49 protein-coding genes and 1 pseudogene (1 of these 50 running past the window's edge) are annotated in these 57,671 nt (G+C 72.6%); 43 read left to right on the top strand and 7 right to left on the bottom strand.

The annotated features are described in order from the left end of the window. From ACGF07_RS29455 to ftsH, 7 genes are all read left to right on the top strand, one after another. Positions 1 to 616, top strand: partial view of a hypothetical protein gene (locus tag ACGF07_RS29455; protein ID WP_392903625.1) — the end only. The gene continues 881 nt to the left of window position 1, outside the view; the window shows 616 of its 1,497 coding nt (coding positions 882–1,497); the start codon falls outside the window, past its left edge; it ends in the stop codon at positions 614 to 616. A 553-nt stretch (positions 617 to 1,169) separates the two neighbouring features. Continuing rightward, positions 1,170 to 2,603: an ammonium transporter gene (locus ACGF07_RS29450; RefSeq protein ID WP_392903594.1), complete on the top strand. Its 1,434-nt coding sequence runs from the start codon at positions 1,170 to 1,172 to the stop codon at positions 2,601 to 2,603. After that, the gene (locus tag ACGF07_RS29445; protein WP_350524594.1) at positions 2,600 to 2,938 is read left to right on the top strand and encodes a P-II family nitrogen regulator; all 339 of its coding nucleotides are present in this window, start codon (positions 2,600 to 2,602) and stop codon (positions 2,936 to 2,938) included. The genes ACGF07_RS29450 and ACGF07_RS29445 overlap by 4 nt, the downstream gene beginning before the upstream one ends. Before the next feature lie 176 nt (positions 2,939 to 3,114). Continuing rightward, positions 3,115 to 5,646: a [protein-PII] uridylyltransferase gene (locus ACGF07_RS29440; RefSeq protein WP_392903591.1), complete on the top strand. Its 2,532-nt coding sequence runs from the start codon at positions 3,115 to 3,117 to the stop codon at positions 5,644 to 5,646. Positions 5,647 to 5,916: 270 nt separating this feature from the next. Further along, on the top strand, positions 5,917 to 7,482 hold the full coding sequence (ffh, locus tag ACGF07_RS29435) for a signal recognition particle protein (protein WP_392903623.1): 1,566 nt from the start codon (positions 5,917 to 5,919) through the stop codon (positions 7,480 to 7,482). Positions 7,483 to 7,604: 122 nt separating this feature from the next. Further along, positions 7,605 to 8,147, top strand: coding sequence for a GNAT family protein (locus tag ACGF07_RS29430; RefSeq protein WP_350741708.1), 543 nt, complete (start codon positions 7,605 to 7,607; stop codon positions 8,145 to 8,147). A 265-nt stretch (positions 8,148 to 8,412) separates the two neighbouring features. Continuing rightward, positions 8,413 to 10,335, top strand: a complete 1,923-nt coding sequence (ftsH, locus tag ACGF07_RS29425) for an ATP-dependent zinc metalloprotease FtsH (protein ID WP_392903588.1) — start codon at positions 8,413 to 8,415, stop codon at positions 10,333 to 10,335. 301 nt (positions 10,336 to 10,636) lie between these two features. Here ftsH and ACGF07_RS29420 read toward each other — a convergent pair whose 3' ends face one another. Then, positions 10,637 to 11,461, bottom strand: a complete 825-nt coding sequence (locus ACGF07_RS29420; protein ID WP_392903585.1) for a class I SAM-dependent methyltransferase — start codon at positions 11,459 to 11,461, stop codon at positions 10,637 to 10,639. Between the two features lie 212 nt (positions 11,462 to 11,673). On the opposite strand from ACGF07_RS29420, the gene proS reads away from it, so the two are divergent. From proS to ACGF07_RS29330, 18 genes are all read left to right on the top strand, one after another. Further along, entirely contained in the window at positions 11,674 to 13,086 is a 1,413-nt protein-coding gene (gene proS, locus ACGF07_RS29415) for a proline--tRNA ligase (RefSeq protein WP_392903583.1), read from the top strand. A gap of 399 nt (positions 13,087 to 13,485) precedes the next feature. Beyond that, a complete protein-coding gene (locus ACGF07_RS29410; RefSeq protein WP_350741716.1) occupies positions 13,486 to 14,064 on the top strand; it encodes a hypothetical protein in 579 nt (192 codons plus the stop codon). 526 nt (positions 14,065 to 14,590) lie between these two features. Then, positions 14,591 to 15,019, top strand: a complete 429-nt coding sequence (gene rpsP, locus ACGF07_RS29405) for a 30S ribosomal protein S16 (RefSeq protein WP_196946892.1) — start codon at positions 14,591 to 14,593, stop codon at positions 15,017 to 15,019. 2 nt (positions 15,020 to 15,021) lie between these two features. Continuing rightward, a complete protein-coding gene (locus tag ACGF07_RS29400) occupies positions 15,022 to 15,261 on the top strand; it encodes an RNA-binding protein (protein ID WP_030056773.1) in 240 nt (79 codons plus the stop codon). Between the two features lie 151 nt (positions 15,262 to 15,412). Beyond that, positions 15,413 to 16,054 (top strand): ribosome maturation factor RimM, encoded by a 642-nt coding sequence (gene rimM / locus ACGF07_RS29395; protein ID WP_350750248.1) that lies wholly within the window; start codon positions 15,413 to 15,415, stop codon positions 16,052 to 16,054. 71 nt (positions 16,055 to 16,125) lie between these two features. Next, positions 16,126 to 16,944 (top strand): tRNA (guanosine(37)-N1)-methyltransferase TrmD, encoded by an 819-nt coding sequence (trmD, locus tag ACGF07_RS29390; protein WP_350750250.1) that lies wholly within the window; start codon positions 16,126 to 16,128, stop codon positions 16,942 to 16,944. A gap of 154 nt (positions 16,945 to 17,098) precedes the next feature. Continuing rightward, positions 17,099 to 17,449: a 50S ribosomal protein L19 gene (rplS, locus tag ACGF07_RS29385; RefSeq protein ID WP_207809318.1), complete on the top strand. Its 351-nt coding sequence runs from the start codon at positions 17,099 to 17,101 to the stop codon at positions 17,447 to 17,449. Positions 17,450 to 17,526: 77 nt separating this feature from the next. Beyond that, positions 17,527 to 18,492 (top strand): signal peptidase I, encoded by a 966-nt coding sequence (lepB, locus tag ACGF07_RS29380; RefSeq protein ID WP_392903580.1) that lies wholly within the window; start codon positions 17,527 to 17,529, stop codon positions 18,490 to 18,492. 70 nt (positions 18,493 to 18,562) lie between these two features. Then, positions 18,563 to 19,417, top strand: coding sequence for a signal peptidase I (gene lepB / locus ACGF07_RS29375; RefSeq protein WP_350744736.1), 855 nt, complete (start codon positions 18,563 to 18,565; stop codon positions 19,415 to 19,417). Between the two features lie 239 nt (positions 19,418 to 19,656). Further along, positions 19,657 to 20,664, top strand: coding sequence for a signal peptidase I (gene lepB, locus ACGF07_RS29370; protein ID WP_350744739.1), 1,008 nt, complete (start codon positions 19,657 to 19,659; stop codon positions 20,662 to 20,664). Between the two features lie 145 nt (positions 20,665 to 20,809). After that, positions 20,810 to 21,571, top strand: a complete 762-nt coding sequence (gene lepB / locus ACGF07_RS29365; RefSeq protein ID WP_392903576.1) for a signal peptidase I — start codon at positions 20,810 to 20,812, stop codon at positions 21,569 to 21,571. 112 nt (positions 21,572 to 21,683) lie between these two features. Continuing rightward, entirely contained in the window at positions 21,684 to 22,157 is a 474-nt protein-coding gene (locus ACGF07_RS29360) for an NUDIX domain-containing protein (protein ID WP_350744742.1), read from the top strand. Positions 22,158 to 22,212: 55 nt separating this feature from the next. Next, positions 22,213 to 22,539, top strand: coding sequence for a DUF2469 domain-containing protein (locus ACGF07_RS29355; protein ID WP_030056781.1), 327 nt, complete (start codon positions 22,213 to 22,215; stop codon positions 22,537 to 22,539). A 168-nt stretch (positions 22,540 to 22,707) separates the two neighbouring features. Continuing rightward, on the top strand, positions 22,708 to 23,211 hold the full coding sequence (locus ACGF07_RS29350; protein ID WP_392903573.1) for a YraN family protein: 504 nt from the start codon (positions 22,708 to 22,710) through the stop codon (positions 23,209 to 23,211). Position 23,212: 1 nt separating this feature from the next. Next, positions 23,213 to 24,919 carry a YifB family Mg chelatase-like AAA ATPase gene (locus ACGF07_RS29345; RefSeq protein WP_392903571.1) on the top strand — a complete coding sequence of 569 codons (1,707 nt, stop codon included), beginning with the start codon at positions 23,213 to 23,215 and terminating at the stop codon, positions 24,917 to 24,919. A 5-nt stretch (positions 24,920 to 24,924) separates the two neighbouring features. After that, a complete protein-coding gene (dprA, locus tag ACGF07_RS29340) occupies positions 24,925 to 26,139 on the top strand; it encodes a DNA-processing protein DprA (RefSeq protein WP_392903621.1) in 1,215 nt (404 codons plus the stop codon). A 600-nt stretch (positions 26,140 to 26,739) separates the two neighbouring features. Further along, a complete protein-coding gene (gene whiG, locus ACGF07_RS29335) occupies positions 26,740 to 27,585 on the top strand; it encodes an RNA polymerase sigma factor WhiG (protein ID WP_392903618.1) in 846 nt (281 codons plus the stop codon). A gap of 112 nt (positions 27,586 to 27,697) precedes the next feature. Then, the gene (locus ACGF07_RS29330; protein ID WP_392903616.1) at positions 27,698 to 28,297 is read left to right on the top strand and encodes a TetR/AcrR family transcriptional regulator; all 600 of its coding nucleotides are present in this window, start codon (positions 27,698 to 27,700) and stop codon (positions 28,295 to 28,297) included. A 126-nt stretch (positions 28,298 to 28,423) separates the two neighbouring features. On the opposite strand, the pseudogene ACGF07_RS29325 reads toward ACGF07_RS29330, so the two are convergent. Then, positions 28,424 to 29,026: pseudogene (locus ACGF07_RS29325) on the bottom strand (peptidoglycan DD-metalloendopeptidase family protein); the annotation flags it as partial. Between the two features lie 682 nt (positions 29,027 to 29,708). Here ACGF07_RS29325 and rpsB point away from each other — a divergent pair. The 6 genes from rpsB (at position 29,709) to rlmN (ending at position 36,022) form a co-directional block, all read left to right on the top strand. After that, positions 29,709 to 30,560, top strand: a complete 852-nt coding sequence (gene rpsB / locus ACGF07_RS29320) for a 30S ribosomal protein S2 (RefSeq protein WP_350744748.1) — start codon at positions 29,709 to 29,711, stop codon at positions 30,558 to 30,560. Between the two features lie 129 nt (positions 30,561 to 30,689). Further along, on the top strand, positions 30,690 to 31,529 hold the full coding sequence (tsf, locus tag ACGF07_RS29315) for a translation elongation factor Ts (RefSeq protein WP_350744750.1): 840 nt from the start codon (positions 30,690 to 30,692) through the stop codon (positions 31,527 to 31,529). 261 nt (positions 31,530 to 31,790) lie between these two features. Further along, positions 31,791 to 32,555, top strand: a complete 765-nt coding sequence (pyrH, locus tag ACGF07_RS29310) for a UMP kinase (RefSeq protein WP_148642763.1) — start codon at positions 31,791 to 31,793, stop codon at positions 32,553 to 32,555. A 96-nt stretch (positions 32,556 to 32,651) separates the two neighbouring features. Continuing rightward, complete coding sequence (frr, locus tag ACGF07_RS29305; RefSeq protein ID WP_350744752.1) at positions 32,652 to 33,209, top strand: ribosome recycling factor; 558 nt, start codon at positions 32,652 to 32,654, stop codon at positions 33,207 to 33,209. 314 nt (positions 33,210 to 33,523) lie between these two features. Further along, positions 33,524 to 34,837 carry a phosphatidate cytidylyltransferase gene (locus tag ACGF07_RS29300; protein ID WP_392903566.1) on the top strand — a complete coding sequence of 438 codons (1,314 nt, stop codon included), beginning with the start codon at positions 33,524 to 33,526 and terminating at the stop codon, positions 34,835 to 34,837. Between the two features lie 84 nt (positions 34,838 to 34,921). Then, the gene (rlmN, locus tag ACGF07_RS29295) at positions 34,922 to 36,022 is read left to right on the top strand and encodes a 23S rRNA (adenine(2503)-C(2))-methyltransferase RlmN (RefSeq protein ID WP_350743810.1); all 1,101 of its coding nucleotides are present in this window, start codon (positions 34,922 to 34,924) and stop codon (positions 36,020 to 36,022) included. Between the two features lie 123 nt (positions 36,023 to 36,145). On the opposite strand, the gene ACGF07_RS29290 is transcribed toward rlmN, so the two are convergent. From ACGF07_RS29290 to ACGF07_RS29275, 4 genes are all read right to left on the bottom strand, one after another. Further along, the gene (locus tag ACGF07_RS29290; RefSeq protein WP_392903563.1) at positions 36,146 to 37,297 is read right to left on the bottom strand and encodes a hypothetical protein; all 1,152 of its coding nucleotides are present in this window, start codon (positions 37,295 to 37,297) and stop codon (positions 36,146 to 36,148) included. 27 nt (positions 37,298 to 37,324) lie between these two features. Then, positions 37,325 to 38,077, bottom strand: coding sequence for an ATP-binding cassette domain-containing protein (locus ACGF07_RS29285; RefSeq protein WP_350743812.1), 753 nt, complete (start codon positions 38,075 to 38,077; stop codon positions 37,325 to 37,327). 225 nt (positions 38,078 to 38,302) lie between these two features. Further along, positions 38,303 to 39,697: an aspartate aminotransferase family protein gene (locus ACGF07_RS29280; RefSeq protein WP_350743813.1), complete on the bottom strand. Its 1,395-nt coding sequence runs from the start codon at positions 39,695 to 39,697 to the stop codon at positions 38,303 to 38,305. Further along, on the bottom strand, positions 39,694 to 40,167 hold the full coding sequence (locus tag ACGF07_RS29275; RefSeq protein WP_030306695.1) for an Lrp/AsnC family transcriptional regulator: 474 nt from the start codon (positions 40,165 to 40,167) through the stop codon (positions 39,694 to 39,696). The genes ACGF07_RS29280 and ACGF07_RS29275 overlap by 4 nt, the downstream gene beginning before the upstream one ends. A 270-nt stretch (positions 40,168 to 40,437) precedes the next feature. Between ACGF07_RS29275 and ACGF07_RS29270 the strand changes: the two genes are divergently transcribed. The 3 genes from ACGF07_RS29270 to ACGF07_RS29260 all read left to right on the top strand — a co-directional run bounded on the left by ACGF07_RS29270 (position 40,438) and on the right by ACGF07_RS29260 (position 44,755). Further along, the gene (locus ACGF07_RS29270; RefSeq protein ID WP_392903560.1) at positions 40,438 to 41,913 is read left to right on the top strand and encodes a gamma-aminobutyraldehyde dehydrogenase; all 1,476 of its coding nucleotides are present in this window, start codon (positions 40,438 to 40,440) and stop codon (positions 41,911 to 41,913) included. Positions 41,914 to 42,121: 208 nt separating this feature from the next. Next, positions 42,122 to 43,480, top strand: a complete 1,359-nt coding sequence (locus tag ACGF07_RS29265; RefSeq protein ID WP_392903557.1) for an aspartate aminotransferase family protein — start codon at positions 42,122 to 42,124, stop codon at positions 43,478 to 43,480. 72 nt (positions 43,481 to 43,552) lie between these two features. Then, entirely contained in the window at positions 43,553 to 44,755 is a 1,203-nt protein-coding gene (locus ACGF07_RS29260) for a spermidine/putrescine ABC transporter substrate-binding protein (protein WP_392903554.1), read from the top strand. Between the two features lie 55 nt (positions 44,756 to 44,810). On the opposite strand, the gene ACGF07_RS29255 is transcribed toward ACGF07_RS29260, so the two are convergent. Further along, positions 44,811 to 46,463, bottom strand: a complete 1,653-nt coding sequence (locus tag ACGF07_RS29255; protein WP_392903551.1) for a PucR family transcriptional regulator — start codon at positions 46,461 to 46,463, stop codon at positions 44,811 to 44,813. Between the two features lie 390 nt (positions 46,464 to 46,853). Here ACGF07_RS29255 and ACGF07_RS29250 point away from each other — a divergent pair, with 390 nt between their 5' ends. The 9 genes from ACGF07_RS29250 to ACGF07_RS29210 all read left to right on the top strand — a co-directional run bounded on the left by ACGF07_RS29250 (position 46,854) and on the right by ACGF07_RS29210 (position 57,454). Then, entirely contained in the window at positions 46,854 to 48,365 is a 1,512-nt protein-coding gene (locus tag ACGF07_RS29250; RefSeq protein ID WP_392903549.1) for a gamma-aminobutyraldehyde dehydrogenase, read from the top strand. A 56-nt stretch (positions 48,366 to 48,421) separates the two neighbouring features. Beyond that, entirely contained in the window at positions 48,422 to 49,681 is a 1,260-nt protein-coding gene (locus tag ACGF07_RS29245) for a spermidine/putrescine ABC transporter substrate-binding protein (protein ID WP_350743819.1), read from the top strand. A gap of 36 nt (positions 49,682 to 49,717) precedes the next feature. Further along, the gene (locus ACGF07_RS29240) at positions 49,718 to 50,857 is read left to right on the top strand and encodes an ABC transporter ATP-binding protein (RefSeq protein ID WP_392903546.1); all 1,140 of its coding nucleotides are present in this window, start codon (positions 49,718 to 49,720) and stop codon (positions 50,855 to 50,857) included. Further along, positions 50,854 to 51,798, top strand: coding sequence for an ABC transporter permease (locus ACGF07_RS29235; protein ID WP_392903544.1), 945 nt, complete (start codon positions 50,854 to 50,856; stop codon positions 51,796 to 51,798). Before ACGF07_RS29240 ends, ACGF07_RS29235 begins: the two co-directional genes overlap by 4 nt. After that, positions 51,798 to 52,601: an ABC transporter permease gene (locus tag ACGF07_RS29230; RefSeq protein WP_392903541.1), complete on the top strand. Its 804-nt coding sequence runs from the start codon at positions 51,798 to 51,800 to the stop codon at positions 52,599 to 52,601. The genes ACGF07_RS29235 and ACGF07_RS29230 overlap by 1 nt, the downstream gene beginning before the upstream one ends. 85 nt (positions 52,602 to 52,686) lie before the next feature. Further along, complete coding sequence (locus ACGF07_RS29225) at positions 52,687 to 54,081, top strand: FAD-dependent oxidoreductase (protein ID WP_350743823.1); 1,395 nt, start codon at positions 52,687 to 52,689, stop codon at positions 54,079 to 54,081. Positions 54,082 to 54,331: 250 nt separating this feature from the next. Continuing rightward, positions 54,332 to 54,763 (top strand): hypothetical protein, encoded by a 432-nt coding sequence (locus tag ACGF07_RS29220; protein ID WP_350743824.1) that lies wholly within the window; start codon positions 54,332 to 54,334, stop codon positions 54,761 to 54,763. A 116-nt stretch (positions 54,764 to 54,879) separates the two neighbouring features. Then, on the top strand, positions 54,880 to 55,644 hold the full coding sequence (locus ACGF07_RS29215; RefSeq protein ID WP_392903538.1) for a hypothetical protein: 765 nt from the start codon (positions 54,880 to 54,882) through the stop codon (positions 55,642 to 55,644). 286 nt (positions 55,645 to 55,930) lie between these two features. Then, entirely contained in the window at positions 55,931 to 57,454 is a 1,524-nt protein-coding gene (locus tag ACGF07_RS29210) for a CoA-acylating methylmalonate-semialdehyde dehydrogenase (protein WP_392903535.1), read from the top strand. Positions 57,455 to 57,671: the final 217 nt, after the last annotated feature.

The following is a 57,671-nucleotide window of genomic DNA, read 5'->3' as shown; positions in this document are numbered from 1 at the left end:
CCACCTCAACCGGGGCGAGGACGCCCTGGAGCTGATCCACCTGGCCCAGTACGGCAGCCGGGACACCGCGACGCCCCGCCAGCAGTCCCTGCTGTACGCGATGGAGGCGCGCGCCTACGCCACGATCGGCGAGGTGAACCGCTGCGCCCGGGCGATCCGGCTGGCGGAGGACACCTTCACCGACATCCGGGACGGCGACGACGAGCCGGACTGGCTGCGGTTCTTCTCCCCGGCCGAGCTGAACGCGGAGAACGCCCACTCCTTCCGCGACCTCGCGTACCACTCGGACAACGCCCAGCTGTACGCCTCGCTGTCCGCGCCGGTGATGGAGCGCGCGGTCGACCTGTTCCGCCAGGACGAGGACCACGTCCGCTCGTACGCCTTCAACCTGATCGGCATGGCCAGCGTCCACCTGCTGCAGCGGGAGGCCGAGGAGGCGGTGCGGTACGCCGAGCAGGCCGTCGACATCGCGACCAAGGTCCGTTCGGAGCGGCTGAACTCCCGGGTGCGCAAGACCACCGAGGCCGCGGCCGCCCGCTTCGACGGGGTGGACGCGGTGAACCGGCTCAAGGAGCGGGTGGTCCAGGACATCCCGGAGTACGTCTCGGTGGTCTGAGCGGCCCTGCCCCCGACCGGCGGACTCCCCTCCCGCCGGACTTCCTCCGCCCGGGCCCGGAGCCACCGGGCCCGGATCCACCGGACCCGGCGCCCACCGGCCGGCCCCCGCACTCCACTCCGGATGTCGCACCCGCCGGCGGGATCCCGCAACCACCGGCCGGACCCACCACCTCCGGACTCCGCAGTTCCGGACCCCACCGGCCGTGACGGCCGCCGCCGTCGCGGTCGGTGGCCTTTTCGCGCCGCGGGAGACGCGGACGCCGTACGGGCTGCGAGGGTCCCGCGGGCCCCAGGCGCCCCGCGGGTCCGCTGCGCCCCGGGCCCGGCGGGCTCGGCGGTGACGCGGCGGCACGGTAACCCGTCCGGCCCCGCGACACGGCCGCGGTTCACGTGCCCGTAACCCGCGCGTCGCACGCGTCACGGCCGCGAAACAACCGGCCGCACTGGCCGAAACCAGCCTTCGGCACTCTCCTTTCATCGCCGCCGCCCCGGGTGGCACGGGACAGGTACCCGGGGGAGGGTGGAGCGGCTTTCACGCAGAGGAGACGCCGATGCCGGACGGCTTCAGCGCGGGCGACACCGCCTTCGTGCTCATCAGTGCGGCCCTGGTCATGGTGATGACCCCGGGCCTGGCCTTCTTCTACGGGGGCATGGTCAGGGCGAAGAGCACACTGAACATGCTGGCGATGAGCTTCCTCTCGCTCGGCATCGTCAGCGTGCTCTGGGTGCTCTACGGCTACTCGCTCAGCTTCGGACCCGACTCCTTCGGTGGGCTGATCGGCAACCTGGACTTCCTGGGGATGCGCGGGATGGGGCTGAACGAGCTGACCGGGTCGATCCCGGTGACCGCGTTCGCGGTCTTCCAGCTGATGTTCGCGATCATCACCCCGGCGCTGATCAGCGGCGCCATCGCGGACCGGGCCAAGTTCGCGGCCTGGGGCCTGTTCATCGCGCTCTGGGTGACGATCGTCTACTTCCCGGTCGCGCACTGGGTGTTCTTCTTCGACGGCGGCAACGGCGGCTGGCTCGGCGACCGGAACGGCGTGATCGACTTCGCCGGTGGGACCGCCGTGCACATCAACGCCGGTGTCGCGGGCCTCGCGCTCTGCCTGGTGCTGGGCAAGCGCATCGGGTTCAAGAAGGATCCGATGCGCCCGCACAGCCTGCCGCTGGTGATGCTCGGCTCCGGGCTGCTGTGGTTCGGCTGGTTCGGCTTCAACGCGGGCTCGGCGCTGGCCGCCAACGGCGTGGCCGCCATGGCGATGGTCAACACCCAGGTCGCCACCGGCGCGGCGCTGGTCGGCTGGCTGGTCTACGAGAAGCTCAAGCACGGCGCGTTCACCACGCTGGGCGCCGCCTCCGGTGCGGTGGCCGGGCTGGTCGCGATCACCCCTGCCTGCGGCTCGGTCAGCCCGCTCGGCGCGGTGGCGATCGGCCTGGTCGCGGGCGCGGTCTGCGCGGCCGCCGTCTCGCTGAAGTACCGCTGGGGCTTCGACGACTCGCTCGACGTGGTCGGCGTGCACGCGGTGGGCGGGGCCATCGGCTCGCTGCTGATCGGCCTGTTCGCCACCGGAGGGGTCGGCCAGACCGCCAAGGGCCTGTTCTACGGCGGCGGCCTGGGCCAGCTCGGCAAGCAGGCGATGGGCGTGGCGGTCGTCGCGGCGTACTCGTTCGTGCTGTCCTGGCTGCTGGCCAAGGCGGTCGACAAGCTGGTGGGATTCCGGGTCAGCGAGGAGGTGGAGACGGCCGGCATCGACCAGGCCGAACACGCCGAGTCGGCCTACGACTTCAGCGCCGTGGGCGCCGGCCTGGCCCGGGCCCTGCCCGGCCTGGGCTCCGCCAGCGGCTCCGCGCCGGCCGCCGGGTCCGTCGAGCGGCCGGCCGGCAAGCCGGCCGCGTCCGCCGGCAAGACCGCCGCCGCCGCCGAGAAGACCGCCACCGCCGCCGAGAAGCCCGCCGAGAAGACCGAGGTCGACGCCCGATGAAGCTCATCACCGCCGTCATCAAGCCCTACCGCCTGGACGAGGTGAAGGCCGCGCTGCAGGCCTTCGGGGTCCACGGCCTGACCGTCACCGAAGCCAGCGGCTACGGCCGCCAGCGCGGCCACACCGAGGTCTACCGGGGCGCCGAGTACACCGTGGACCTGGTGCCGAAGGTCCGGATCGAGGTCCTGGTCGAGGACGAGGACGCCGACGACCTGATCGACGTCCTGGTGAAGGCCGCCCGCACCGGCAAGATCGGCGACGGCAAGGTGTGGAGCATCCCGGTCGACACCGCCGTCCGGGTCCGCACCGGCGAACGCGGCCCGGACGCCCTGTGAGGCCCTGACCGACCGACCCACCGGCGGGCCCGCGCCCCCTCCGGGGGACCGCGGGTCCGCCGACGGCCCGCCGGCGCCCGGCCGGGGGCCGCGAGCCGTACGCCCGGCCGGACCGCGGGCGGCACGGCGCCCCGCTCGGCCGCTCGGCCGCTCACCCGACGGACGGGACCCCGCGCATGACCACCGAGACCAGCCCCGCCGAACCCCGCGACCTCCCCGACTACGCCGCCGCCCGGGCCGAGCTGCTCGAGCGGCCCGGCCTGACCGGGCGCCCCCGCCGGGCCGCGCTCGCCCGGCTCACCGACCACTGGCTGGCCGGGCTGCTCGCCTCGGCCGGAGCGCCCGGCTCCGGCGTCGCGCTGGTCGCCGTCGGCGGCTACGGGCGCGGCGAACTCTCCCCGCGCAGCGACCTGGACGTCCTGCTGCTGCACGACGGCCCGATCGCCCGCGAGCTGCCCGAGCGGATCTGGTACCCGGTCTGGGACGCGGGCGCCAAACTGGACCACTCGGTGCGCACCGTCGCCGAGGCCCGCTCGGTCGCCGCCGCCGACCTCAAGGCCCAGCTCGGCCTGCTGGACGCCCGCCACCTCGCCGGGGACGCGGCGCTCACCTCCGCGCTGCGCTCCGCGGTGCTCACCGACTGGCGGGCGAGCGCCCCCGCGCGCCTGCCCGAACTGCGCGAGCTGGGCCGGGAGCGGGCCGAACGGCACGGCGAGCTCTCCTTCCTGCTGGAGCCCGACCTCAAGGAGGCCCGCGGCGGGTTGCGCGACCTGGTCGCCCTCGACGCGATCGCCGCCACCTGGCTCGCCGACGCCCCCCGGGACGGCCTGGACGCCGCCGCCCTGCGGCTCGCCGACGTCCGGGACGCGCTGCACCTGGTCACCGGCCGGGCCACCGAGCGGCTCAGCCTCCAGGACCAGGACCAGGTCGCCGAGCGGCTCGGGGTGCTGGACGCCGACACCCTGCTGCGCCAGGTCTACGAGGCCGCCCGGACCATCGCCTACGCGGGCGAGGTCACCTGGCGGGCGGTCGACCGGGTGCTGGCCGCCCGCGCCACCCGGGGCCGGCGGCCCGGCCGAGCGGCCTTCCGGTTCACCGGCATCGGCCGCGGCGCGGGCGCGGTGGCCCGGGGCGCGGTCGAGCGCCGCCCGCTCGCCGAGGGCGTGGTCGAGCAGGACGGCGAGGCCGTGCTCGCCCAGGCCGCCCGCCCGGCCACCGACCCCGTGCTGCCGCTGCGCGCCGCGGCGGCCGCCGCGCAGAACGGGCTGACCGTCTCGTACGCGACGGTGCGTCGGCTCGCCGCCGAGTGCCGACCGCTGCCGGTGCCGTGGCCGGACGAGGCGCGCGAGCAGCTCGTCACCCTGCTCGGCGCGGGGGAGGCGGCCGTCCCGGTGTGGGAGGCGCTGGAGGCGGAGGGGCTGGTCACCCGGCTGCTGCCGGACTGGGAGCGGGTGCGCTGCCGCCCGCAGCGCAACGCGGTGCACCGCTGGACGGTGGACCGGCACCTGGTCGAGACGGCCGTCCGGGCCGCCGCGATGACCCGGCGGGTGGCCAGGCCGGACCTGTTGCTGATCGCCGCGCTGCTGCACGACATCGGCAAGGGCTGGCCCGGTGACCACAGCGAGGCCGGCGAGGTGATCGTCCGCGACCTGGCCGCCCGGATGGGCTTCGGCCCCGAGGACACCGAGACCCTGGCGGTGCTGGTCCGCCACCACCTGACCCTGGTCGACACCGCGACCCGGCGCGACCCGGACGATCCGGCCACCGTCGAGACGATCACCAAGGCGGTCGGCACCCTGCCGGAGCTGGAACTGCTGCACGCGCTCACCGAGGCGGACGCGCTGGCCACCGGCCCGGCCGCGTGGAGCGGCTGGCGGGCCTCGCTGGTGGACGGCCTGGTCGCCCGGGTCGCCGCCCAGCTCACCGGGGCCGGCGGGGCGCCCGTGGACGGCGCCCTCGCGGACGGCGCCCTCGCGGACGGCGCCCTCGCGGACGGCGCCCTCGCGGACGGCGCCCGCGCGGGGGGCGCGCCGTCGGGGGCACCGACCGCCGAGCAGGAGCGGCTCGCGGTCGAGGCCGCGTGCACCGGCGCACCCGCGCTGTCGCTGCTGGCCCAGGCCGAGGGCGCGGACCCGGGCACCGAGCCGATGGGCGTGGAGCTGACCCTGGCCGTCCCGGACCAGCCGGGTCTGCTGGGCACCGTCGCCGGGGTGCTCGCGCTGCACCGGCTGGCCGTGCGCTCGGCCGGACTGCGCGAGCTGGACCCGATCGGTGCCGGCCCGGTCCTGCTGCTGTCCTGGCGGGTGGCCGCCGAGTTCGGCGAACTGCCGGAGGCCGCCCGGCTGCGCGCCGACCTGCGCCGGGCGCTGGACGGCTCGCTGGACGTCTCCCGCCGCCTCGCCGAGCGGGACGCGGCCGCCCCGCGGCGCAAGGGCATCCCCACCCCGCCGCCGGTGGTCGCGGTGGCTCCCGCGGTGGCCTCGGCGAGCGCGACCGTGCTGGAGGTCCGGGCGCACGACGCCCCCGGGCTGCTGCACCGGATCGGCCGGGCGCTCGACGGGGCGGGGGTGCGGGTGCGCACCGCGCACGTCTCCACCCTGGGCGCGGACGCCGTCGACTCGTTCTACCTGACCGACGCGGCAGGCCGTCCGCTCACCGCCGAGCGGGCCGCCGAGGTGGCGGCGGCGGTGCGGGCGGCGCTGGGCTGAGTGCCGGGCCGGTTGCCGGGCGGGGCGCCGGGCTTGGTCGCCGGGCAGGGCGCTGGGCTGGTCGCCGGGCAGGGCGCCGGGCGAGGCGCCGGCGGGGTCGGGCGGCTTTCCGTGGGGCGTGGCGGGGATCCGGCCTGGGCGGCGGGTCCCCGGTGAGGTGCGGGGCCCGGCGGGCGTTCCCGGTAGGGGTGGAGACCGTACCCGGGGCGGCCGGATACCCTGGGGACGACGACCGTACCGATACCGATGCCGCAGAGGACCCGCGCCGACGTGTTCGACACTCTCTCCGATCGCCTCGCAGCGACGTTCAAGAACCTCCGGGGCAAGGGCCGCCTCAGCGAGGCGGACATCGACGCCACCGCCCGCGAGATCCGGATCGCGCTGCTGGAGGCGGACGTCGCGCTGCCGGTCGTCCGGGCCTTCATCAAGCAGGTCAAGGACCGGGCGCTCGGTGCCGAGGTCTCCGGCGCGCTGAACCCCGCGCAGCAGATCATCAAGATCGTCAACGAGGAGCTCATCGCCATCCTCGGCGGCGAGACCCGCCGGGTCCGGTTCGCCAAGAACGGCCCGACGGTCATCATGCTGGCCGGTCTGCAGGGTGCCGGTAAGACCACCCTCGCGGGCAAGCTCGGCCACTGGCTGAAGACCCAGAAGCACACCCCGCTGCTGGTCGCCTGCGACCTCCAGCGCCCCAACGCGGTCAACCAGCTCCAGGTCGTCGCCGAGCGCGCCGGCGTGGCCTTCTACGGCCCGCAGCCGGGCAACGGCGTGGGCGACCCGGTGCAGGTCGCCAAGGACTCGATCGAGTACGCCAAGCAGAAGCAGTACGACGTCGTCATCGTCGACACCGCCGGCCGCCTGGGCATCGACGCCGAGCTGATGCAGCAGGCCGCCGACATCCGCGCCGCGGTCAACCCGGACGAGGTCCTGTTCGTCGTCGACGCGATGATCGGTCAGGACGCGGTCACCACCGCGCAGGCGTTCCTCGAGGGCGTCGACTTCACCGGTGTGGTGCTCTCCAAGCTCGACGGCGACGCCCGCGGCGGTGCCGCCCTGTCGGTCGCGCACGTCACCGGCCGGCAGATCATGTTCGCCTCCAACGGCGAGAAGGTCGACGACTTCGACGCCTTCCACCCGGACCGGATGGCCTCGCGCATCCTGGGCATGGGTGACGTCCTCTCGCTGATCGAGAAGGCCGAGCAGACCTTCTCGCAGGCCGAGGCCGAGAAGATCGCCGCCAAGCTGCGCGGCGGCCCGAAGCAGTTCACGCTGGACGACTTCCTGTCGCAGCTGGAGCAGGTCCAGAAGATGGGCTCGATCTCCAAGCTGCTCGGCATGCTGCCCGGGATGGGCCAGATCCGCGAGCAGATCAACAACATCGACGACAAGGACGTCAACCGGGTCGGCGCGATCATCAAGTCGATGACCCCGGTCGAGCGCGCCGAGCCGGAGCTGATCAACGGCTCCCGCCGCGCCCGCATCGCCAAGGGCGCCGGCGTCCAGGTCGGCGAGGTGAAGAACCTGGTCGAGCGGTTCTTCGAGGCCCGCAAGATGATGTCCGCGATGGCCTCCGGCAAGGGCGTGCCCGGCATGCCGGGGATCCCCGGCATGGGCGGCGGCGCGAAGAAGTCCGGCAAGAAGGCCCCGCAGGCCAAGGGCAAGCGCAAGAGCGGCAACCCGCTGAAGCGCGCGCAGGAGGAGGCCGCGGCCGCCCAGCGCCGCGCGCTCGGCCCGGGCGGCGCCCAGGGCCCGGCCGAGGGCGGCGCCTTCGGCCTCGGCGCCGGCAAGGGCCCGGCCGACTTCGAGCTGCCCAAGGAGTTCAAGGACCTGCTGTAGGCCTCGCGGGGCCTGCTGGCCCTCGGCGGGGCCGAGCGGTCGAGCGTACTCAGCGGTCCTGAGCGGCCCGTCGTCCGGTGGTCCCCGGACGGCGGGCCGTTCGCATGTCCGATGATGCTGCCATGTCGGATGATGTTGGCGTGCGAGTGATGATCAGGGCCCCCAGGGCCGAGGACGAGGTTCTGTACGCGGAGGCGGTCCGCCGGTCCGCCGAGCACATCGGACGGTGGAACCCGGTCGAGCCGGACGGGCTGCCGGAACTGCTGGAGCGCCAGGGGCCGGGCCTGCGCACCTTCATGATCTTCGACCGGGACTCCGGGGGGCTGGTCGGCAAGGTGAACGTCGCCAACATCGTGATGGGCCGGTTCTGCAACGGCGCGCTGGGCTACGACTCGTACCTGCCGTTCGCGGGCACCGGGCGGATGACCGAAGGCCTGCGGCTGGTCGTGGAGCGCTGCTTCGCCGCCCAGTCGGCCGGCGGGCTGGGCCTGCACCGGCTGGAGATCAACGTGCAGCCCGAGAACCAGCGCTCGATCGCGATGGCCAAGCGGCTGGGCTTCCGGCACGAGGGCTTCACCCCCCGGATGCTGTTCCTCCAGGGGGACTGGCGCGACCACGAGCGCTTCGCGCTGACCGCCGAGGAATGGCCGGGCGCCGCGGTATGACCTGCTGACCGCCTGCTGTCCGCCGGACTGACCGCCGGACTGACCGCCGGACTGACCGCCTCCGGGCTCGGCGCGAGGGGTTCGGCGCTTCGGCGTTCCGGCGGCCCGCGCGGCAGTGGTTCCGCGCCGCGGCCGGACGGTCGCTGCACGGCCGCCGGACCGTCGCTGCACGGCCGCCGGACGGTCGCCGGACGGCCGCCGTGCGGGCGGTCGGGCCCGGCGTTGCGGTTGGCTCGTCCGAGCACCTGTCCGTATCGTCCGGTGGGTGACCGAACCCGCCCCGCCGCGCCAGACCCCCGACCAGCCCTGGCGGTCCGAGGGCGCCCCGCCCCCGCCGCCGCCCCGCCGCCGGATGCCCGGCGGCTGGACGGGCCTCATCCTCACCGCGCTCGTGGTGTTCCTGATCTCCGACCTGCTGCTGTCCTTCTTCGGCAACGAGGGCGCCACCACGATCTCGTACACCGAGTTCAACAACCAGTTGAACAAGGGCAACATCACCAAGATCTACTCCAAGGGCGACGCGATCGAGGGCACTCTCAAGAGCGCCCAGCCCAAACCGGACGGCGGCAAGGGCGACTACACCGAGTTCGCCACCCAGCGCCCCTCGTTCGCGGGCGACAACCTGTGGACCACCCTGCAGCAGCAGGGCGTCGAGGTGACCGCCACCTCGCCGGTGCAGCAGCGCAGCTTCCTCACCAACCTGCTGCTCTCGCTCGCCCCGATGCTGCTGCTGGTCTTCGTCTGGGTGCTGCTCGCCCGCCGGATGGCCGGCGGCCTCGGCGCCGGACCGCTCGGCCGCAAGGCCCCGCCCAAGCCGGTCACCGCCGACCAGGGCAAGCGCACCACCTTCGCCGACGTGGCCGGCATCGACGAGGTGGAGGCCGAACTCACCGAGGTGGTCGACTACCTGAAGAACCCCGACCGGTACCGCCGGCTCGGCGCCAAGATGCCGCGCGGCGTGCTGCTCAGCGGCCCGCCCGGAACCGGAAAGACCCTGCTGGCCCGGGCCGTCGCCGGCGAGGCGGACGTGCCGTTCTTCTCCGCCTCCGCCTCCGAGTTCATCGAGATGATCGTCGGCGTCGGCGCCAGCCGGGTGCGCGAACTGTTCGCCGAGGCGCGCAAGGTCGCCCCCGCGATCATCTTCATCGACGAGATCGACACCATCGGCCGCCAGCGCGGCGCCGGCGGCGGCATGGGCGGGCACGACGAGCGCGAGCAGACGCTCAACCAGATCCTCACCGAGATGGACGGCTTCACCGGCTCCGAGGGCGTCATCGTGATCGCCGCGACCAACCGGGCGGACGTGCTCGACCCGGCGCTGCTGCGCCCCGGCCGCTTCGACCGGCGGATCACCGTCAGCCCGCCCGACCGGGAGGGCCGCGCGGCGATCCTGCGCATCCACACCCGGACCGTCCCGCTGGCCGACGGCACCGACCTCGCCCAACTGGCCAAGATCACCCCCGGGATGACCGGCGCCGAACTCGCCAACCTGGTCAACGAGGCCGCCCTGCTGGCCGTCAAGCGCCAGCAGGACGCGGTCAGCGAGCGGGACCTCTCGGACGCCCTGGAGAAGGTCCAGCTCGGCGCCGTGCGGCCGCTGGTGATGCCCCAGGAGGAGCGCGAGCGGACGGCGTACCACGAGAGCGGGCACGCGCTGCTGGGCATGCTCCAGCCGGGCGCGGACCCGGTCCGCAAGATCACCATCGTGCCGCGCGGCCGCGCCCTCGGCGTCACCCTCTCCACCCCGGAGAACGACCGCTACTCGTACACCGAGCCCTACCTGCGCGGCCGGATCATCGGCGCGCTCGGCGGGATGGCGGCCGAGCAGGTGGTCTACGGGGTGATCACCACCGGCGCGGAGAGCGACCTGGAGCAGGTCACCAACATCGCACGCGGAATGGCCGGACGCTGGGGGATGAGCGAGCGGGTCGGGCGGCTCACCGCCGTACCCGCGGACCCGCAGGGCGCGTACGGGCTGTCGGCCGCCCCGACCACGCTGGACGCGGTGGACGAGGAGGCCCGGCGGATCGTCGCCGAGTGCTACGAGGACGCGGTGCGGCTGCTGACCGAGCAGCGGCACCGGCTCGACGCGCTGGCGGCGGCGCTGCTGGAGGCCGAGACGCTGGACGAGGAGGAGGCCTACCGGGCGGCGGGGGTGCCGAGGAAGGCGTCCGACCCGGAGGCGTGAACCGGAGGCGTGAACCGGAGGCCTGAGCCGGAGGCGTGAACCGGAGGCCTGAGCCGGAGGCGTGAACCGATGCCCTGGGGCGCTCGCCATCGCGGCGGGCGCCCCCGGTTTTCGTCGGTCCGGCGACTCGGGCGATCCCGGTTCCGTCGGTCCGGGCGGCCGGGCGGCCGGGTTACTCGGGCGGTCCGGGCGGTCCGGGCGGTCCGGGCGGTCCGAGCGGTCCGAGCGGTGGGGCGGCGGACGGGTCCGCCGGTCGCCGCCCGTTGCCGGGGGCGCCCGGGGCCGGGACGGGTCGCCCCCGCTACCGGGGGCGCTCGGCGATCAGGTAGCGGAAGAGGTTCTCCATCCGGACCGTGCCGTCCGGGCGCAGGTACGGCTGCAACGCCTCCTCCAGCTCCTTGGCCACCAGTGAGGCGCCGGAGAACTCCTCGGCCGCCTCGAACACCCCGGTGGAGAGCAGGCCGCGGACCGCGCTGTCGAGGTCCGGGTACGCGAAGGGGCAGCTGACGCGCCCGCTGCCGGCCGGGCGCAGGCCGGCCGGAGCGAGCAGGTCCTCCAGCGCGCCGGGCGCGCTCAGCTCGAACGGGTCCCGCGCGGTCGTCCGTCCGGCCCTGCGGCGGGCCACGTCGAGCACCGGGGCGCTCTGGCAGCGCTCCGGCGGCCCCCAGGCGGCGAGCACCACGTGGCCGCCCGGGAGCGTGAGCCGGGCCGCCTCCGCGACCACCTGGCCGGGCGCGGCGGCGCCGGGCAGCTGCTCGAAAACCGTCACCAGCGAATGGGCCGAGCGGGGGACGGCGGCGGTCGGCCGGGCCCCCGCGCACACCCGCAGCCGACGGCCGCGGGCCAGCTCGCGCAGCTCGTCCCGCGGCTCCTGGCCGGCGACCTGCGCGCCCCGTCCGGCCGCGAGCAGCAGGGCCAGTCCGGACCGGCAGCCGAGCCCCAGCACACTGCTCGCCGGGCCGACCTCCAAGCGGTCGTACACCGCCTCGTAGAGCGGTACCAGCATGCGTTCCTGGATCTCCGCCCAGTCGCGCGCCCGCGCGGGCGCGGCGGCCCCGGGCTGCGGGTGGTGCGGTCGTGCGCCCGCTGGTCGTACGGTCGTGCCGGTCGTCCGAGCTGAAGCCATCGCGGCCTCCCATCCGGTCCTTCGGTGTCCTGCTACGGCTCCCCCAAAGTCCCGCCCCACTCCAGCCAACAGCGGGTCGGGCCCGGCGTCCAGAGGGGTGCAGGGTGGTGCGCGCGGGTCGCGGTCGTGCGCCCCCTGCGGAGGCCGTGCCCGCTGACGCGGGTGTGATACCGATTCGAAACCGGGGGGCCGTGCCCCGTACCATTCGGGCCATGGCTAAGGCACCCGTTCTCACCCCCCAGGCGGAAGACTTCCCCCGCTGGTACCAGGACCTCATCAACAAGGCTGAGCTGGCCGACAACGGTCCGGTGCGCGGCACCATGGTCATCCGGCCGTACGGCTACGGCCTGTGGGAGCGGATGCAGCAGGAGATGGACGCGCGCATCAAGAAGGCGGGCGCGCAGAACGCCTACTTCCCGATGTTCATCCCGCAGTCCTACCTGACCAGGGAAGCCGAGCACGTCGAGGGCTTCTCGCCCGAGCTCGCGGTCGTCACCCACGGCGGCGGCAAGCAGCTCGAGGAGCCGGTCGTGGTCCGGCCGACCTCCGAGACGATCATCAACGAGTACTTCTCCAAGTGGGTGCAGAGCCACCGCGACCTGCCGCTGCTGATCAACCAGTGGGCCAACGTGGTCCGCTGGGAGCTGCGTCCGCGCGTCTTCCTGCGCACCACCGAGTTCCTCTGGCAGGAGGGCCACACCGCCCACGCCACCTACGAGGACGCCCGCGCGTACGCGTCGATGATCCACACCCAGGTCTACGGCGACTTCATGACCAACGTGCTCGGCATCGACGTCGTGCTCGGCCGCAAGACCGCCAAGGAGCGCTTCGCCGGCGCCATCAACACCCTCACCCTGGAGGGCATGATGGGCGACGGCAAGGCGCTGCAGATGGGCACCAGCCACGAGCTGGGCCAGAACTTCGCCAAGGCGTTCAACACCACCTACCAGCTGCAGGGCGCCGAGCGCGAGCACGTCTGGCAGACCTCCTGGGGCGTCTCCACCCGCATGGTCGGCGGCCTGATCATGTCCCACGGCGACGACAACGGCCTGCGGGTTCCGCCCCGTCTGGCCGCCGTCCAAGCCGTCGTGCTGGCCATCAAGGGCGACGACGCCGTCATCGCCAAGGTCCGCGAGATCGGGGCCGCGCTGGAGGCGGCCGGCGTCCGGACCGTCGTCGACGACCGCACCGACACCCCGTTCGGCCGCCGCGCCGTCGACTGGGAGCTCAAGGGCGTTCCGGTGCGCATCGAGGTCGGCCCGCGCGACCTCGAGAACGGCACCGCGATGCTGGCCCGCCGCATCCCGGGCGGCAAGGAGCCGGTCTCCATCGACGCCCTGGCTGCGCTCCTGCCGGGCATCCTGGAGGAGGACCAGGCGCTGCTGCTCCGCCAGTCCCGCGAGCGCCGCGAGGCCCGCACGGTGGACGTCAAGACGCTCGACGAGGCCGTCGAGGCGGCCGCGACCGGCTGGGGCCGGATCTCCTGGGCCGACCTCGGCCCGGAGGGCGAGGCCAAGCTGGCCGAGCAGGGCGTCACGGTGCGCTGCATCGTCGCGGCCGACGGCTCGGTGCCGCAGGCGGACGACCAGGACGGCAATATCGCGATCGTCGCGCGTGCGTACTGATGCCCGTTACCGACAGGTGATGACCGTCCGCGGCAACATTTGCCCGGAATGCGGATGGGTAAGAATCCGGTAACTCTGCCGGGTGACCGCCGACCGTCAACATCCCTACTGGTCAGTCAACTGCCGGTATTAACGGAATAGCGGTACGGTGTACGGCCCGTGGCCCTGTCAACTCGACGGGTCCACGGGCCGTACGTCCTGGGGGCGACAGCCCGCCCCTGGGCGGAATTCAGGAGGCCCGCCGACTCTGCGACGGGCCGAAACCGGCAGGGGGTTGGTCTTGCGTCGGATCCGGAACGCGCAATTCGCGCACAGTCGCGCATTCCTGGGAGTTCCCTGGGAATTCCAGGAGAACGGGAACATGCGGAACATCGGCTCGCTCTGCATCGTTGGTCTAGCGTGAGCACGACACAGCCCCTCGTCCTCGCGGCCGAACTGGCCGCCGCCTGGAGCGACATCCAGGCCTACCACCAGGACCTCCCGGACCTGGCCTCGCCCGAGGCCCTGATCGGCGAGTCCTCCTCGGCCTGTGGCACGCGGCTCGGTTTCGAGCGGCTCCTCCACGAGGCTGCCCACGGCCTGGCCGCGGCCCGGGACATCCGGGACACCTCGCGCGCCGGCCGCTACCACAACCGGCGCTTCCTGATGCTCGCCTCCGAGCTGGGCCTGGCCCACCCGGTCGAGCCGCACGCGAGCAGCGGCTTCTCCCAGGTGACCATGCTCAAGGAGACGCAGGAACGCTACGCCGAGACCATCGAGCGCCTGGACCGCGCCCTCGGCGCCCACCAGGAGGCGGTGGCCGGCGACGGCGCCAACCGTGCCTTCCGCGGCCCGGCCGCCCGGCACGGATCCTCCGGCGGCGGCGTCCGGGTCAAGGCGGTCTGCGGCTGCGGTCGCAACGTCCGGGTCGTGCCGTCCGTGCTGGCGCAGGCGTCCATCGTCTGCGGCGCGTGCCAGCAGCCGTTCAAGATCGCGTAATCGGGCGACCGGACCGGTCGGCGACTGTGCGGGCAGTCGGCGCGACCGGGCGGTCGGTGGCCGAGCGGTTGGTGGTCGAGCGGTCGGCGTGACCGGGCGGTCGGTGATCGAGCGGCCGGTGGTCGGATGTCGCGGCGGTCGAGGAAGCGCGGCGGTCGAGGCATAGCGGTGATCGGCGTCGGTAAGGCTGTGGCTGACCGGGAGCGGGGGCTCCCGGTCGAGCCCTGAACGTGGCACGTCCCGAGCCGTGAGGCCGTGAGCGGCTTCGCCGTGCGCCCCGGTGGTCGGTCCCGGAGTGCCCGAGCGGGTTCCGTCCGCGGTGGCCGAGCGGTGGCCGGGTGCTGACCAGACGCTGACCGGGTGAAGAGCGTTCCCGCCGATATGGCAGAATGGACAGCTGAGTACTCGGCAGCCGGGCAGGACCCCTCTCTCCTACGGCTGGCGTGTCCCTTGAACGCCCCGCCCCGCAACCCCACGCGGACGGCGCGGACGCTCACCCACGTCAACACCAGGAGAATCCACTCCCGTGGCAGTCAAGATCAAGCTGAAGCGTCTCGGCAAGATTCGCTCCCCGCACTACCGCATCGTCGTCGCCGACGCCCGCACCAAGCGTGACGGTCGCGCGATCGAGGAGATCGGCATCTACCAGCCGACCTACAACCCCTCGAAGATCGAGGTCGACAGCGACCGCGCCCAGTACTGGCTGTCCGTCGGCGCCCAGCCGACCGAGCCGGTGCTCGCCATCCTCAAGCTGACCGGCGACTGGCAGAAGTTCAAGGGCCTGCCGGCTCCGGAGCCGCTGAAGGTCGCCGAGCCGAAGGTCGAGGACTTCTCGCACCTGTTCGCCAAGGCCGTCGCCGGCTTCGAGGACGCCACCACCGGTGTCGCCATCACCCCGAAGGCCAAGAAGTCGGACAAGGCCGAGGCTGAGGCCGACGCCGCCGCCGAGGCCTGATCGTGATCGAGGACGCCCTCGACCACTTGGTGAAGGGCATCGTCGAGCACCCCGACGAGGTTCAGGTGCGTTCGCGCAACCTGCGTCGGGGCAACACCATCGAGGTGCGCGTGCACCCCGATGACCTCGGCAAGGTGATCGGCCGGGGCGGCCGCACGGCGCGCGCTCTGCGCACCGTGGTCGGCGCCCTCGGCGGTCGCAACGTCCGGGTCGACCTCGTCGACGTGGACAACATTCGCTGACGCAGCTGCTCGTTCAGCCGTCGGGCTTGAGGCCGACCGGGACGCATGTCGTCCCGGTCGGCCTTTTTTGCTGGCCGTTCCGGCTCCCGCCGGCCGTCCCAGCCCACTTCTCTCTGCCTTCCCGCTCAGCAACTCCAGGAGAACGATCACCGTGCAGCTCGTCGTCGGCAGGATCGGCCGCGCCCACGGCATCAGGGGGGACGTCAGTGTCGAGGTCCGCACCGACGAGCCGGAACTCCGGCTCGGCCCCGGTGCCGTCCTGCTCACCGACCCGGCCTCGGTCGGACCGCTGACCGTCGAATCCGGCCGGGTGCACAGCGGCCGGCTGCTGCTGCGCTTCGTCGGCGTGAAGGACCGCAACGCGGCGGAGGCCCTGCGGGGCACCCTGCTGATCTCCGAGGTCGACCCGGAGGAGCGGCCCGAGGACCCGGAGGAGTACTACGACCACCAGCTGATCGGCCTCGACGTGGTGCTGCTCGACGGCACCCCGGTCGGCGAGCTGACGGAGGTCGTCCACCTGCCGTACCAGGACCTCCTCACGGTCAGGAAGGCCGACGGGACGGAGGTGCTGGTCCCGTTCGTGAGCCAGATCGTGCCGACCATCGACCTGGAGAACCAGCGCGCGGTCATCACCCCGCCGGCCGGGCTGATCGACCCGGAGCGGGCCGAGGTCGCCGGCTCGGCGACGGAGGAACCGGCGAAGCCGGGCGAGTCGGACGAGTCGGGGGAATCGGACGAGTCGGGCGAGTCGGGCGAGTCCAAGGCCTCGGGCGAGTCCGGGGAGTCGCAGTGACGTTCGAGCAGACTCCGGCGGAGCCTGGCGCGGATGCCGACCGGGACGCCGCCGCGGCCGTGCAGGCCGGGATGAGGATCGACGTCGTCTCGATCTTCCCCGAGTACCTGGAGCCGCTGAACATCTCGCTGGTCGGCAAGGCCCGCGCCCGCGGCCAGCTGGACGTGCACGTCCACGACCTGCGCGAGTGGACCCACGACGTGCACCGCACGGTGGACGACAGTCCCTACGGCGGCGGCCCCGGCATGGTGATGAAGCCCGAGCCGTGGGGCGAGGCGCTGGACGCGGTCGTGGCCGGCGGCCCCGAGGGCGAGGTGCCCACGCTGGTCGTGCCCACCCCGAGCGGGCGCCCGTTCACCCAGGCACTCGCCCAGGAGCTGGCCGGCCGCCCCTGGCTGGCGTTCACGCCCGCGCGGTACGAGGGCATCGACCGCCGGGTGATCGAGGAGGCGGCCACCAGGATGCCGGTGGTCGAGGTTTCGATCGGCGACTACGTGCTGGCGGGCGGCGAGGTCGCGGTGCTGGTGATGGTCGAGGCGATCGCCCGGCTGCTGCCCGGCGTGCTCGGCAACGCCGAGTCCCACCGGGACGACTCCTTCGCCCCCGGCGCGATGGCCGATCTGCTGGAGGGCCCGGTGTTCACCAAGCCCGCCGAGTGGCGCGGCCGGACCGTGCCCGAGGTGCTGCTCAGCGGCAACCACGGCAAGATCGCCCGCTGGCGCCGGGAGCAGGCCTTCGCCCGTACCCTGGCCAACCGGCCCGACCTGGTCGAGCGCTGGCAGTACGGCTCCTTCGACAAGAAGGACCGCGAGGCGCTCAGCATCCTCGGCCTGGCCTGGGACGAGGAACTGGGCCGATTTCGGTCCGTGGGCGATGGTGTGGAAGAATAGGCGACTGCTGTCTGTCGCTGGTTCCCTCCCGTAGGGGCACGTGGACCGGCGCCCCCGCCACGGGGGGATCGCCGTCAGCCGATGCGGCCCGCAGCAGACCCCATTGTGACGACATTTCCGTGGGCGGCCCGTGGCGCCTGCGATGGAGAGCAACATGAGCAACAAGCTCGCTGCTGTCGACGCGGCCTCGCTGCGCACCGACATCCCGGCCTTCCGCGCCGGTGACACCCTGAAGGTCCACGTCCGGGTCATCGAGGGCAACCGCTCCCGTGTCCAGGTCTTCCAGGGCATCGTCATCCGCCGCCACGGCTCCGGCATCGGTGAGACCTTCACCGTCCGCAAGGTCAGCTTCAACGTCGGCGTGGAGCGCACCTTCCCGGTGCACACCCCGGTCGTCGAGAAGATCGAGGTCGTGACCCGCGGTGCGGTTCGCCGCGCCAAGCTGTACTACCTGCGTGACCTCCGCGGCAAGGCCGCGAAGATCAAGGAGAAGCGCGACCGCTGATCCACCGGCCCCCGGCCCTGCCGGGGGATCGGAGCGCTCTGAAGGGCCGAGCGACCGCAAGGTAAGCTCACCCCCCGATGAGCACGCACGAACCACCCGCGGATCGCGACGGCAGTCCCGCACCTTCCGGTGCGGACTCGCTGTCGCGGTCCGCGGTCGTTTCCGGGGGCGCTTCCCGGGACGCCTCGGGGAACGTCTCGGGAGACGGTCCCGCACCGACGGCTGGTCCCGCAGCGACGGCTGGTGCCGGCGCCGGTGCCGGCGCGGGCGCGGGCGCGGGAGCGCTCCTTGCCGCGGACGAGGGCGCGCGGGAGACCGACGAGGCCGAGGGGGCCGACCAGGGCGAGGAACCGGAGGAAGAATCCGGTCGCTCGCGGTCGCGGGACCTGCTGCTGCTGGTCGGCATCTGCCTGGGTGCGCTGCTCCTGCTGAACGCCTTCGTCGCCCGTCCGTTCACGGTGCCCTCCGGTTCGATGGAGGACACCCTGCGGCCCGGTGACCGGCTGATCGCCAACCAACTGGCCTACGCCTTCGGCGGCCACCCCCGACGGGGCGACGTCGTGGTCTTCGACGGGACGGGCTCCTTCCTCCCGGAACCGACCGAGCCGCCGGGCTTCTGGGACGACCTGCGTTCGCTCGGCCGGGACCTCGGCCTGGCCCCCGCCGGGAACACCGTCTACGTCAAGCGCGTGATCGGCATCGGCGGGGACCGGGTGACCAGCGCCGGCCCCGGCAAGCCGATCACGGTCAACGGCGTGCCGCTGGACGAGACCTCCTACCTGGCACCCGGAGACGAGGCCTCCCAGGTGGCCTTCGACATCGTGGTGCCGACCGGCAAGCTGTTCGTGCTGGGGGACCACCGGAGCGCCTCCCGGGACTCGCGCGACCACCTCGGCGAGCCCGGCGGCGGCTTCGTGCCCGAGGACGAGGTGATCGGACGGGCGGACTGGGTGGTCTACCCGTTCTCCCGCTGGACCGGCCTCGACCGGCCCGCGGCCTTCGCCGCGATTGCGGGGACGGGTGGTCATGGGGACCAGGGGTAGGGGGCGGGTCGCCGACCGGTCGGCGCCGGAGCCGGGTGACGGCGGACCGGACGGAGCCGGGCCCGGTCCGGTGGCGCCGGTCCGCGGCCGCGCCGAGCGCCGCCGCAGCGCCCGCCGGGCGGCCCGGCGGCGCAAGCGCTCGCTGCTGCGCGAGTTCCCGATGATCATTCTGGTGGCCCTGCTGGTGGCGCTGCTGATGAAGACCTTCCTGATCCAGGTGTTCGTGATCCCGTCGGGCTCGATGGAGCAGACCATCCGGGTCGGCGACCGGGTGCTGGTGGACAAGTTGACCCCCTGGTTCGGCAGTGAGCCGCAGCGCGGCGACGTCGTGGTGTTCAAGGACCCGGGCGGCTGGCTCGAGGACGATCGCAAGCCGTCCACCGACGGTCCGGTCCTGGGTGCGGCCAAGCAGGTGCTCACCTTCGTCGGACTGCTGCCGTCCGAGAACGAGCAGGACCTGATCAAGCGCGTCATCGGCGTCGGCGGGGACACCGTCGAGTGCTGTGACCCGCAGGGACGGCTCAGTGTCAACGGCCGCGCGGTGGAGGAGCCGTACCTGGCACCGGGCAACCCGCCGTCCCGGCAGCCCTTCAAGGTGACGGTGCCGAAGGGGCGTCTGTGGGTCATGGGCGACCACCGGGACGTCTCCGCCGACTCCCGGTTCCACATGGGCAATCCGGGCCAGGGCACCATCCCGCTGAGCGGGGTGGTCGGCCGCGCGTTCGTGATCGCCTGGCCGCTGGACCGCTTCCATCAACTCGATGAGCCGAGTTCACTCTCCTCCCTCGCCGGGGCTCCGCAGCCCGGCGGAACTGCGGCGAAATCGATGGGCGTTGGGCCGGTTCCTCTGGAACCTCCGCTCGTTATGGGTGTGTTGGGCATCCTTCCGTTCGTCGTTCGCCGGCCGAGGCGGCCTCCCGAGTGAGTCGCTTCCGCTGGTGAAGGGCCGGACCACGCGTGTGGAACCGCGAGCCGGATGCCCGGGAGTGATAGAGAAGTGCAGGTGCGGCCGGGATCCCCGGCTGTGCGCCGCAGCCGCGTCGGTGTCAGGGGAGCCCCTTGTGGGCAGCCCTGATGCGTTCACGGTCGTGGCGAGCGTGGTGCCCGCTGTGCGGCACTCTGAACGCGGGCGCGCGGGCGTCCGCACAGCAGGGAGGAGACGTTGTGGGGGATTTGGTGATCGGCGCCCGCGCGGGCGCCGGGGAACCCGAGGGCTCGGGCGGTGGCCGGGTGACCCGGTCCGCCGACTCCTCGGCGCCTTCGCCCGCGGTCGATGACTCGACCGCCAAGACCGCGGACGGGCACGGCACCGGAGCGGAGGACTCCTCGGAGCCCCAGCGGCCGGGGACCGAGCCGGCGGACGAGTCGGAGTCGGAGGCTCCGGCCAAGCCGCGCAAGCAGCGCTCCTTCCTGAAGGAGCTGCCGATCCTGGTCGGCATCGCGCTGATCCTCGCGCTGGTGATCAAGACCTTCTTCGTCCAGGCGTTCTCCATTCCGTCGGAGTCGATGCAGAACACGCTGCAGGTCGGCGACCGCGTCCTGGTGGACAAGCTGACGCCCTGGTTCGGGGCCGAGCCCGAGCGCGGTGAGGTCGTGGTGTTCCACGACCCGGGCGGCTGGCTGAACGACGAGCCGACCCAGCAGAGCGGCAACTCCTTCGTCCGCGGTGTCCAGGACGTGCTCAGCTTCGTCGGCCTGATGCCCTCCGCCAACGAGAAGGACCTGATCAAGCGGGTCATCGCGGTCGGCGGGGACACCGTCGAGTGCAAGGGCGACGGGCCGGTCAAGGTCAACGGTGTCGCGCTCAACGAGCCGTACGTCTACCAGGGCAACACCCCCTGCGGGACGCAGCCCTTCGGCCCCGTGAAGGTGCCCAAGGGCCGGATCTGGGTGATGGGCGACCACCGCGCCGACTCGCTGGACTCGCGCTTCCACATGGACCAGCCCGGTGGCGGGACGGTGCCGGTGGACAACGTCATCGGGCGCGCCTTCGTGGTGGCCTGGCCGATCGACCACTGGTCGACGCTTCCGGTGCCCGACACCTACGACCAGAAGGGGCTGGCGGCGGCCTTGCCGGTGGCGCCTCCCGTGGCCGGTGCGGTGGGTGCCGTCGCGCTGCTTCCGCTGGTGCGTCGAGTTCGGACCCGGGCCGACCGCCGGAAGGAGTCCTGAGCTCCACCGGGTCGCCGCAAGCTCTTGCGCGGGCCGTGGTACCGACGAGTAATCTGCTCGGACGTGCCACGGCCCGTCGGCGTTCCCGCCCGAGCCACCGGCGTGCCAGTGGTCTTGTCCGGTCGGTCAGAGGTGGACGGTGTCGATGAGCAGTGTCGTGGAACAGCCGGCCGACAGACCGGCCGCGCCCGCCCGGCTCCGCCGGGGGCCCGCCGCGGTGCTGCAGGGCGTGGCGCTCGCGCTCGGGCTGGTGCTGATGATCGGCGGCTTCGCCCTGATCGCGGTCGACTACCGGCCGTACAAGATCCCCACGGCCTCCATGCACCCGACCCTCCAGGCAGGGGACACCGTGCTCGCCCGCAAGGTGGGCGGCGGCACCATCGGCCGGGGTGACGTGGTGGTCTTCCGTGACCAGGCCTGGGGCGGCGAGCTCATGGTCAAGCGGGTGGTCGCGGTCGGCGGGGACACCGTCGCCACCACCAGCGCCGGGAGCGACCAGCGGCTGACGGTCAACGGACAGCCGGTGGACGAGCCGTACCTCGCGGCCCAGGGCCGCCAGGGCGAGTCGTTCAGCGTGACGGTGCCGCAGGGCCGGCTGTTCCTGCTCGGCGACAACCGGGTCGGCTCGCTCGACTCCCGCACCCACCTGGAGGTCGACGGCGGGACCGTCCCGGCCGCCGAGGTCGAGGCCAGGGTCGAGGCCACCCTGCAGCCCTTCGGCCGGATGGGCCTGCTCGAGCGCACCACGGCCTTCGATTCCTTCCCGGGCCCGAAGGCCGGCTCGCCCGGGCCGCTGGAGCCGGCGGCCTACGCCAGCGTTGCGGGCGCGGCGCTGATCGTCGTCACCTCCGTGGTGGGCGGGGTGGCGGGCCTGGCCCGCCGGTTCCGCCGGGGGCGCAGTACCTGAGCGGGGCCGTCGTCGGCCGGGCCGCTCTGGCGAACATCGCCCCGGACGGCCGCGCCGGGTGGCAGGATCGTTAGCGCCACCGATGCGTACGGAAGGAGCGTGGAGCGCTGCCATGACAGCACAGCGTCGCAGGGCGGCGCGGATCCTCCTGCTGGACGGGCTGGACCGCATCCTCCTCTTCCTGGGGACCGATCCGGCCGTGCCCGGAGAGGCGTGGTGGTTCACGCCCGGAGGCGGCTTGGAGCCGGGGGAGGACGTGCGCGAGGCAGCCGAGCGGGAACTCGCGGAGGAGACCGGTCTGCGGGGAGTGGACCTGGGGCCCTTGGTGGCGTACGGCACGGTGTCGTTCTCCTTTCAGGGGCAGCGCTACGAGCAGGAGCAGTGGTTCCACCTGGCCCGGACCACGGAGACGGATCTGGATCACTCGGGAATGGGCGAGGACGAACACGCCCAGCTGCTCGCGGCGCGCTGGTGGACGGTCGAGGAACTGAGAGGGACCACCGAGACGGTCTATCCGGCCGGACTGGCGGACTTCCTCGGGCGACTGCTGGCGCAGGGCCCGCCGGTCGAACCGGTACGGCTCTGAGCGGGGGTGCGGTGGTCCACAATGGGTGGACGTGACAAGTTGAGGGGACGCCTGGATGAGTGCCGAAGATCTCGAGAAGTACGAGACCGAGATGGAGCTCAAGCTCTACCGGGAGTACCGGGACGTCGTCGGCCTGTTCAAGTACGTGATCGAGACCGAGCGACGGTTCTACCTCACCAACGACTACGAGCTGCAGGTGCACTCGGTCCAGGGCGAGGTGTTCTTCGAGGTGTCGATGGCGGATGCGTGGGTCTGGGACATGTACCGGCCGGCCCGGTTCGTCCGCAAGGTCCGGGTGCTGACCTTCAAGGACGTGAACATCGAGGAACTCGCGAAGAGCGATCTGGAGCTGCCCTCGGACGAGTCCGGCTTCGGGAACTGACGTTGGACGACTCCGTCCCGCGTTGTCCAGCCGAATTTCGGGCGAAGGGGGCTTCTCACCCCTGCGGGTGACAAAAGTTATCCACAGGCCCGAGTTATCCACAGGGAACCGGAATTCTCCGGCTCCGTCGCACACGGTGGTGCAGCCTCCTCGGCGGAGGTGGTCACCGTGCAGAACACCATCGTGCAGGACCAGGCCGTGCCGAACACGGCCGCAGCCGGGCCGGACACCGGGAAGAGCCCGGAGCGCAGCACCAACAACGGGCTCGGCCGCTACGGGGAGCGGGTCGCCGCCCGCTGGCTCGCGGAGGCCGGGCTCCGCATCCTGGACCGCAACTGGCGCTGCGCCGAGGGCGAGCTGGACATCGTCGCCCTCGACGGCGACACGGTGGCGGTCTGCGAGGTGAAGACCCGCTCCGAGCGGGGCTTCCAGCAACCCAGCGAGGCCATCGACCGGGTCAAGGCCGCCCGGCTCCAGCGCCTGGCCGAGCGCTGGATGGCCGAACGATGGCCCGGTCACTTCGCCCGGCTCGCCGGGCCCGGGTACGACCCCGGGCCGGCGGATCCGCAATGGCCTCCCGCCCCACCGGGCGGAGTGCGGATCGATCTGGTGGCCGTGGTCAACCGGGCGCGGGGTGCGGCCCTGGTCGACCACCTGCGGGGGGTGGTCTGAGATGGCCTTCGCCCGAACCTGTTCCGTCGCCCTCGTCGGGGTCGACGGGGTGATCGTCGAGGTGCAGGCCGATCTGGAGCCCGGGGTGGCCGCGTTCACCCTGGTCGGCCTGCCCGACAAGGCGCTCACCGAGGCCCGCGACCGGGTCCGCGCCGCGGTCTGCAACAGCGGGGAGCCCTGGCCGCAGCGCAAGCTGACCGTCGGCCTCAGCCCCGCCTCGGTGCCCAAGAGCGGCAGCGGCTTCGACCTCGCGGTGGCCTGCGCGGTGCTGGCCGCCGCCGAGCGGCTCGACCCGTCGTCCATCGCGGACCTGCTGCTCATCGGCGAACTCGGGCTGGACGGCCGGGTGCGGCCGGTCCGCGGAGTGCTGCCGTCGGTGCTGGCCGCCGCCGACGCCGGGTACGAACGGGTCGTGGTCGCCGAACAGACCGCACCCGAGGCCTCGCTCGTCCCCGGGGTGACGGTGATCGGCGTCCGGAGCCTGCGCCAGCTGGTCGCCATCCTGACCGGGGCGACGGAGCCGGAGGAGCCGCCCGACCCGATCGGCGGCCGGCCGGATCCGCTGATGGCCGGCCTGATGCTGCCCACCGCCGGCGTCCGGGGCTTGCCGGACGACCGGGCGCTCCGCCTCGACATGGCCGACGTGGCCGGCCAGTACGAGGCCCGGCGGGCACTGGAGATCGCCGCCGCCGGAGGACACCACCTCTACCTGAAGGGCCCTCCCGGTGCCGGCAAGACGATGCTGGCGGAGCGGCTGCCCTCGTTGCTCCCGCCACTGACCCAGAAGGAGGCGCTGGAGGTCACCGCCGTCCACTCCGTGGCGGGCCTGCTCCCCGCCGGGCGCCCTCTGATCGACACCGCGCCCTACTGCGCCCCGCACCACTCCACCACCATGCCCGCGATCGTCGGCGGCGGCAGCGGCCTGCCGAGACCGGGTGCGGTCTCGCTGGCCCATCGGGGCGTGCTCTTCCTGGACGAGGCGCCGGAATTCCCGGTGCGGGTGCTCGACGCGCTGCGCCAGCCGCTGGAATCGGGCGAGGTGGTGATCGCCCGATCGGCCGGCTCGCTCCGCCTCCCGGCCCGCTTCCTCCTCTGTCTGGCCGCCAACCCCTGCCCGTGCGGCCGGTACTCACGGCGGGGCGAGGGCTGCGAGTGCACGCCCGCGATGGTCAGCCGCTACCAGGGGCGGCTCTCCGGCCCTTTGCTGGACCGGGTCGACCTCCAGGTCCAGGTCGCCCCGGTGACCAGGGCCGAACTGATGGAACGGGACGTCACGGCGGAGAGCACCGAGACCGTCGCGGCCCGGGTGCTGGCCGCGCGGGAGCGGGCGGCCGCGCGGCTGGAGCACACCCCGTGGCGGACCAACGCGGAGGTGCCGGGCCACGAACTGCGCACCCGGTGGCAGCTCGGTCCGGGCGCGCTCAACGACGTCGCGCGCCAGCTGGAACGCGGGCTGCTGACCGCCCGAGGCCTGGACCGGGTGCTCCGGGTCGCCTGGACGGTCGCCGATCTGGCCGGCCGGGACCGGCCGGACCGGCGGGACGTGCGCACCGCCCTGGTGATGCGCACCGGGGTCGAGCAGGGGTTGCCGCTGGCCGAACGCCCGTTCGGCCGGCTCGGGTCCGTACCGGCCCAGCGGCGGAGCGGCCCTGACGACTGGCCACCCGAGCCCGGACAGCCACCGGCCGACGAGGAGGAGGCGGCGTGAACCAGCTGTTGAGGAACCCTCAAGCACCCCGTGCGGGTGAGCCCGGCACCGGCGCGCCGCCGGGCCCGGCAACGGCCTCCGGCGGCACGTCCGCAGCCGACGCCGAGCGCCTCGCCCGGGTACTTCTCACCCGGCTCACCGAACCGGGGGACGCCGTGGTCGGGCGCTGGCTCGGACAGCTGCCCGCTGCCGACGTGGTCCGGGCGATCCGGGCGGGTGCCGTCCCCGAGCACCCCGGGCTGGACGCCGCTCGGCTGGCCGCCTACCAGGCGCGGCTCCCGGGCCTGGATCCGGTGGACGACCTGAACCGGGTACGAGCCGTCGGGGGACGCTTCATCATTCCGGGGGACACGGAATGGCCGAGTCAACTGGACGACCTGGGCGACGGACGCCCGATCGGGCTGTGGACCGCCGGCACCGGTTCGCTCCGGCTGCTCGCCCTGCGCTCGGTCGCGGTGGTGGGGTCCCGGGCGTGCACCGCCTACGGCGCCCACGTCGCGGGGGAGCTGTCGGCCCAACTGGCTGAGCGCGGCTGGGTGGTGGTCTCCGGAGCGGCCTACGGGATCGACGCGGCCGCCCACCGAGGGGCGCTCGCCGTCGGCGGGATGACCATCGGCGTCCTCGCCTGCGGGGTCGACGTGGCCTACCCGAAGGGCAACACCGAACTGATCCGACGGATCGGTGCCCAGGGCCTCCTGGTCAGCGAACTCCCGCCGGGGGAGCACCCGAACCGCTTCCGCTTCGTGCTCCGCAACCGCGTCATCGCGGCGCTCACCCGGGGCACGGTGGTGGTCGAGGCGGCCGTGCGCAGCGGCGCGCTGAGCACCGCGAGACGGGCGCGGGACCTCAACCGCCACACCATGGGCGTCGCCGGCCCGGTCACCTCGGAGCTCTCCGCCGGGGTGCACGCCCTGATCCGCAGCGGCAGCGCCACGCTCGTCACCGACGCGGCCGAGATCACCGAGCTGATCGGTGCGATCGGCGATGACCTGGCGCCGGAGCGCAGTGGGCCGGTGCTCCCGCGGGACCTGCTGGAGCCCGGGGTGGCCCGGGTGCTGGAGGCCGTCCCCGCCACGGCGGACGGAGCCCCGGTCGAACGGCTGGCCCGCCTGTCCGGGCTCCCGCCGGACGAAGCCCTCCAACGCCTCTACGAGTTGAGCGCCCTCGGTTACGTGGAGCGGCACGGAGCGCACTGGCGCGCGGTACGGAGGAGGAACTGACCGTCGGAGAGGGGAACGCGCGTGCGCCGGGCGCCGGTACGGGACGGCCCCGCTGACCTGCTGATCCGGTTCTTCCGTTCGTGTGGCCGGATCCGGTGGGCGAACGCCACCGGATCGAGGGACGACCGGGTGGCGGTAGCGCTTTGCAGCGAGTCGGTCACGCTACGCTCCACATGCCTTCCCTATCAGCACATGACTCGGCAGAACGGCGCAGACCAACGTATGCCCACACACATTCCCGGACACAGAGTGACCGGTGGCGCCCGGTCCTCGGGAGGGCCGCGGACCGAGCGGCGACCCGCGACCGAGTTCCCGTCCAAGCCGGCGGGAACCATGGGAGGCCTGTCGCGCCAGGGCGGCCGGCCGGCGGTGGTGCCGGGCCAGCCCGCGGACGCGGCCCGCGGAACCGAGCCGCCCCCCGGCAACGGGACGGCCGGTGCGGCGGGCGTGCGCCCCGGCGTGCCCGCCGACCGCGCGCCCCGGCCGCCCGGCGGCACTCCCTCCCCGGACGCCACGCCCCCACCCGAGGAGACCGCACCCCCGCCCGAGGACGCAGCGCTCCCCGCAGACGCTGCACCACCGCCGGGCGCCGCACCACCACTGGGCACCATCCCCCCGCCCGGCGCCGTCCCCCCGCCCGGGACCGTCCCTCCGCCCGGCGCCGTTCCCTCGCCCGGCACCGCGGGGCGCAGTGCGCTCCAAGAGCTCTGGCGCTCCTACAAGGAGACCGGCGATCAGCGGCTGCGCGAACAGCTGATCCTGCACTACTCACCACTCGTCAAGTACGTCGCGGGCCGGGTCGGGGTCGGTCTGCCCGCCAACGTCGAGCAGGCCGACTTCGTCTCCTCCGGGGTCTTCGGGCTGATCGACGCCATCGAGAAGTTCGACATCGACCGCGCGATCAAGTTCGAGACCTACGCGATCAGCCGGATCCGCGGCGCGATCATCGACGAACTGCGCGCCCTGGACTGGATCCCGCGATCGGTGCGGCAGAAGGCGAAGGCCGTCGAACGGACGTACGCGACGCTGGAGGCACGGCTGCGCCGGACGCCGCACGATCCCGAGGTCGCGGCCGAGATGGGCATCGCGATCGAGGACCTGCACGCGATCTTCAGCCAACTGTCGCTCGCCAACGTTGTGGCCCTGGACGAGCTGCTTCACCCGGTGGGCGACGGCGGCGACCGGCTGAGCCTGATGGACACCCTGGAGGACCACGGCGCGGACGACCCGGTCGAGGTGGCCGAGGACCGCGAGCTGCGCAGACTGCTGGCCCAGGCGATCAACACTCTCCCCGAGCGGGAGAAGACCGTGGTGACGCTCTACTACTACGAAGGTCTCACCCTCGCCGAGATCGGACAGGTGCTCGGGGTGACGGAGAGTCGGGTGAGCCAGATCCACACCAAGTCCGTCCTCCAACTGCGCGCCAAGCTCTCGGACGTCCGGTAGCGCGCGCCGGAACCGCCGGACGGCCCCGCACTCCGTTCGAAAGCGCGGCACCGTAACGGCCATGGACACCGCTCCGTACAGTTGGTGCGTGCCGAAGATCCGAGCTGCCACCGTGGCCGAGCATCGTCAGCTGCAGCGGGCAGCCCTCCTGGACGCTGCCCGCGCCCTTCTCACCGAGGGTGGCATGGAGGCCCTGACTTTCCCCGCGCTCGCGTCACGCACCGGGCTGGCGCGCTCCTCGGTCTACGAGTACTTCCGCTCCCGCGCCGCCGTGGTCGAGGCGCTCTGCGAGGTGGACTTCCCGCTCTGGGCGGCCGAGATCGAGGCCGGGATGGCGAGCTGCGACACCGCCGCCGAGCGGATCGAGGCGTATGTCCGGGGCCAGCTGGCGTTGGCCGCCGACCCGAGGCACCGCGCGGTCGTGGCCATCTCGGCCCTGGAGCTGGACGAGGCCGCGCGCGAGCGCATCCGAGCGGCACACGGCCGACTCGTCGGTCCGGTCGTCCAGGCGCTGGAGGAACTCGGTCACGAGCAGCCCCGGCTGGCTGCGGCGCTGTTGCAGGGGATCGTGGAGGCGGCCGTCCGCCGGGCCGAGCAGCCGGCCGGGGGAGACCGCCCGGGGTGCCCGACTGAGGCCACCGCCACCGAGACCTCCCGGGCCATCGCCGACGCCGCCGTCGCCCTGGCGCTGCACGGCCTCTCCCGGACCTGAGTCGCTGGCCGAGCCTGAGCCGCCGACCGGGTCTGGGCTCGCCCGCCCCGGCTGGCCGCCGTCCACACCGCCCAGCGGCAGCAGCCGCGCCGCGCCGACGCCGAGCAGGGCCAGTGGGTCGAGGTACCGGTGCCCGCGCAGCAGCCCCCAGTGCAGGCAGTCCCTGGTGCCGCAGTGCCGTCCGTCGGAGCTGAGCCGCCCGATCACCTGGCCGGTGGAGACGGCGGTACCGGGCGGGAGGGTGCCGATGACCGGCAGGTATGTCGTGCGGAGCGCGGGCTCGCCGGATCCGGGGTGGGAGACGGTCACGACCGGCCGCCCCGCCACCAGCCCGGAGAACAGGACCACCCCGGCGGCGGCCGCCCGTACCTCGGCCCCGGGCTCGGCGGTAAGGTCCACTCCCCGGTGCCCGGCTGCCCAGGGCTTCGCCGGCGGCTCGAACCGTGCCAGCACGCCATCCGGCCCACCCACCAGCCAGGCCCGCGCCGCCGCGAGGCCCCCGCCACCTGCACCGGCCCCGCCACTCGGACCGACCCCGAAGCCTCCAGCGCCCCGAGGGCCCCGAGCGGCAAGGCCGACCGCGCCCGCGCTCCCCGGACACCCGAGCACCGCTGTCAGCACCACCGCCAGCGCCAGCGCCAGCACCCGCGCCGCCCCGGCGAGCGCGGCGACCACCCCCGGCGACCCCCGCGCTCCACCGCACACCCCATCGCGCGTCCCCGCGCGCATGCCATCGCGCAGCTCCCCACACACCTCACCGCACCCAGTCATGCGCCGAGGCTCCTGCTGGTGCCCGCCCCGCACCACCCCCTTTCAAAAATCTGTGGACAAAACCCCCACTCCCGGCCGCCATCCCTCAGACGGGTGTACGGATCCCGCCATCCGGTGTACAACCGGCATGCGGGCACCGATCCGCGGGCAGGCAGCCGACCAGCACCCACCCGGCGCGCACGGCCCGTGCCGCCGCCCCGGACCAGAAGCCGTCCGCGAGTCCGGCCCCGGGCCATCCCCGACCATCCCCGGGCCGCACCCAGGCCGCACCCAGGCCGCACACGGGCCGCCCGCAGGCCGTCCGCTGCCCTGCGACGCTCGTGAAGTCGCTCGCCGCTCGGCGCTTCCCGTACACTTCACACGCGACCCGGTCCACTGGGTCGACTTCGCACGCCCCGCCACCGGTGGTCGGACGCGGTTCTCCGCGGCCCCGCCAGGTGCGAGTGCCGCTCGGTCCGCCGAGCCCGACCGGTCCCCGGACCGAGCGGGTGGAAGCGGCTCGGCACGTTCGGGGCGTCAGGCGTGGCTGTCACCTGGCTGCCACGGACAAAACCGAGCCTGACCCGGCCGTGGGCGAACGCCCGAGGGGAACCCCCGAGGGAACGCCGCAGCCGGGCCGTAACACCTGAGGAGCACGGCAATGGCCGTCGTCACGATGCGGGAGCTGCTGGAGAGCGGCGTCCACTTCGGTCACCAGACCCGCCGCTGGAACCCGAAGATGAAGCGCTTCATCATCACCGAGCGCAACGGCATCTACATCATCGACCTGCTGCAGTCGCTGAACTACATCGACCGCGCCTTCGAGTTCATCAAGGAGACCGTTGCCCACGGCGGCAGCGTCCTCTTCGTCGGCACGAAGAAGCAGGCCCAGGAGGCCATCGCCGAGCAGGCCACCCGCGTGGGCATGCCCTACGTGAACCAGCGCTGGCTCGGCGGCATGCTGACCAACTTCTCGACCGTCTACAAGCGTCTGCAGCGCCTCAAGGAGCTCGGCGAGCTGGACTTCTCGGACGTGGCCGGCTCCGGCCTCACCAAGAAGGAGCTCCTGGTCCTCCAGCGCGAGCACGACAAGCTGGAGAAGACCCTCGGCGGTATCCGCGACATGCAGCGCGTTCCCAGCGCCGTCTGGATCGTGGACACCAAGAAGGAGCACATCGCGGTCGGCGAGGCCCGGAAGCTCAACATCCCGGTCGTCGCCATCCTCGACACCAACTGTGACCCGGACGAGGTCGACTACAAGATCCCGGGCAACGACGACGCGATCCGCTCCGTCACCCTGCTGACCCGCGTGATCGCCGACGCCGTGGCCGAGGGCCTGAAGGCCCGCGCCGGTGTCGCCAAGGGCGACGCCAAGGCCGAGCCGGGCGCCGACCAGCCGCTGGCCGACTGGGAGAAGGACCTCATCGAGGGCGAGAAGAAGGCCGACGAGGCCGCCCCCGCCGCCGAGGCCGAGGCCGCCCCCGCCGCCGAGGCGCCGGCCGAGCAGGCCTGACGTACCAAGGGTGAGGGGCACCGGCCGGTACCAAGCCGGCAGGTGCCCCTCTCTCCCGCGCCGGGACCGAACCACCGGTCCCGGCGCCACCCCACGCAGACACGCGAGACGCGAGAAGAGATTCACACCATGGCGAACTTCACCGCCGCGGACGTCAAGAAGCTCCGTGAGCTCACCGGCGCCGGCATGATGGACTGCAAGAAGGCCCTGGACGAGGCCGAGGGCAACGTCGAGAAGGCCGTCGAGCTCCTGCGCATCAAGGGCCAGAAGGGCGTTGCCAAGCGCGAGGGCCGTGACGCCTCCAACGGCGCCGTCGCCGCGCTGATCGCCGAGGACAAGAAGTCCGGCGTCCTGGTCGAGCTGAACTGCGAGACCGACTTCGTCGCCAAGGGTGACAACTTCGTCAAGGTCGCCGACGCGATCGCCGCCCACGTCGCCAAGTCCGCCCCGGCCGACCTGGACGCCGCCCTGGCCTCCGAGATCGAGCCCGGCAAGACCGTCCAGCAGTTCGTGGACGAGGCCAACGCGACCCTGGGCGAGAAGATCGTCTTCCGTCGCTTCGCGCAGTTCGACGGTGACGGCTTCGTCGCTGTCTACCTGCACAAGACCAGCCCCGACCTGCCGCCGGCTGTCGGCGTCCTGGTCGAGCTGGACAAGGAGAACGCCGAGGTCGCCAAGGACGTCGCGCAGCACATCGCCGCCTTCGCGCCGAAGTTCCTGTCCCGCGACGAGATCCCGGCCGAGGTCCTGGAGAGCGAGGCCCGCGTCGCCGAGGCCACCGCTCGCGAGGAGGGCAAGCCCGAGGCCGCTCTGGAGAAGATCGTCCAGGGCCGCGTCACCGGCTTCGTCAAGGAGAACGCCGCCCTGGAGCAGGCGTTCGCCAAGGACAACAAGAAGACCGTCGCCAAGGTCCTCGAGGAGAATGGCGTCACCCTCAAGCGCTTCGCCCGCTTCCGCGTCGGCGCCTGAGTCACGTTCCACCTGGTCCCCGGCCCCCTTAGGCTGGGAACCGCCCCCGCCCGCTGACCAGGGCGGGCGGAACGCCGAACGGGCTCACCCAGCGCCAACCGTCCATGGGCGGGCCGCTTCGGCACCATGAACGACGAGGAGGCCATTGCCGTGCAGGACACCGAACCGGTTCCCGCGGCAGTGGCCTCCTCGCGTGTACGCGCAGGCCGGGTACCCGCACACCCAGGCCTGTGAGCCAGCAGGTGCAAAAAGGAGAAGTCCATGCAGGAGACGCAGGAGACCGCGCAGGACCCCCAGGCGGGCTCGCGCCGCCGGGTGCTGCTCAAGCTGTCCGGTGAAGCCTTCGCCGGTGGCGGCGGGCTCGGCGTCGACCCGGACGTCGTGCACGCGATCGCCCGGGAGATCGCCACGGTCGTCCGCGCCGGCACCGAGGTCGCGGTGGTTATCGGCGGCGGCAACTTCTTCCGGGGCGCCGAGCTGCAGGTCCGCGGCATGGACCGGGCCCGCTCGGACTACATGGGCATGCTCGGCACCGTCATGAACTGCCTGGCGCTGCAGGACTTCCTGGTCAAGGAGGGCATCGAGACCCGGGTCCAGACCGCCATCACCATGGGTCAGGTGGCCGAGCCGTACCTGCCGCTGCGGGCCGTCCGGCACCTGGAGAAGGGCCGTGTGGTGATCTTCGGCGCCGGTATGGGCATGCCGTACTTCTCCACCGACACCACGGCCGTCCAGCGCGCCCTGGAGATCCACGCCGACGTCCTGCTGATGGGCAAGAACGGCGTGGACGGCGTCTACGACTCCGACCCGCGGACCAACCCCGACGCGGTCAAGTTCGACGCGCTGGAGTACTCCGAGGTCATCGCGCGCGACCTCAAGGTCGCCGACCTCACCGCGATCACGCTGTGCAAGGACAACAACCTCCCGATGCTGGTCTTCGAACTGCTGGCGGAGGGCAATATCGCGCGTGCGGTGAAGAGTGAGAAGATCGGCACACTCATCAGCCAGGATTCCGTCCGGGCCTGAGCAGCAACCAGCCGTACGGGACGGCGTCCGCCGCGACCGGCCCCGATGCCGACACCGGTCGGGACAACAGCAGATGAACCGGACAGGGAGACCACAGTGATCGAAGAGACCCTCCTCGAGGCCGAGGAGAAGATGGAGAAGGCCGTTTCCGTCGCCAAGGACGACCTCGCGGCCATCCGCACCGGCCGTGCGCACCCGGCGATGTTCGCCAAGATCGTCGCCGAGTACTACGGCGCCGTGACGCCGATCAACCAGCTGGCCTCGTTCTCGGTGCCGGAGCCCCGGATGGCGGTCGTCTCGCCGTTCGACAAGACCGCCCTGAAGGCGATCGAGCAGGCGATCCGCGACTCCGACCTGGGCGTCAACCCGTCGAACGACGGCTCCATCATCCGGGTGGTGCTGCCCGAGCTGACCGAGGAGCGCCGCCGGGAGTTCATCAAGATCGCCCGCACCAAGGGCGAGGACGCCAAGGTCTCGATCCGTTCGGTGCGCCGCAAGGCCAAGGACGCCATCGACAAGCTGGTGAAGGACGGCGAGGTCGGCGAGGACGACGGCCGTCGCGGTGAGAAGGAGCTCGACGACACCACGGCCAAGTACGTGGCCCTGGTCGACGAGCTGCTGAAGCACAAGGAAGCCGAGCTGCTCGAGGTCTGATGAACGACGCCCCTGACGCCCCTGGCTACTGGGGCCCGTCCGACCAGCAGTTCCAGCCCTACCGCCCGGCGCCGCAGCCGCAGGCACCCCGGCCGTCGGCCCAGCCGGCGCCGGGGTACGGCGAGCACCCGGCGCCGGTCCAGGGTCAGCCCGTCCAGGGTCACCCCGTCCACGGACACGGTGCCCAGGGGCACCCCGGTCAGGCCCCCCACCGGGGCGTGGCGGGCGCTGCCCCGGGCGGCCCCGACCTCCGTTCGGATCACTCGCAGCAGTCTCCGGTGTACTGGGGCGGCGACGCGGAGGAGACTCAGGTCATGCCTCCCGTCCCGGCCGACCCGGGCCCGCAGCCCGGTGCGCCCGACCGCAGCGGCGACTACGGCGCCCACGGCCCCGACCGCGGCGCCCACGGCCCCGACCGCGGCGCCCACGGCCCCGGCCGCGGCGTCCACGGCTCCGACCGCGGCGTCCACGGCTCGGACCGCGGCGCCGGCCCGGGCCCGGCGGCACCGCACGGGCCGGCCGCCCCCGGGCAGCCTGCGGCGCAGGGCCGGCCGGGCGGTGGCCCGCTGTTCCGGGACGAGCGGCCCGGAACGGTCCAGCCGGGCGTGACGGAGACGGTCGTGCTGCGCGCGATAGCCGACGACGCCACCCCCGCCCCCGCCCCCGGCGCCCAGCCGCACCCGGGGGCTCCGGTGCATCCCGCGCCGCCGCAGAGTCACCGGCCGGCCGGGCAGCCCCACTTCGTGCCGTCGTCCCACCCAGGGCAGGAGACTTCCGTGGCCGCCCAGCCCGCCCCGCAGCCGGAGCCGCGCAAGCAGCGCGGCGGCCGTAACCTCCAGGCCGCCATAGGCGTGGGAGTCGGTCTCGGGGCGGTGATCGTCGCCTCGCTGTTCGTGGTGAAGGCGTTGTTCCTGGTCGTCGTGATGGCCGCGGTCGCGGTCGGCGTCTGGGAGCTGACCAGCCGGCTCTCCGAGCGCAAGGAGATCAACGCGCCGCTGGTCCCGCTGGTGGTGGGCGGCGTCGCCATGGTGGCCACCGGCTACTGGTCCGGGGTCCAGTGGGCCGCGGCCTCGCTCGCGCTGACCGGGCTCGCGGTGATGGTCTGGCGGATGGCCGGACCGCCCGAGAACTACCTGCGGGACATAACGGCCGGGGTGTTCACCGCCTTCTACGTGCCGTTCCTGGCCACCTTCGTGGCCATGATGCTGGCGGCCGACGACGGCCCCCAGCGGATCGTGCTCTTTCTGATCGTCACGATCTGCAGCGACACCGGCGCCTACGCCGTGGGCTACAAGTTCGGCCGGAACAAGCTGGCGCCGACGATCAGCCCCGGCAAGACCCGCGAGGGCCTGGCCGGCGGCATCGGCCTGTCGATGCTGGCGGGCGCCGTGCTGATGCAGCTGATCATCGACGGCGGCAGCTGGTGGCAGGGCCTGATCCTGGGCGGCTGCGCGGCGGTCACCGCGACCCTGGGCGACCTGGGCGAGTCGATGATCAAGCGCGACCTCGGGATCAAGGACATGGGCACGCTGCTGCCCGGCCACGGCGGCATCATGGACCGGCTGGACTCGCTGCTGCCGACCGCCCCGGTGGTCTGGCTGCTGCTGGCCGCCTTCGTCGGCAGCTGACCGGGCCCGGTACGAGCGCTCACCGTGAGGGCCCCGGACGCCCGGCGTCCGGGGCCCTCACGCGTCTGCGACACTGGATGGACCATGCCTAAGCCCGGAGAACTCACGTTTGTCGCGCCGCGCGGCGCCAAGCCCCCGCGACACCTCGCCGACCTCAGCCCCGCCGAGCGCAAGGAGGCCGTCGCCGAGCTGGGCGAGCAGCCGTTCCGCGCCAAGCAGCTCTCCAACCACTACTTCGGCCGGATGTCGAACGACCCGGCGAGCTGGACGGACATCCCGGCCGCCAGCCGGGAGAAGCTCACCGAGAGCCTGCTGCCCGAGCTGATGTCGGTGGTGCGGCACGTCTCCTGCGACGACGACGCCACGCGCAAGACGCTCTGGAAGCTGTTCGACGGCACCCTCGTCGAGTCGGTGCTGATGCGCTACCCGGACCGGGTCACCATGTGCATCAGCTCGCAGGCGGGCTGCGGCATGAACTGTCCGTTCTGCGCCACCGGCCAGGCCGGGCTGACCCGCAACCTGTCCACCGCCGAGATCGTCGAGCAGATCGCCGCCGGGATGCGCGCGCTCAAGGCCGGCGAGATCCCGGGCGGCGAGGCGCGGCTGTCGAACGTGGTCTTCATGGGCATGGGCGAGCCGCTGGCCAACTACAACCGGGTGCTGGCCGCGATCCGCCGGCTGACCGACCCGGCTCCGGACGGCTTCGGCCTGTCCCAGCGCGGCATCACCGTCTCCACGGTCGGACTCGTCCCGGCGATGAACCGGCTGGCGGACGAGGGCCTCAGCTGCCGCCTGGCGCTGTCGCTGCACGCCCCGGACGACGAGTTGCGCGACGAGCTGGTCCCGGTGAACACCCGGTGGAAGGTCGACGAGGTACTGGACGCCGCGTGGAACTACGCGGAGAAGTCCGGCCGCCGGATCTCCATCGAGTACGCGCTGATCAAGGACATCAACGACCAGGCCTGGCGCGCGGACCTGCTCGGCCGACTGATCAAGAACCACCGGGTTCACGTCAACCTGATCCCGCTGAACCCGACCCCGGGCTCGAAGTGGACGGCCTCGCGGCCCGAGGACGAGCGCGAGTTCGTCCGCCGGCTCCAGGCGCACGGCGTACCGACGACCGTCCGCGACACCCGCGGCCAGGAGATCGACGGCGCCTGCGGCCAGCTCGCCGCGGCCGGCTGAGCCCCGCCGCAGCTGAGCTCCAGCGCGAAGGCGGCGGCCACCCGGGAAGGCGCTGTCCCGGGAGGCCGCCCGTGGGTGCTGGACCGGGGAGGCCGCCCGCGAGGCCGGTAGCGCCGGAGCCCGCTACCGCAGCCCGGCCGCCGCCAGCGCCGCGGTGGCCCCGCCGGTCAGCAGCAGCGTGGTGCCGACCGCCAGGGTGCGCAGCGCGACCGCGCCGAACAGCAGCCGCGGCGCGGTGCCGAGGCGCAGCAGCGCGTCGGTGACCTCGCGGCGGTCGGTGCGGACCTCGGCCAGCCGGGAGACCACCGCGGCGGCCGCGCAGCCGAGCACCAGGCAGGCCTCGACGGCGGGCAGCGCGTCGGCGCTGTCGGGCGTGCCGATCCAGTAGCGGATGGTGGTGAGCACCAGCGCGACGACGAGGGTGAGGACGGCCAGCGGCGGGCCGAGGCGCCGGGCCTGGGCGGTGAGGCCGCGGCCGGCGAGCAGCCGCAGCGGGGTGGGCCGGCCCAGGGCGAGCAGCCGCCCGGTCCAGGCGAGCAGTGGTCCGGTGAGCAGCGCCAGGCCGAGGGCGCTGGCGGCCCAGCCGCCGAGGGCGGCGGTGCTGGTCGTGCCGAGTCCGGCAGGCAGGTGGATCGGGCGGCCGTCGGCGGCGGCTCCGGGCCGCAGCGCGATGAGTTCGAGCGCGGCGCCGATCACCACCAGGCCGATCGGCAGGGCGATCCGCCAGGCACCGAAGCCGCTGGGGGACGGGGTGCGGCTGCCGGGCAGGGCGTCGGGGACGGGTACCGCGCAGGCGGCGGCGATGCCGGCGGTGAGCGGCACCAGGGCGAGCAGGGTGACGGGCGCGGCCGCCGGCAGCGGCACGCCCATGCCGAGGTCGGGGGCGAGCGAGGGCCCGGCGATGTCGTTGCGCAGCACCAGGAAGAGCAGCAGGGTGAGCAGGCTGCCGAGGGCGCAGGCGAGGGCGATCTCGCCGGCGATCAGGGTGCGGATCCGGCGGGAGCCGGCTCCGGCGGCGGTGAGGCCGGCGATCCGTTCGGGCCGGCGGGCGGGCACCGAGCGGGCGGCGACGGCGGCGAACCAGGCGACGGCGGCCAGCGGCGGCAGGCACCACAGCAGCCGCACCAGCGCGCCGGTGTCGCCGAGCGGGTCGCTCAGCGCCCGGCCGAGGGAGCGCAGCAGGAAGGCGGCGACGACGGCGGAGGCCAGGGCGGTGAGCAGCCAGCGGCCGAGGTCGGGCACCCGGTAGCCCCGGGCCAGACGGAGGTAGAACACGTCGACTCTTTCAGCGGCTGGGCGTCGTCAGCGGCGGACGGCCGAGACGGCGGACGCACCGTTCGTCCCCGGGGCGGTGCCGCGCGGGACGGGGGCGGCGGGGGCGGTGAGCCGTCCGTCGACGAGGGCGACGGCGCGGTCCGCGAACCGGACGAGCTCGGGGTCGTGGGTGGCCAGGACGAGGGTGAGCTGGTGCGAGCGGGCCGCGCTGGTCAGTATCCGCAGGACCTGGTCGGCGGCCTCGCGGTGCAGCGGGGCGGTGGGGTCGTCGGCGAAGACGACGGTCGGCAGCGGGGCGAGGGCGCGGGCCACGGCGATCCGCTGGCGCTGGCTCTGGACCAGCCGGTCGGGGCGGTGGCGGCCGATCTCGCCGACGTCGAGGCGCTCCAGCCACTCGTCGGCGGCGGTGTAGGCGGCCTTGTTGCCGGCCCCGGCGAGCAGCAGGGGCAGGGCGACGTTCTCACGGGCGGTCAGTTCGGGGACGAGGTGGGGCTCGGAGCCGACGAAGCCGAAGCGGTCGCGGCGCAGCCGTTCGCGGCCGGCCCGGCCGAGGGTGTGCACGGGGGCGCTGTTGAACCAGACCTCGCCGTCGTCGACCGGGAGTTGGGCGGAGAGGCAGCCGAGCAGGGTGCTCTTGCCGGAGCCGCGGGGGCCGGTGACGGCGAGCACCTCGCCCTCGCGGACGCCGATCGAGATGCCGCGCAGCGCGGGGGTGCCGTAGTGGGACTTGACGATCCCCCGGGCCCACAGCACGTCGTTGTCAGGCGGTGCCGCTGACATGAGGTTTCCATCCTGGGTGGCCGCAGGGATATGACAGTCGTCAGATTAGAACGACTGGGACCTGGCGCGGTTGCGGCGCACTGGGCCATCACGGGCAAATCACCCGCATTCAGGCATGTTTGGTCGTGCGACTGTGATGTCGCGGAGGGATGCGGACGCCGAAGGGCGGCCCCGCGGGGAGCGGGGCCGCCCTTCGGCGGAGGGTGGGGAAGAGGGCTCAGGGGGTCAGAGCTTCGCCCACGCGTCGGTGAGGCTGGTCCGCAGGATCTGCTCGATCTCGTCGAAGGTCGACTGGTCGGAGATCAGCGGCGGGGCCAGCTGGACGACCGGGTCGCCGCGGTCGTCGGCACGGCAGTACAGGCCGTTGTCGAAGAGGGCCTTGGAGAGGAAGCCGTAGAGCACGCGCTCGGTCTCGTCCTCGTTGAAGGTCTCCTTGGTGACCTTGTCCTTCACGAGCTCGATGCCGTAGAAGTAGCCGTTGCCGCGGACGTCGCCGACGATCGGCAGGTCGCGCAGCTTGCTGAGGGTGCTCAGGAAGCGCGACTCGTTGTCGAGCACGTGCTGGTTCAGGCCCTCGCGCTCGAAGATGTCGAGGTTGGCGAGCGCCACGGCCGAGGAGACCGGGTGGCCGGCGAAGGTGTAGCCGTGCAGGAAGGTGTTGTCGCCCTTGTAGAACGGCTCGGCGATGCGGTCCGAGATGATCGTGGCGCCGATCGGGGAGTAGCCCGAGGTCATGCCCTTGGCGCAGGTGATCATGTCCGGCACGTAGCCGAACTTGTCGGCGCCGAACATGGTGCCCAGGCGGCCGAAGGCGCAGATGACCTCGTCCGAGACCAGCAGCACGTCGTGGCGGTCGCAGATCTCGCGCAGGCGCTGGAAGTAGCCGGGCGGCGGCGGGAAGCAGCCACCGGCGTTCTGCACCGGCTCGACGAAGACGGCGGCGACGGTCTCGGGGCCCTCGAAGAGGATGGCCTCCTCGACCTGGTCGGCGCACCAGCGGCCGTACGCCTCGGGGTCGACGGTGCCGTCGGGGCCCTCGAGGTACTGCGGGGCGCGGTAGATGTTGGTGTTCGGGGCCTTGTGGGTGCCCGGCACCAGCGGCTCGAACGGGGCCTTCAGGCCCGGCAGGCCGGTGATCGACAGCGCGCCCTGCGGGGTGCCGTGGTAGGCGATGGCGCGGGAGATGACCTTGTACTTGGTCGGCTTGCCGATCAGCTTGAAGTACTGCTTGGCGAGCTTCCAGGCGGTCTCGACGGCCTCGCCGCCGCCGGTGGAGAAGAAGACCTTGTTCAGGTCGCCCGGGGCGTAGTTGGCCAGGCGCTCGGCCAGCTCGACGGCCTTGGGGTGCGCGTAGCTCCAGATCGGGAAGAACGCGAGTTCCTTGGCCTGCTTGGCGGCGACCTCGGCGAGCTCGGTGCGGCCGTGACCGGCCTGCACGACGAACAGGCCGGCCAGGCCGTCGATGTACTTCCGGCCCTTGTCGTCCCAGATGTACGTGCCCTCGCCCTTGACGATGGTCGGCACGGGGGAGTTCTCGTACGACGACATGCGGGTGAAGTGCATCCACAGGTGGTCGTAGGCGGTCTTGGAAAGGTCCTTCTGCGCCGGGTCGGCTGTCATCGGGTGCCCCAGGTGTAGGTCTGTTTCCGGAGCTTCAGGTAAACGAAGCTCTCGGTGCTCCGCACGCCGGGAAGCGCGCGGATGCGCTTGTTGATCATTTCGAGCAGGTGCTCGTCGTCCTCGCAGACCAGTTCGGCCAGGAGGTCGAACGAGCCTGCGGTGCAGACGACGTAGTCGACCTCGTCGAGGGCGGCCAGCGCGTCGGCGACGGGCTCGATGTCGCCCTCGACCCGGATGCCGACCATCGCCTGCCGGGTGAAGCCGACGGTGAGCGGGTCCGTGACGGCGACGATCTGCATCACGCCCTGGTCGAGCAGCTTCTGGACGCGCTGCCGCACGGCCGCCTCCGACAGGCCGACGGCCTTGCCGATGGCGGCGTACGGGCGTCGCCCGTCCTCCTGGAGCTGCTCGATGATCGCCTTGGAGGCGGCATCGAGGGGAACGCTCGCGTTCCGGTCGCGGTTGGCCACGCCGCCACTGTGCCTGATCGCTCCGTCGTTCGCAAGCCTGGAAACTGCTGATTTCGTCGCGATCTTGGAAATCGCATGCGGATTTCATTGCGCATCGGGGGTCAGGCTGTCGATCACGGCAGTCTTCCGGCTACTCTGGCACCGTACGCGCGCGCCCCCGCAGGACGGCGCGCGTTCCGCCACCAGTGGACCGCGCCGCTTCGGGCCCGGCCACTCGGCGCCCCCTTCGTCGGCCGGACCCGCCGACGTACCATGGCGCCGGAATCTGCAATGCCGCAGGCCCATCCCGAGGAGAGACCCGTGAGCGACCTTCGCACGCTGCGCAACTACATCAACGGTGAGCTCGTCGACGCGGCTGACGGCCGCACGCTCGACATCGTCGACCCGACCACCGGCGAGGTGTACGCGACGTCGCCGCTGTCCGGTGCCGCTGACGTGGACGCGGCGATGGCCGCGGCCGCCGCCGCGTTCCCGATCTGGCGCGATGCCACCCCCAGCACCCGGCAGAAGCTGCTGCTCAAGATTGCCGACGCGGTCGAGGCCCGGGCCGACGAGATCGTCGACGCCGAGGTGCGCAACACCGGCAAGCCCCGCGCGCTGACCCTCTCCGAGGAGATCGGCCCGATGGTGGACCAGATCCGCTTCTTCGCCGGTGCCGCCCGCCTGCTGGAGGGCAAGGCCGCGGGTGAGTACATGGACGGGATGACCTCGATCGTCCGCCGCGAGCCGGTCGGCGTCTGTGCCCAGGTCGCGCCGTGGAACTACCCGATGATGATGGCCGTGTGGAAGTTCGCCCCGGCCATCGCCGCGGGCAACACCGTGGTGCTGAAGCCCTCCGACACCACCCCGGCCTCCACCGTGCTGCTGGCCGAGATCATCGGCGGCATCCTCAAGGAGATGGACCTGCCGGCCGGCGTCTTCAACGTCATCTGCGGTGACCGCGAGACCGGCAGGCTGATGGTCGAGCACAAGACCCCGGCGATGGCCTCCATCACCGGTTCGGTCCGGGCCGGCATCCAGGTCGCCGAGTCGGCCTCCAAGGACGTCAAGCGCGTCCACCTGGAGCTGGGCGGCAAGGCCCCGGTCGTGGTGTTCGAGGACGCCGACATCGCCGAGGCCGTCGAGGGCATCTCGGTGGCGGGCTACTTCAACGCCGGCCAGGACTGCACCGCCGCCACCCGCGTGCTGGTGCACGAGTCGATCCACGACGCCTTCGTCGAGGCGCTGGCCAAGGCCGCGGCCGAGACCAAGACCGGCGGCGTGGACGACGAGGACGTGCTGTACGGCCCGCTGAACAACGCCAACCAGCTGAAGCAGGTCGCCGGCTTCATCGAGCGGCTGCCCGCCCACGCCAAGGTCGAGGCCGGCGGCCACCAAGTCGGCGACAAGGGCTACTTCTACGCCCCGACCGTCGTCTCTGGCCTTCGGCAGGACGACGAGATCATCCAGAACGAGGTCTTCGGCCCGGTCATCACCGTGCAGAAGTTCAGCGACGAGGAGCAGGCCGTCGAGTACGCCAACGGCGTCGAGTACGCGCTGGCCTCCTCGGTGTGGACCAAGGACCACGCCCGCGCCATGCGGATGTCGCGCCGCCTGGACTTCGGCTGCGTCTGGATCAACACCCACATCCCGCTGGTGGCCGAGATGCCGCACGGCGGCTTCAAGAAGTCCGGCTACGGCAAGGACCTGTCGTCCTACGGCTTCGAGGACTACACCCGCGTCAAGCACGTCATGACGGCCATCTGAGCCCCCGGCGGTCCATGACCGCCGAGCGCGGTACGCGCGCGAGCCGGCCCGGCTCCGGCCGCAGGCGTCGTACCGGTCGTACGAACTGACAACGGGCCCGGGGCTTTCCGCCCCGGGTCCGGTGCCTTTGCACCCTGTCGACGGATCGCGCGACCGGCTGACAGGATGAACCTGCACTTCGCGCGCGGCCCGCCCTAGCCTTACCGGCATGAGCATCCCCACCGCTGACTCAGCTGCCGGCCAGGCCGTCAAGGCCACCGACCGCGCGCACGTCTTCCACTCGTGGTCCGCCCAGGCGCTGATCGACCCCCTCGCGGTGGCCGGTGCCGAGGGCTCGTACTTCTGGGACCACGACGGCAACCGCTACCTCGACTTCTCCTCGCAGTTGGTCAACACCAACATCGGCCACCAGCACCCGAAGGTGGTCGCCGCGATCCAGGAGCAGGCGGCGAAGCTCTGCACCATCGCCCCCGGCTTCGCGGTCGAGCCGCGCAGCGAGGCCGCCCGGCTGATCGCCGAGCGCACGCCCGGCGACCTGGACAAGATCTTCTTCACCAACGGCGGCGCCGAGGCCAACGAGAACGCCATCCGGCTGGCCCGGCTGCACACCGGCCGGCAGAAGGTGCTGTCCACCTACCGCTCCTACCACGGCGCCACCGCCAACGCGATCGCGCTCACCGGCGACCCCCGGCGCTGGGCCAACGAGACCGGTGTCTCCGGGGTGGTGCACTTCTGGGGCCCGTACCCGTACCGGTCCAACTTCCACGCCGAGAACGAGGCGCAGGAGTGCGAGCGGGCGCTGGAGCACCTGGAGCAGGTGATCGCGTTCGAGGGACCGGGCACGGTCGCGGCGGTCATCCTGGAGACGGTGGTCGGCACCGCGGGCATCCTGATCCCGCCGGCGGGGTACCTGGCCGGGGTCCGGGAGATCTGCGACCGCTACGGCATCGTGTTCATCCTGGACGAGGTGATGGCCGGCTTCGGGCGCACCGGCGAGTGGTTCGCCGCCGACCACTGGGGCGTCACCCCGGACCTGCTGACCTTCGCCAAGGGCGTCAACTCCGGTTACGTGCCGCTGGGCGGCGTGGCGATCAGCGCCGAGATCGCCGCCACCTTCGCCGAGCGCCCCTTCCCCGGCGGGCTCACCTACTCCGGGCACCCGCTGGCCTGCGCCTCGGCCGTGGCCACCATCAACGCCATGGCCGAGGAGGGCATCGTCGAGAACGCCAAGCACATCGGCGAGACGGTGCTCGGTCCCGGCCTGCGCGAACTGGCCGAGCGGCACCCCTCGATCGGCGAGGTGCGCGGTCTGGGCGTGTTCTGGGCGCTCGACCTGGTGAAGGACCGGGCGACCCGCGAGCCGCTCGTCCCGTACAACGCCGCCGGCGCCGCCAACGCACCGATGGCCGAGCTGGCCGCCGCCTGCAAGCAGCGCGGGCTCTGGCCGTTCGTCAACATGAACCGCTTCCACGTCGTCCCGCCGTGCACCGTCACCGAGGAGGAGGCCAAGACGGGCCTCGCGGTGCTGGACGAGGTGCTGTCGCTGACCGACGCGCACACTGTCTGACGTACACCAGGACGGCCCCGGGCACCCGTGTCGTGCGTGCCCGGGGCCGTCCCACGCTCCGGAAGGCCCTCCATGCCCAGCAGCACCACCCTGACCCGCCGTTCGCCCGCCCCGCGATCCCTGCGCCGACGTTCCGTGCTCGGCGGGGCCGCACTGCTCGGGGCCGGCACGCTGACCGGCTGCGGGATCCCGTCCGCGTACGTCGCCGAGGACCGCCGCTCGGCGCCGGACCGTTCGGAGAGCGACAAGCGGCTCGCCTTCTCCAACTGGACGCAGTACATCGACACCGACGACCAGGGCGGGCGCCCGACCCTGGACGCGTTCAGCGCACGGACCGGGATCGCGGTCACCTACACCGAGGACATCAACGACAACGACGAGTTCTTCGGCAAGATCAGCCCGGTGCTCACCCAGGGCGCCGACCCGGGCCGGGACCTGATGGTGATCAGCGACTGGATGGCCGGGCGGTACGTCTCGCTGGGCTGGGTGCAGGCCATGGACCGGGCCAACCTGCCCAACGTCACCGCCAACCTGGACCCCCAGCTCGCGAACCCGGCCTTCGACCCCGGGCGCCGGCGCAGCGTGCCCTGGCAGTCCGGGATCACCGGCATCGCGTACAACCGCAAGGCGCTCGGCCGGGAGATCAAGTCCACCGCCGACCTGTGGGCGCCCGACCTCAAGGGCCGGGTGACGCTGTTCGCCGGGCTGGACGAGGCGCTCGGGCTGCTGATGCTCTCCCAGGGCACGGACATCGCGAAGTTCGACGACGACGACGCGAACAGGGCGATGGACCTGGTGCAGAAGATGGTCGACACCGGCCACGTGCGCCGCTTCACCGGCAACGACTACACCAGCGACCTCGCCTCCGGCGCGGCGCTGGCCTGCCAGGCCTACTCCGGTGACGCCGTCCAACTCACCGCCGAGAACCCGGACATCGCCTTCGTGGTGCCCGAGGAGGGCGGCGAGCTGTGGGCGGAGAGCCTGATGATCCCCAACCGGGCGGTCCACAAGCGCAACGCCGAGCTGCTGATCGACTACTACTACCAGCCCGAGGTGGCCGCCGACCTCGCCGCGGCCGTCCAGTACATCTGCCCGGTGCCGGCCGCCCGTGACGTGCTGGCGGCCAGCGGCGACCAGGAGAAGGCCGAACTCGCCGAGAACCCGCTGGTCTTCCCGACCGAGGAGATGCGGGCCCGGCTGCACACGATGCGCGACGTCACCTCGGCGGAGCGCCCCGGGCTGCACAAGGTCTGGGGGCGGATCACCGGGGTGTGAGCGCGCTGCCGCGGTGCCGGACGGCGTCCGGTCACCGGGGAGCCATCCCAGGGCCTCAGCGCCGGACGGCGTCCAGGGCGAGCAGGGCGACGTGCAGGGAGAGGCAGGACTCGACCTGGTCGAGGTCGACGCCGAGGATCCGCTCGACCTTGTGCAGCCGGTCGTAGAAGGACGGCCGGGACAGGTGCGCGGCGTCGGCCGCCGCCGACTTGTTCCGGCCCTGTTCCAGGTAGATCCGCAGCATCTGCACCAACTGGCCGTTGTGCTCGGCGTCGTGGGCCAGCAGCGGGCCCAGCTCGCGTTCCACGTAGGTCTGCAGGCGGGCGTCGTCGCGCAGCAGGTGGAGCAGGCCCCGCAGCCGGACGTCGGGCAGCCGGTAGTAGGAGGCGGTGCGGCCGCCGGGCGCGTCGTGCAGGGCGGCGTCGGCGACCTGGGTGGCCTCCAGCAGGGTGCGCCGGGCGTCGCGGACCGAGCCGACCGAGGAGCCGACCGCGACCACCGGGCCTGCGGCGTCGGCGCCCTCCCGGCCGGCCTCCGCGGACATCCGGCGCAGGGCGGCCGAGAAGGAGTCCAGCGCCGCGTGCTCGTCCTGCTGGGTGCCGAGCGCGATCAGCAGGCCCACGCCGTCGTCGTCCAGCGCACCGACCAGTGCGGACAGCCGGCAGGCCCGTACGGCGTCGGCGGCCAGCTCGGTGAAGTCGCGCAACCGGGCCTGCGCCTCCAGCGCGGCCGGGATCGGCCCGCGGCGCTGGCGCAGCACCACCCCGACCAGCCGGCGGCCCTCCAGCGGGACACCGAGCGCCTGGGCGCGCAACGCCGCCTCGGAGACCGTCAGCGCGTGGGTGAGGATGCCGGAGAGCAGGGTGCGGTGGGTCTGCCGCTCCAGGCTCTCCCGGTCGCGCACCACCAGCCGGTTGAGCGCCAGCGCGGAGGCGCCGCGCTCCAGCAGCATGGCGTGCGGGTGCGGCTCTCCCCCGGGCAGCGGGCCCGGCTCCTGGACCAGGACCAGCCGGCCCCAGTCCTGGCCCCGCGCTCCGACGGTGGTCACCAGCCAGCCGCTGCGCGGATCGTGGCCGGTGCGACCGGGCGGACGGACCCCGCGCGAACGGCGCTCCCAGTCCTCCAGCAGCTCGGCCTCCGGCCGTCCGGCGGTGTCGTGGGCGAGCACCTGGTGGGCCAGGTTCTCCAGGACCACCGGCGCGCCCGCCATCCGGGCCACCTGGCGGATCACCTCGGACGGCTCCGCGCCCTCCACCACCAGCTCGTTGAACACCTGGTGGACCGACTCGGAGACCCGCAGCTGCTCCAGCTGGGCGTTGACCACCAGGGCGTGCACGGCCTCGGTGACGGCGACGAAGCGCACCTCGCGGCGGAGCGCGATCAGCGGCAGTCCGCGCTGCTCGGCGGCGTTCACCAGGGCCCGCGGCAGCGAGTCGAAGTAGCGCCGGCCGAACTCGACCACCAGCCCGGCCACCCCGACCTCGTCCAGGTCCCGGACGTAGCGGGCCAGGCCCTCGCGCTGCTCCGGCAGGGCGATGCCGGTGGTCAGCACCAGCTCGCCGCCCTGGAGCATCCCGGCGACGTCGGGCAGCTCGCTCACATGGACCCAGCGGACCGGCCGCTCCAGGCGGTCGGCGCCGGCCACCACCTGGGGCAGGCCGCGGCGCATCACCTCCAGGTCGAGTACGCGGGCGACGGTGGGGAGCATCGCGGGCCTCCTGGTGACGGCGGGGCTGGGGGAGCGGGGCGCCGGGGCGGCAGACGGTCAAGGTGTCAGGTGAATGATCCATCCTCCCGACGACCTGTCGCCCTGTCGCGGCCCTTGCACCCTGTAAGGCGCTTCGGCCGGGCGTTGGCGGAGTGACCCTTGTCACGCGCGGGCGACAACGGGCATGGTCAGCGGGTCAGCCGTGGCGGAAGACCGATCCCGCACAGGAATCCGTCGCGTAACCAGAAAGCAACAGCGGAATCCCTTGCCCACGACCCGCCGGACTGTCAGGATCGCGCAACCCCCAGTGACCGGCACGGCGGAGTCCGCTACCCGCGGAGCGCGACGCCGCCACGCGCAGTCGTCCCCACCGGCACTTGGAGGAACCAGATGGACCTGACCGATTTCGGCGCGGGCGCGCAGTACATCGCCGGCCGCCTGACCCGGGGCGGCGGCGAACCCTTCCAGGTCGTCAACCCCGCCGACGGCAGCGTGGTCGAGCAGGTGGCCCTGGCCACCGCCGCCGACGTGGACACCGCCGTCGCCGCCGCGAAGGCCGCGCTGCCCGGCTGGTCCCGCGCGACCCCCGGCGCGCGCTCCGAGGCGCTCACCCGGCTGGCCGCCGTCCTGGCCGACGCGGCACAGGACCTCGCCCGGATCGAGACCGCGCAGACCGGCAAGCCGGTCAAGCTGGCCACCGAGTTCGACGTGCCCGGCACCGTCGACAACGCCGCCTTCTTCGCCGGCGCCGCCCGCAACCTGGAGGGCAAGGCGGCCGGCGAGTACTCGGGCGACCACACCTCCTACGTGCGACGCGAGGCGATCGGCGTGGTCGGCTCGATCTCGCCGTGGAACTACCCGCTGCAGATGGCCGCCTGGAAGATCCTCCCGGCCGTGGCGGCGGGCAACACCATCGTGCTCAAGCCGGCCGAGCTGACCCCGCTGACCTCGCTGATGTTCGCCCGGGCCTGCACCGAGGCGGGCATCCCGGACGGCGTGGTCAACGTCGTCACCGGCGCCGGGCGCACGGCGGGCGAGCACCTGGTCGCGCACCCCGACGTCGCGATGGTCTCCTTCACCGGCTCCACCGGCGTCGGGAAGCGGGTCGCCGAGCTGGCCACCGCGAGCGTCAAGCGCACCCACCTCGAACTCGGCGGCAAGGCCCCCTTCGTGGTCTTCGACGACGCGGACCTGGACGCGGCGGTGCACGGCGCCGTCGCCGCCTCGCTGATCAACGGCGGCCAGGACTGCACCGCCGCCACCCGGGCCTACGTCCAGCGCCCGCTGTACGAGGCCTTCGTGGCCGGGGTGGCCGAGCTGTTCGCGACCGTCCGGATCGGCGACCCGCGCGATCACCGGACCGACCTCGGCCCGCTGGTCTCCTACGCCCACCGGGACCGGGTGGCCGGATTCGTGCAGCGCGCCCGCTCCTACGCCACCGTCGTCACCGGCGGCGCCGCGCCGGAGAAGGGCCACGACGGCACCGACCTCACCCGCGGTGCCTACTACGCGCCGACCCTGATCACGGGCGCGCCCCAGGACAGCGAGGTGGTCCAGGGCGAGGTCTTCGGCCCGGTGCTGGTCGTGCTGCCCTTCGACGGTGACGACGAGGGCCTTCGGCTGGCCAACGACACCCCGTACGGCCTGGCCGCCTCCGCCTGGACGGGCAACGTGCACCGCTCGCTGCGCGCCACCCGGGAGATCGCCGCCGGCTGCGTCTGGGTCAACGACCACATCCCGATCATCAGCGAGATGCCGCACGGCGGCTACAAGGCCTCCGGCTACGGCAAGGACATGTCCCAGTACTCGCTGGACGAGTACACCCAGGTCAAGCACGTCATGTTCGACACCACCGCGGTCGCCCGCAAGGACTGGCACCGCACCGTCTTCGGAGACAGATAACCCCTTCGGCAGGGTGCTCCCCCCACGCACCCTCCTTCCCCCAGGAGGCCCGTTCCATGGCGTTCAAGGCGTTCAACGAGCTCACCGACGGTCTGCCCGAACCCGTCCGCAAGGCCTGGGAACGCAGTCTGACCAGCGGTCGGGCCGCGGTCGGCCGCCGCACCCTGCTGCGCGCCGCCGCCCTCACCGCCGGAGCGGGCACCCTGGCCGCCTGCGGCATCCCGGCCGCCTCCAGGGCGACCGGCGACTCCACCGCGAACGCCGCCAAGGACCTCTCGGGGAGCGAGAAGGTGGTGAACTTCTCCAACTGGCCCCTCTACGTGGACACCGACGAGAAGGACAAGGAGAAGCACGGCACCCTGGAGGCCTTCACCGCCGCCACCGGCATCAAGGTCAACTACAACGAGGACGTCAACGACAACGTCGAGTTCTTCGGCAAGATCAAGCCGCAGCTCGCCTCCGGCCAGGACACCGGCCGCGACCTGATGGTGCTCACGGACTGGATGGCCGCCCGGCTGATCCGGCTCGGCTGGGCGCAGAAGCTCGACCCGGCGAACGTGACCACCGCGATCACCAACGTCGAGCCGCGGTTCCGCGCCCCGGACTGGGACCCGGGGCGGCTCTACTCCTACCCCTGGGCCGGCATCCAGGTCGTCGTCGCCTACAACCGGAAGGCGACCAAGGGGAAGGAGGTCACCAGCGTCTCCCAGCTGCTGGACGACCCCGAGCTGAAGGGCCGGGTCACCTTCCTGTCGGAGATGCGCGACAGCATCGGGATGGTCCTGCTGGACATGGGCAAGGACCCGGCGAAGTTCACCGCCGACGACTACGACGCCGCGATCGCCCGGGTGCAGAAGGCCGTCGACAGCAAGCAGATCCGCCGCTTCACCGGCAACGACTACGGCCAGGAACTGTCCTCCGGCGACATCGCGGCCTGCGTCGCCTGGGGCGGCGACCTGATCCAGCTGCGCGTGGACAACCCGGACATCGAGTTCGTCGTGCCCGAGCAGGGCTTCATCGCCTCGACCGACAACCTGCTGGTTCCGGCCAAGGCCCAGCACAAGACGAACGCGGAAAAGCTGATCGACTTCTACTATCAGCCGAAGATCGCGGCGCAGCTGGTCGCGGGCATCGGCTACGTCTCCGCCGTCGCGGGGATGAAGGACGAGCTCGCCTCCCTCGCCCCGGACAGCGCGGCCAACCCGCTGGTCGTACCCACCCCCGAGATGGCGGCCAAGGCACACGTGTTCCGCACGCTCACCGAGAGCGAGGAGAGCGACTTCGAGCAGAAGTTCTCCAAGCTCATCGGCGCCTGACCCCCACTCACGGCAGAGAAACCCAGGAAGACACCCATGACAGACCAGCTGCGCGACGCGGCCGGCGGCGACGTCCGCCTCACCGGCATCGGCAAGACCTACGGCTCCTTCACCGCCGTCCACCCGCTCGACCTGACCGTCCCCCAGGGCTCCTTCTTCGCCCTGCTCGGTGCCTCCGGCTGCGGCAAGACCACCACCCTGCGCATGATCGCCGGACTGGAGGAGCCCACCAGCGGCACCGTCCTGATCGGAGGCCAGGACGTCACCGCCCTGCCCCCGTACAAGCGCCCGGTGAACACCGTCTTCCAGAGCTACGCGCTCTTCCCGCACCTGGACATCTTCGAGAACGTCGCCTTCGGCCTGCGCCGGCGCGGGAAGAAGGACGTCAAGAAGCAGGTCGACGACATGCTGGAACTGGTCGAGCTCGGCCAGTACGCCCGGCGCAAGCCCCACCAGCTCTCCGGCGGCCAGCAGCAGCGCGTCGCGGTCGCCCGCGCGCTGATCAACCACCCCCAGGTGCTGCTGCTGGACGAGCCGCTCGGCGCCCTCGACCTCAAGCTGCGCCGCCAGATGCAGCTGGAGCTCAAGCGGATCCAGACCGAGGTCGGCATCACCTTCGTGCACGTCACCCACGACCAGGAGGAGGCCATGACGATGGCCGACACCATCGCGGTGATGAACGGCGGCCGGGTCGAGCAGCTGGGCGCGCCCGCCGAGCTGTACGAGAACCCCGCCAGCACCTTCGTGGCCAACTTCCTCGGCCAGTCCAACCTGCTGCCCGCCGAGGTCACCGGCAGCGCCGGCGAGGACCTGCTGGTCACCGTGGGCGGCACCCGCCTCGCCGTGCCGAAGGCGCGCTGCGCCACCGACGCCAAGCGGGTCCACCTCGGCGTGCGCCCGGAGAAGATCACCATCACCCACGGCTCCGGGACGGTCTCCGACGGCCGCAACGCGCTGGCCGGCACCGTCGTCGACTCCAGCTTCATCGGCGTCTCCACCCAGTACCTGGTGCGCACCGACGGCGGCCAGGAGGTCACCGTCTTCGAGCAGAACATGGAGCGCGACGCCCGGATCGTCCCCGGCGCCGGGGTGCTCCTGCACTGGAACCCGGCGCACTCCTTCGCCCTGGACGCCTCGCAGGCGATCGACGCGGGCACCGCGGAGGAGGCCGCATGACCGCCGCCACCCCGGCCGCGCCGGCCCAGGCCGTCCCCCCGGGCCGCGAGCCGCTGCCCCCGGCGGAGCCGAAGCCCAGGCGCAGGCTCACGCCGTACTGGCTGCTGCTGCCCGGCATCGCCTGGCTGGTCGTCTTCTTCGCCGTGCCGATGGTGTACCAGGCGTCCACCTCGCTGCAGACCGGCTCGCTCGAGGCGGGCTTCAAGGTCACCTGGCACGTCTCGACCTACTGGGACGCCCTGGTCGAGTACAAGTGGCACTTCGTCCGCTCGTTCTCCTACGCGGCGATCGCCACCGTGCTCTGCCTGGCCATCGGCTACCCGCTCGCGTACACCATCGCCTTCAAGGCGAACCGGCGCTGGCGCAACGTCATCCTGATCCTGGTGATCGCGCCGTTCTTCACCAGCTTCCTGATCCGCACGCTGGCCTGGAAGACCATCCTGTCCGACGGCGGCCCGGTGGTCGGCGCGCTCGACACCCTGCACGTCCTGGACGTCACCAACGCGCTCGGCCTCACCTCCGGGGACCGGGTGCTGGCCACCCCGCTCGCCGTGGTCTGCGGCCTGACCTACAACTTCCTGCCGTTCATGATCCTGCCGCTGTACACCTCGCTGGAGCGGATGGACCCCCGGCTGCACGAGGCGGCCGGCGACCTCTACGCCCGGCCGTTCACCACCTTCCGCAAGGTCACCTTCCCGATCTCGCTGCCCGGCGTGGTCGCGGGCACCCTGCTCACCTTCATCCCCGCGTCCGGCGACTACATCAACGCCCAGCTGCTCGGCTCGCCGAGCGAGCAGACGGTCGGCAACGGCATCCAGAAGCAGTTCCTGAACGTGCTCGACTACCCCACGGCCGCCGCGCTGAGCTTCATCCTGATGGCCCTGATCCTGGGCATGGTGACGGTCTACATGCGCAAGGCCGGGACGGAGGAACTGGTCTGATGCCCCGGATTCTGAAGTGGGTCCGCGCCCACCTGGTGGTGCTCGCCGGCCTGCTGGCCCTCGCCTACCTGGTGCTGCCCAACCTGGTCGTGCTGGCCTTCTCGTTCAACAAGCCGGCCGGCAAGTTCAACTACGAGTGGAACGAGTTCTCCACCGACGCCTGGACCAACCCCTGCGGCGTGGCCGACATGTGCCAGTCGCTCTCGCTCAGCCTGCAGATCGCGGTGCTCGCCACCATCGGCGCCACCGTGCTCGGCACCATGGTCGCCTTCGCACTCGCCCGCTACCGCTTCCGCGGCCGCTCGGCGACCACCGCGATGATCTTCCTGCCGATGGCCATGCCCGAGGTGGTCATGGCCGCCTCACTGGGCACACTGTTCCTCAACATGCGCATTCCGTTCGGCTTCACCACCATCCTCATCGCGCACATCATGTTCTGCCTCAGCTTCGTGGTGACGGCGGTCAAGGCGCGCGTGATGAGCATGGACCCGAGGCTCGAACAGGCCGCCCAGGACCTCTACGCGACCCCGACCCAGACCTTCCTGAGGGTCACCCTGCCGCTGGCCGCTCCCGGCATCGCGGCCGGCGCGCTGCTCAGCTTCGCGCTGTCCTTCGACGACTTCATCATCACCCAGTTCAACTCGGGCCCGACCACGGTCACCTTCCCGATGTTCGTCTGGGGCGCCTCGCAACGCGGCATCCCGGTGCAGGTGAACGTCATCGGCACCGCGATGTTCGTCGCCGCCGTCGCGCTGACCGTCGCGGGGCAGTGGCTCGGCAACCGTCGGAAGGCGACCGCCTGACGCGCCGCCCGCCCACGACCCCGCGCACGGTCAGCACGCGGTGACCCGCAACCGTCATCTATTCGCAGAAAGTGGCTGATAATGCATGGACTCCGCCCGCGCACTCAGTGACGCCAGGCCCACCCCCTTCTGGCTGGAGGACCCCGGCCGGCCGGCGGCGCTGCCCGCCCTCGTCGGCGACACCACCTGCGACCTGCTGGTCGTCGGCGGCGGCTACTCCGGCCTGTGGACCGCCCTGATCGCCAAGGAACGCGATCCCTCACTGGACGTCGTCCTGGTGGAGGGCAACGAGGTCGGGTGGGCCGCGTCCGGGCGCAACGGCGGATTCTGCGCGGCCAGCCTCACCCACGGCTTCGGCAACGGCCTGCAGCGCTGGCCCGCCGAACTCGCCCAGCTGGAACGCCTCGGTGCCGCCAACCTCGACGGCATCGAGGCCACCCTCAAGCGCTACGGCATCGACGCGGAGTGGGAGCGCACCGGCGAGATCGACGTCGCCACCCAGCCCCACCAGGTCGAGGAGCTGCACGAGATCGCCGAGGCGGTGGCCCGCTACGGCTTCGACATCACCGTCCTGGACGCCGACCAGCTGCGCGCCGAGGTGGACTCGCCGACCTTCCTCGGCGGGCTCTGGGACAAGGAGGGCGTGGCGATGGTCCACCCCGCCAAGCTCGCCTGGGGCCTCAAGGACGCCTGCCTGAGCCAGGGCGTCCGGATCCACGAGCACACCCGGGCCACCGACCTGCGGGAGCACGGCAGCGGCATGGCCGTCCGCACCCCCTACGGGCGGGTGTTCGCCCGCCGCGTCGCGCTCGGCACCAACGTCTTCCCGTCCCTGCTCAAGCGCGTCCGTCCGTACATCGTTCCGGTGTACGACTACGCGCTGATGACCGAGCCGCTCAGCGACGAGCAGCTCGCCGCCATCGGCTGGCGCGGCCGGCAGGGGCTCGGCGACAGCGCCAACAAGTTCCACTACTTCCGGCTCTCCGCCGACAACCGCATCCTCTGGGGCGGCTACGACGCCGTCTACCACTACGGCGGCCACGTCCGGCAGGAGTACGACCAGCGACCGGAGACCTTCCGCACCCTGGCGAACCACTTCTTCCGCTGCTTCCCGCAGCTGGAGGGGCTGCGCTTCACCCACGCCTGGGGCGGCGCCATCGACACCTGCAGCCGGTTCTCCGCGTTCTTCGACACCGCGTACCGGGGCAAGGTCGCCCACGCGACCGGCTACACCGGGCTCGGCGTCGGCGCGACCCGCTTCGGCGCCGAGGTGATGCTCGACCTGCTCGCGGGCGAGCGCACCGAGCGCACCTCCCTGGACATGGTGCGCTCCAAGCCGCTGCCGTTCCCGCCGGAGCCGGTGCGCTGGGCCGGGATCGAGATCACCACCCGCTCGCTGGAGCGGGCCGACCGCAACGGAGGCCACCGCAACCTGTGGCTGCGCACGCTCGACCGGCTGGGGCTCGGCTTCGACAGCTGACCCGTGTCGCCGTCGCGCTGGGCGCGGGCGGGCCGCGCGAACCGGGCCGCGCGAACCGGGCCGCGTGACCCGGGCCTCGGTCCGGGCCGGTGACCCGGGCCTTTGTCCGGTGCCTTCGGTCCGGGCCCGTGATCCGAGTCATGCGATGCGTGTAAGAGGGACCCGCCGTCCGCCTCTCCATGGTGACGGCGGGTCCCAGTCTGTCCCGCCGCCTCCGAGCAGGACGAACGGCGAGAAGCGGGGACACGACATGGAGAGCACCGGACTGCACTGGCTCGCCCAGGTGGCACCGGACCCGGAGGCCTTCCGGGCGGAGTGGGAACGCACCGGGCTGGGCCTGGTACTGCTACCGGCCGGGCGCCGCTGGGACGTCCTCGCCGTCCCCGGGCCGCTCGGGCGCCCCGCGCTGGACGTCCTCGGCGCCGGCTTCTGCGGCCCGGTGCTCACCGACGCCGGGGACGAGCACGTCAGCTTCCTGGTGCCGGTCGGCACCGCCGCCCGCTGGGTCGGCACCGGAGTGCGCACCGCCGGGGAGGGCACCTGGGTCATCGTGCCGCACCCCGAGCGCGATGACCGGGGCGTGCGCTGGCTCGTCCCGCCCGACGGCTCCGGCCGGCTCAACGACCCGGTGCTGCTGGAGCTCGCCTTGCACGAGGCGGCGGCCGGGCTCGCCGGCTGGTAGCGCTCACGCGAACGGCCGTGCCCGCCGCGGACCGTGCCCGGTGCGGACCGTGCCCGGTGCGGACCGTGAGGCTGCCGCAGGACGCGCCGGGTGGCCGGCCGCGTCAGACTGGAGGCGTGACCACCGCCCCCCGCACCGTCGACTCCCCGCTCCGGCCGGGTCCCGCCCAGCTGCGCCTGGCCGCGGTGGCCGCACCCCTCTGCGCCCGGGCCGGGCTCGCGCTGGCCGGTGGGCACGCCCTGCGCGCCCACGGAGTCGCAGCCTGCCCGCAGGACGGGCTCACCCTGGTGACCGTCGACGCCGAGCTGCCGGAGGTGGCCGCCGAGCTGGCCGGGGCCTACCGCGCGGCCGGCGGCGGCGTCGTCGATCGACCCGGGACGCCCCGCCTGGAGCAGCTGGCCGTACGGCTGGCGCTGGGCGGGCGCACCCACTCGGTGGAGCTGCGCAAGGAACCGCTCGGCCACCGGCCGGTCCGGCTCGATCTGGGAGCCCCGGGGGCCGACGAGCCGCCGGTGGTGCTGCCGGTGGCCGCCCTGGAGGACGCGGCGGCGCTCACCACCGCGCTGCTGGTCGACCGGGGGATGCCGCGCGACCTGATCGACGTGCACGCCCTCACCCGCTACTACCGGGAGGGCGAGCTGCTCGCGCTGGCGGGCGAACTGGACCCGGAGTTCCAGCCCGCCGCGCTCGCCGACCGGCTGGAGACGCTGGCCGAGGCCGCGGACGGCCGGTTCCGCGCCCGCGGCGTCGAGGCGGGAGCGGTGGACGGGCTGAAGCGGTGGGCACTGGCCTGGGCCCAGGACCTGCGGCTGGACCTGCTGGAGACCCAGGAGGCGGCGGACGGGCTGCATGACCCCTACCTGGAGGACGAGGAGTCCTGAGCGGGTGGCTCCGGATCCCCCGCATCCGGGTCTAACGCATCCGGATCCACGCATCCGGCTCCGCGTACCCGGATCGATCCACGCATCCGGAGCAGCGACCGGACGACCTGTAAGGCTGAATCCTCGATCCCCGTCAGCCTGGTCGTTGAGCCCGGTCGGAGCGGCCGCCAGACTGGGAGACGAGCGCGGTAGCCCCGTGATTTCCCGTCGCCCCACCCCTGTTGCGGGCGGCGCCAGACCGGACCGGTGGCAGAACGCCGCCCGCGACTTCGGAGGCAGACGGACCTTGAGCAAGCACATCATTCACTGGATCGGCGGCAAGCCGGTCCCCACGGCCGGTGCGGCGCCCCGACGCGGTGACGTCTTCGACCCGGCCACCGGTCAGGTCTCCGGCCAGGTCGACTTCGCCGGGATCGCCGAGGTCGACCAGGCCGTGGCCGCCGCCGCCTCGGCCTTCGCCGACTGGCGCACCGCCTCGGTGGCCAGGCGGACCACGGTGCTGTTCGCCTTTCGGGAGCTGCTGAACGCCCGCCGGGACGAGCTGGCCTCGATCATCGTGTCCGAGCACGGCAAGGTGCACTCGGACGCGCTCGGTGAGATCGCCCGCGGTCTGGAGGTCGTCGAGTACGCCTGCGGCATCCCGCAGCTGCTCAAGGGCGGCTTCACCGAGCAGGCCTCCACCGGCATCGACGTCTACTCGATCCGCCAGCCGCTCGGTCCGGTCGCGATCATCTCGCCGTTCAACTTCCCGGCCATGGTGCCGATGTGGTTCTTCCCGATCGCCATCGCGGCCGGCAACACCGTCGTGGTGAAGCCCTCGGAGAAGGACCCGTCGGCCGCCAACTTCCTGGCCGAGCTGTGGAAGGAGGCCGGGCTGCCGGACGGCGTCTTCAACGTCGTGCACGGTGACAAGGCGGCCGTCGACCGCCTGCTGGAGCACCCGGACATCAAGTCCGTCAGCTTCGTCGGTTCCACGCCGATCGCCCGCTACGTCTACGAGACCGGCACCCGGTACGGCAAGCGGGTGCAGGCCCTGGGCGGTGCCAAGAACCACATGCTGGTCCTGCCGGACGCCGACCTGGACCTCGCCGCGGACGCCGCCGTCAACGCCGGCTTCGGTGCGGCCGGTGAGCGCTGCATGGCCGTCTCCGTGCTGGTCGCCGTCGACCCGATCGGCGACGAACTGGTCGACAAGATCAAGCAGCGCATCGCCGCACTCAAGGTGGGCCCCGGCTGCAACGGTGACTCCGAGATGGGCCCGCTGGTCACCGGCCAGCACCGCGACAAGGTCACCTCCTACGTCGAGTCCGGCCTCGCCGACGGCGCCGAGCTCGTGGTGGACGGCCGCAAGCACCCGATCACCACGGAGAACCGGAACGGCGCTCCCACCGCGGACGGATTCTGGCTCGGTCCCACGCTGTTCGACCACGTGAAGCCCGGCATGTCCGTGTACAACGACGAGATCTTCGGCCCCGTCCTGTCGGTCGTGCGCGTCGCCTCCTACGAGGAGGGCCTGGCGCTCATCAACGCCAACCCCTACGGCAACGGCACCGCGCTCTTCACCAACGACGGCGGCGCCGCCCGGCGCTTCCAGTTCGAGGTCGAGGTCGGCATGGTGGGCATCAACGTGCCGATCCCCGTCCCGGTCGCCTACTACTCCTTCGGCGGCTGGAAGGCCTCGCTCTTCGGCGACACCCACGCCTACGGACCGGACGGCGTGCACTTCTTCACCCGCGGCAAGGCCGTGACCCAGCGCTGGCTGGACCCGTCGCACGGCGGCATCAACCTCGGGTTCCCCACCAACAGCTGAGCGCGGGCTCGCTGCGGGACCCTCCGCAGCGCACCCCTCGCTCATCGGGCTGGCCGGCCTCCTCCTCGGGGCCGGCCAGCCCTTTTGTGCGCCGTTTGCATCGGGCCGCCGAAGCGCGTACAGTTCTTCGAGCTGCCTGGCAGGGAGCACCGGACACGCATCGGCGCGGACGGTCCCGGGGTAGCCAATCCTCTGAAACACACTTCCGGTTCGTGCC

Source organism: Kitasatospora sp. NPDC048194 (assembly GCF_043202455.1).
GTDB lineage: Bacteria > Actinomycetota > Actinomycetes > Streptomycetales > Streptomycetaceae > Kitasatospora.
The sequence above is the reverse complement of the archived record's forward strand: the minus strand, read 5'-3'. Positions and strand labels throughout refer to the sequence as shown.

Excerpts from the sequence above, each read along its gene's own strand:
- ACGF07_RS29450 (WP_392903594.1), top strand. The coding sequence starts at position 1,170 with ATGCCGGACGGCTTCAGCGCGGGCGACACCGCCTTCGTGCTCATCAGT.
- ACGF07_RS29445 (WP_350524594.1), top strand. The coding sequence starts at position 2,600 with ATGAAGCTCATCACCGCCGTCATCAAGCCCTACCGCCTGGACGAGGTG.
- ACGF07_RS29440 (WP_392903591.1), top strand. The coding sequence starts at position 3,115 with ATGACCACCGAGACCAGCCCCGCCGAACCCCGCGACCTCCCCGACTAC.
- ACGF07_RS29430 (WP_350741708.1), top strand. The coding sequence starts at position 7,605 with ATGTCGGATGATGTTGGCGTGCGAGTGATGATCAGGGCCCCCAGGGCC.
- ACGF07_RS29420 (WP_392903585.1), bottom strand. The coding sequence starts at position 11,461 with ATGGCTTCAGCTCGGACGACCGGCACGACCGTACGACCAGCGGGCGCA.
- proS (WP_392903583.1), top strand. The coding sequence starts at position 11,674 with ATGGCTAAGGCACCCGTTCTCACCCCCCAGGCGGAAGACTTCCCCCGC.
- trmD (WP_350750250.1), top strand. The coding sequence starts at position 16,126 with ATGAGGATCGACGTCGTCTCGATCTTCCCCGAGTACCTGGAGCCGCTG.
- rplS (WP_207809318.1), top strand. The coding sequence starts at position 17,099 with ATGAGCAACAAGCTCGCTGCTGTCGACGCGGCCTCGCTGCGCACCGAC.
- lepB (WP_392903580.1), top strand. The coding sequence starts at position 17,527 with ATGAGCACGCACGAACCACCCGCGGATCGCGACGGCAGTCCCGCACCT.
- lepB (WP_392903576.1), top strand. The coding sequence starts at position 20,810 with ATGAGCAGTGTCGTGGAACAGCCGGCCGACAGACCGGCCGCGCCCGCC.
- ACGF07_RS29360 (WP_350744742.1), top strand. The coding sequence starts at position 21,684 with ATGACAGCACAGCGTCGCAGGGCGGCGCGGATCCTCCTGCTGGACGGG.
- ACGF07_RS29355 (WP_030056781.1), top strand. The coding sequence starts at position 22,213 with ATGAGTGCCGAAGATCTCGAGAAGTACGAGACCGAGATGGAGCTCAAG.
- ACGF07_RS29345 (WP_392903571.1), top strand. The coding sequence starts at position 23,213 with ATGGCCTTCGCCCGAACCTGTTCCGTCGCCCTCGTCGGGGTCGACGGG.
- rpsB (WP_350744748.1), top strand. The coding sequence starts at position 29,709 with ATGGCCGTCGTCACGATGCGGGAGCTGCTGGAGAGCGGCGTCCACTTC.
- tsf (WP_350744750.1), top strand. The coding sequence starts at position 30,690 with ATGGCGAACTTCACCGCCGCGGACGTCAAGAAGCTCCGTGAGCTCACC.
- pyrH (WP_148642763.1), top strand. The coding sequence starts at position 31,791 with ATGCAGGAGACGCAGGAGACCGCGCAGGACCCCCAGGCGGGCTCGCGC.
- ACGF07_RS29300 (WP_392903566.1), top strand. The coding sequence starts at position 33,524 with ATGCCTCCCGTCCCGGCCGACCCGGGCCCGCAGCCCGGTGCGCCCGAC.
- rlmN (WP_350743810.1), top strand. The coding sequence starts at position 34,922 with ATGCCTAAGCCCGGAGAACTCACGTTTGTCGCGCCGCGCGGCGCCAAG.
- ACGF07_RS29285 (WP_350743812.1), bottom strand. The coding sequence starts at position 38,077 with ATGTCAGCGGCACCGCCTGACAACGACGTGCTGTGGGCCCGGGGGATC.
- ACGF07_RS29280 (WP_350743813.1), bottom strand. The coding sequence starts at position 39,697 with ATGACAGCCGACCCGGCGCAGAAGGACCTTTCCAAGACCGCCTACGAC.
- ACGF07_RS29270 (WP_392903560.1), top strand. The coding sequence starts at position 40,438 with ATGCCGCAGGCCCATCCCGAGGAGAGACCCGTGAGCGACCTTCGCACG.
- ACGF07_RS29265 (WP_392903557.1), top strand. The coding sequence starts at position 42,122 with ATGAGCATCCCCACCGCTGACTCAGCTGCCGGCCAGGCCGTCAAGGCC.
- ACGF07_RS29260 (WP_392903554.1), top strand. The coding sequence starts at position 43,553 with ATGCCCAGCAGCACCACCCTGACCCGCCGTTCGCCCGCCCCGCGATCC.
- ACGF07_RS29255 (WP_392903551.1), bottom strand. The coding sequence starts at position 46,463 with ATGCTCCCCACCGTCGCCCGCGTACTCGACCTGGAGGTGATGCGCCGC.
- ACGF07_RS29250 (WP_392903549.1), top strand. The coding sequence starts at position 46,854 with ATGGACCTGACCGATTTCGGCGCGGGCGCGCAGTACATCGCCGGCCGC.
- ACGF07_RS29245 (WP_350743819.1), top strand. The coding sequence starts at position 48,422 with ATGGCGTTCAAGGCGTTCAACGAGCTCACCGACGGTCTGCCCGAACCC.
- ACGF07_RS29240 (WP_392903546.1), top strand. The coding sequence starts at position 49,718 with ATGACAGACCAGCTGCGCGACGCGGCCGGCGGCGACGTCCGCCTCACC.
- ACGF07_RS29235 (WP_392903544.1), top strand. The coding sequence starts at position 50,854 with ATGACCGCCGCCACCCCGGCCGCGCCGGCCCAGGCCGTCCCCCCGGGC.
- ACGF07_RS29230 (WP_392903541.1), top strand. The coding sequence starts at position 51,798 with ATGCCCCGGATTCTGAAGTGGGTCCGCGCCCACCTGGTGGTGCTCGCC.
- ACGF07_RS29225 (WP_350743823.1), top strand. The coding sequence starts at position 52,687 with ATGGACTCCGCCCGCGCACTCAGTGACGCCAGGCCCACCCCCTTCTGG.
- ACGF07_RS29220 (WP_350743824.1), top strand. The coding sequence starts at position 54,332 with ATGGAGAGCACCGGACTGCACTGGCTCGCCCAGGTGGCACCGGACCCG.